The sequence below is a fragment of the Naumannella halotolerans genome, from assembly GCF_004364645.1.
Lineage (GTDB): Bacteria > Actinomycetota > Actinomycetes > Propionibacteriales > Propionibacteriaceae > Naumannella > Naumannella halotolerans.
Window position 1 is genome coordinate 572,927 of the sequence record NZ_SOAW01000002.1, and the last position, 42,896, is coordinate 615,822.

General features: G+C 67.2%; 38 protein-coding genes and 3 pseudogenes (1 of these 41 cut by a window edge). 23 read left to right on the forward strand and 18 right to left on the reverse strand.

Annotated features, from left to right (window positions below; all coding sequences use genetic code 11):
- Both CLV29_RS13820 and CLV29_RS13825 read left to right on the forward strand, forming a co-directional pair.
- Positions 1-423 (forward strand): IS3 family transposase gene (locus CLV29_RS13820; protein ID WP_133755645.1) (it extends 863 nt beyond the left edge of the window). Within the gene, positions 1-423 belong to an annotated coding region that runs on past the window's edge; the region does not span the whole gene.
- 29 nt (positions 424-452) lie between these two features.
- Positions 453-1,124: pseudogene (locus CLV29_RS13825) on the forward strand (integrase core domain-containing protein); the annotation flags it as partial.
- 1,153 nt (positions 1,125-2,277) lie between these two features.
- On the opposite strand, the gene CLV29_RS13830 reads toward CLV29_RS13825, so the two are convergent.
- Positions 2,278-3,153 (reverse strand): hypothetical protein, encoded by an 876-nt coding sequence (locus CLV29_RS13830; RefSeq protein ID WP_133755646.1) that lies wholly within the window; start codon positions 3,151-3,153, stop codon positions 2,278-2,280.
- A gap of 171 nt (positions 3,154-3,324) precedes the next feature.
- Between CLV29_RS13830 and CLV29_RS13835 the strand changes: the two genes are divergently transcribed.
- From CLV29_RS13835 to CLV29_RS13885, 11 genes are all read left to right on the forward strand, one after another.
- On the forward strand, positions 3,325-3,723 hold the full coding sequence (locus CLV29_RS13835; RefSeq protein ID WP_133755647.1) for a TOBE domain-containing protein: 399 nt from the start codon (positions 3,325-3,327) through the stop codon (positions 3,721-3,723).
- A 5-nt stretch (positions 3,724-3,728) separates the two neighbouring features.
- Positions 3,729-4,556 carry a molybdate ABC transporter substrate-binding protein gene (gene modA, locus CLV29_RS13840; protein WP_133755648.1) on the forward strand — a complete coding sequence of 276 codons (828 nt, stop codon included), beginning with the start codon at positions 3,729-3,731 and terminating at the stop codon, positions 4,554-4,556.
- A gap of 52 nt (positions 4,557-4,608) precedes the next feature.
- On the forward strand, positions 4,609-5,403 hold the full coding sequence (locus CLV29_RS13845) for an ABC transporter permease (RefSeq protein ID WP_243831937.1): 795 nt from the start codon (positions 4,609-4,611) through the stop codon (positions 5,401-5,403).
- Positions 5,404-5,450: 47 nt separating this feature from the next.
- Positions 5,451-6,551 (forward strand): sulfate/molybdate ABC transporter ATP-binding protein, encoded by a 1,101-nt coding sequence (locus tag CLV29_RS13850; protein WP_243831938.1) that lies wholly within the window; start codon positions 5,451-5,453, stop codon positions 6,549-6,551.
- Between the two features lie 97 nt (positions 6,552-6,648).
- Complete coding sequence (locus tag CLV29_RS13855) at positions 6,649-8,202, forward strand: ABC transporter substrate-binding protein (protein WP_133755650.1); 1,554 nt, start codon at positions 6,649-6,651, stop codon at positions 8,200-8,202.
- A gap of 1 nt (position 8,203) precedes the next feature.
- Complete coding sequence (locus CLV29_RS13860) at positions 8,204-9,190, forward strand: ABC transporter permease (RefSeq protein ID WP_133755651.1); 987 nt, start codon at positions 8,204-8,206, stop codon at positions 9,188-9,190.
- Positions 9,187-10,020 carry an ABC transporter permease gene (locus CLV29_RS13865; protein WP_133755652.1) on the forward strand — a complete coding sequence of 278 codons (834 nt, stop codon included), beginning with the start codon at positions 9,187-9,189 and terminating at the stop codon, positions 10,018-10,020. Before CLV29_RS13860 ends, CLV29_RS13865 begins: the two co-directional genes overlap by 4 nt.
- The gene (locus CLV29_RS13870; protein WP_133755653.1) at positions 10,020-11,744 is read left to right on the forward strand and encodes an ATP-binding cassette domain-containing protein; all 1,725 of its coding nucleotides are present in this window, start codon (positions 10,020-10,022) and stop codon (positions 11,742-11,744) included. The genes CLV29_RS13865 and CLV29_RS13870 overlap by 1 nt, the downstream gene beginning before the upstream one ends.
- Positions 11,744-13,735 carry a CocE/NonD family hydrolase gene (locus CLV29_RS13875; protein ID WP_133755654.1) on the forward strand — a complete coding sequence of 664 codons (1,992 nt, stop codon included), beginning with the start codon at positions 11,744-11,746 and terminating at the stop codon, positions 13,733-13,735. Before CLV29_RS13870 ends, CLV29_RS13875 begins: the two co-directional genes overlap by 1 nt.
- Positions 13,732-14,346: a TetR/AcrR family transcriptional regulator gene (locus CLV29_RS13880; RefSeq protein WP_133755655.1), complete on the forward strand. Its 615-nt coding sequence runs from the start codon at positions 13,732-13,734 to the stop codon at positions 14,344-14,346. Before CLV29_RS13875 ends, CLV29_RS13880 begins: the two co-directional genes overlap by 4 nt.
- Positions 14,347-14,544: 198 nt before the next feature.
- A complete protein-coding gene (locus CLV29_RS13885; protein WP_133755656.1) occupies positions 14,545-15,399 on the forward strand; it encodes an amidohydrolase in 855 nt (284 codons plus the stop codon).
- Between the two features lie 18 nt (positions 15,400-15,417).
- On the opposite strand, the pseudogene CLV29_RS17250 reads toward CLV29_RS13885, so the two are convergent.
- Positions 15,418-15,717: pseudogene (locus tag CLV29_RS17250) on the reverse strand (CbrC family protein); the annotation flags it as partial.
- Positions 15,718-16,644: 927 nt separating this feature from the next.
- Here CLV29_RS17250 and CLV29_RS13895 point away from each other — a divergent pair.
- The 3 genes from CLV29_RS13895 (at position 16,645) to CLV29_RS13905 (ending at position 20,250) form a co-directional block, all read left to right on the forward strand.
- Positions 16,645-17,649: an isopenicillin N synthase family dioxygenase gene (locus tag CLV29_RS13895; protein ID WP_133755657.1), complete on the forward strand. Its 1,005-nt coding sequence runs from the start codon at positions 16,645-16,647 to the stop codon at positions 17,647-17,649.
- Positions 17,650-18,285: 636 nt separating this feature from the next.
- On the forward strand, positions 18,286-19,497 hold the full coding sequence (locus tag CLV29_RS13900) for a cobalamin-independent methionine synthase II family protein (protein WP_133755658.1): 1,212 nt from the start codon (positions 18,286-18,288) through the stop codon (positions 19,495-19,497).
- A gap of 255 nt (positions 19,498-19,752) precedes the next feature.
- Positions 19,753-20,250 (forward strand): mycothiol transferase, encoded by a 498-nt coding sequence (locus CLV29_RS13905; RefSeq protein ID WP_133755659.1) that lies wholly within the window; start codon positions 19,753-19,755, stop codon positions 20,248-20,250.
- A 6-nt stretch (positions 20,251-20,256) separates the two neighbouring features.
- Here the strand turns inward: CLV29_RS13905 and CLV29_RS13910 are convergent, their stop codons facing one another.
- The 6 genes and pseudogenes from CLV29_RS13910 to CLV29_RS13930 all read right to left on the reverse strand — a co-directional run bounded on the left by CLV29_RS13910 (position 20,257) and on the right by CLV29_RS13930 (position 26,692).
- Positions 20,257-21,972 carry an acetyl/propionyl/methylcrotonyl-CoA carboxylase subunit alpha gene (locus CLV29_RS13910; protein ID WP_133755660.1) on the reverse strand — a complete coding sequence of 572 codons (1,716 nt, stop codon included), beginning with the start codon at positions 21,970-21,972 and terminating at the stop codon, positions 20,257-20,259.
- Entirely contained in the window at positions 21,969-22,778 is an 810-nt protein-coding gene (locus CLV29_RS16570; RefSeq protein WP_243831949.1) for a 5-oxoprolinase subunit C family protein, read from the reverse strand. Before CLV29_RS16570 ends, CLV29_RS13910 begins: the two co-directional genes overlap by 4 nt.
- Before the next feature lie 273 nt (positions 22,779-23,051).
- Positions 23,052-23,687 (reverse strand): annotated as a pseudogene (pxpB, locus tag CLV29_RS16575) (5-oxoprolinase subunit PxpB); the annotation flags it as partial.
- Positions 23,688-23,826: 139 nt separating this feature from the next.
- Positions 23,827-24,591 (reverse strand): LamB/YcsF family protein, encoded by a 765-nt coding sequence (locus tag CLV29_RS13920; RefSeq protein ID WP_133755662.1) that lies wholly within the window; start codon positions 24,589-24,591, stop codon positions 23,827-23,829.
- On the reverse strand, positions 24,588-25,406 hold the full coding sequence (locus tag CLV29_RS13925; protein WP_133755663.1) for a putative hydro-lyase: 819 nt from the start codon (positions 25,404-25,406) through the stop codon (positions 24,588-24,590). The genes CLV29_RS13920 and CLV29_RS13925 overlap by 4 nt, the downstream gene beginning before the upstream one ends.
- Complete coding sequence (locus CLV29_RS13930; protein WP_133755664.1) at positions 25,406-26,692, reverse strand: NRAMP family divalent metal transporter; 1,287 nt, start codon at positions 26,690-26,692, stop codon at positions 25,406-25,408. Before CLV29_RS13930 ends, CLV29_RS13925 begins: the two co-directional genes overlap by 1 nt.
- Before the next feature lie 161 nt (positions 26,693-26,853).
- Between CLV29_RS13930 and CLV29_RS13935 the strand changes: the two genes are divergently transcribed.
- Positions 26,854-27,525 (forward strand): GntR family transcriptional regulator, encoded by a 672-nt coding sequence (locus CLV29_RS13935; RefSeq protein WP_133755665.1) that lies wholly within the window; start codon positions 26,854-26,856, stop codon positions 27,523-27,525.
- 9 nt (positions 27,526-27,534) lie between these two features.
- Positions 27,535-27,867: an antibiotic biosynthesis monooxygenase family protein gene (locus tag CLV29_RS13940; protein ID WP_133755666.1), complete on the forward strand. Its 333-nt coding sequence runs from the start codon at positions 27,535-27,537 to the stop codon at positions 27,865-27,867.
- Here the strand turns inward: CLV29_RS13940 and CLV29_RS13945 are convergent.
- Complete coding sequence (locus tag CLV29_RS13945) at positions 27,831-28,184, reverse strand: class I SAM-dependent methyltransferase (RefSeq protein WP_133755667.1); 354 nt, start codon at positions 28,182-28,184, stop codon at positions 27,831-27,833. The two genes, CLV29_RS13940 and CLV29_RS13945, sit on opposite strands and share 37 nt — an antisense overlap.
- A 74-nt stretch (positions 28,185-28,258) precedes the next feature.
- Entirely contained in the window at positions 28,259-29,608 is a 1,350-nt protein-coding gene (locus CLV29_RS13950; protein ID WP_133755668.1) for an acyltransferase family protein, read from the reverse strand.
- 258 nt (positions 29,609-29,866) lie between these two features.
- Between CLV29_RS13950 and CLV29_RS13955 the strand changes: the two genes are divergently transcribed.
- The 3 genes from CLV29_RS13955 to CLV29_RS13965 all read left to right on the forward strand — a co-directional run bounded on the left by CLV29_RS13955 (position 29,867) and on the right by CLV29_RS13965 (position 31,574).
- Positions 29,867-30,322, forward strand: coding sequence for an SRPBCC family protein (locus CLV29_RS13955; RefSeq protein WP_133755669.1), 456 nt, complete (start codon positions 29,867-29,869; stop codon positions 30,320-30,322).
- Complete coding sequence (locus CLV29_RS13960; RefSeq protein ID WP_133755670.1) at positions 30,319-30,645, forward strand: ArsR/SmtB family transcription factor; 327 nt, start codon at positions 30,319-30,321, stop codon at positions 30,643-30,645. The genes CLV29_RS13955 and CLV29_RS13960 overlap by 4 nt, the downstream gene beginning before the upstream one ends.
- Before the next feature lie 110 nt (positions 30,646-30,755).
- Complete coding sequence (locus tag CLV29_RS13965; protein ID WP_133755671.1) at positions 30,756-31,574, forward strand: Fpg/Nei family DNA glycosylase; 819 nt, start codon at positions 30,756-30,758, stop codon at positions 31,572-31,574.
- A gap of 227 nt (positions 31,575-31,801) precedes the next feature.
- Here the strand turns inward: CLV29_RS13965 and cobA are convergent, their stop codons facing one another.
- From cobA to CLV29_RS13995, 6 genes are read right to left on the reverse strand one after another with little or no spacing between them, the layout of a single operon-like run.
- Entirely contained in the window at positions 31,802-33,100 is a 1,299-nt protein-coding gene (gene cobA / locus CLV29_RS13970; protein WP_133755672.1) for a uroporphyrinogen-III C-methyltransferase, read from the reverse strand.
- The gene (locus CLV29_RS13975; RefSeq protein ID WP_133755673.1) at positions 33,100-34,440 is read right to left on the reverse strand and encodes a sulfate adenylyltransferase subunit 1; all 1,341 of its coding nucleotides are present in this window, start codon (positions 34,438-34,440) and stop codon (positions 33,100-33,102) included. Before CLV29_RS13975 ends, cobA begins: the two co-directional genes overlap by 1 nt.
- Positions 34,440-35,378 (reverse strand): sulfate adenylyltransferase subunit CysD, encoded by a 939-nt coding sequence (cysD, locus tag CLV29_RS13980; protein WP_133755674.1) that lies wholly within the window; start codon positions 35,376-35,378, stop codon positions 34,440-34,442. Before cysD ends, CLV29_RS13975 begins: the two co-directional genes overlap by 1 nt.
- Positions 35,375-36,136, reverse strand: a complete 762-nt coding sequence (locus CLV29_RS13985; protein WP_133755675.1) for a phosphoadenylyl-sulfate reductase — start codon at positions 36,134-36,136, stop codon at positions 35,375-35,377. Before CLV29_RS13985 ends, cysD begins: the two co-directional genes overlap by 4 nt.
- A complete protein-coding gene (locus tag CLV29_RS13990; RefSeq protein WP_133755676.1) occupies positions 36,133-36,324 on the reverse strand; it encodes a hypothetical protein in 192 nt (63 codons plus the stop codon). Before CLV29_RS13990 ends, CLV29_RS13985 begins: the two co-directional genes overlap by 4 nt.
- A complete protein-coding gene (locus CLV29_RS13995; RefSeq protein WP_133755677.1) occupies positions 36,321-38,000 on the reverse strand; it encodes a nitrite/sulfite reductase in 1,680 nt (559 codons plus the stop codon). Before CLV29_RS13995 ends, CLV29_RS13990 begins: the two co-directional genes overlap by 4 nt.
- 532 nt (positions 38,001-38,532) lie before the next feature.
- Here CLV29_RS13995 and CLV29_RS14000 point away from each other — a divergent pair.
- Both CLV29_RS14000 and CLV29_RS14005 read left to right on the forward strand, forming a co-directional pair.
- Positions 38,533-39,930, forward strand: coding sequence for a hemolysin family protein (locus CLV29_RS14000; RefSeq protein ID WP_133755678.1), 1,398 nt, complete (start codon positions 38,533-38,535; stop codon positions 39,928-39,930).
- Positions 39,927-41,027, forward strand: a complete 1,101-nt coding sequence (locus CLV29_RS14005; protein ID WP_208292962.1) for a hemolysin family protein — start codon at positions 39,927-39,929, stop codon at positions 41,025-41,027. The genes CLV29_RS14000 and CLV29_RS14005 overlap by 4 nt, the downstream gene beginning before the upstream one ends.
- Positions 41,028-41,043: 16 nt before the next feature.
- Here the strand turns inward: CLV29_RS14005 and CLV29_RS14010 are convergent, their stop codons facing one another.
- Both CLV29_RS14010 and CLV29_RS14015 read right to left on the reverse strand, forming a co-directional pair.
- Entirely contained in the window at positions 41,044-41,778 is a 735-nt protein-coding gene (locus CLV29_RS14010; RefSeq protein WP_133755679.1) for an SDR family oxidoreductase, read from the reverse strand.
- A gap of 89 nt (positions 41,779-41,867) precedes the next feature.
- Positions 41,868-42,500 (reverse strand): hypothetical protein, encoded by a 633-nt coding sequence (locus CLV29_RS14015; protein WP_133755680.1) that lies wholly within the window; start codon positions 42,498-42,500, stop codon positions 41,868-41,870.
- Positions 42,501-42,896: the final 396 nt, after the last annotated feature.

The following is a 42,896-nucleotide window of genomic DNA, read 5'->3' on the forward strand; positions in this document are numbered from 1 at the left end:
AAGCACGTCGAGCTGGTCATGATCCCGCTGCGCATGGCGCTCTGGGAACGAGCGCGTGACGGGCACCCGGTCCAGCCGAAGCAGCTGCGGGCACATTCGGACGCCGGGTCTCAATACGTCTCGCTGGCCTACACCGACAAGCTCGCGCTCGACGGCATCGCACCCTCGATCGGGTCCGTCGGCGACGCGTTCGACAACGCCCTCATGGAGACCATCAACGGGCTCTACAAAGCCGAGTGCATCCGCACGACGGTGTTCCACGACGGACCGTATCGGACGATCGCGGACGTCGAGTTCGCGACCGCCGGCTGGGTCGACTGGTACAACACTCGTAGGCTTCACTCGAGCCTCGGCTACGTCCCACCCGCCGAGTTCGAGCACGCCCACTACGCAGCCCTCACCCGAGAGCCGCAACCCGCATAGGAGCGGCAAGAAACCTGGGTCGCTTCAGGCTGGCCCGGCTCGGGATCTCACGGCGCCGAGACCTCGACCCGATCGGGGAGAACAACCGCGAACCGCAGAAGATCACCGCACGGTTCCCTGGGCACATGATCCACCTGGACGTGAAGAAGGTCGGCACGATCCCCGACGGGGGCGGCTGGCGAATCCACGGCCGCGGCAGCACCCGGGCACTAGCCGGCAAACGCGCCCACAAACAGCGGGTCGGCTACACCTATCTCCATACCGCGATCGACGGCTACTCCCGCCTGGCCTACACCGAAGCCCTGGACAACGAGACCGCCACAACCAGGATCGGCTTCTTCTGCCGCGCTCGGGCGTTCTTCACCGCCCATGGCATCACCCGACTGGTCCGAGTAGTGACCGACAACGGCGCGAACTACCGCGCCAGAACCTTCGTTCGGACCGTGACCGCCCACGCGGCGCGACACCAACGGACCGGCCCCTACACGCCCAGACACAACGGGAAAGTCGAGCGCTACCAGCGCCTCCTGACCGAGGAATGCCTCTACGCCCACGCCTTCGAATCCGAGACCGAACGACGCCAAGCGATCAGCACCTGGGTCCACCACTACAACTACCATCGACCCCACACCGCCTGCGCCGATCAGCCCCCGGCCACCCGAGTCCACACACATGTCACCAACGTCATGCCCTCATACACCAGGGCGGACAGTGCTGAAGCTAAGGCGGTAATGAGGACAGGATCCAACTTAACCTCCAGTGTCGGGGTTGCCTGCTCTTGGCGCCAGCGGATCGATCCGCGTCGGGATTCCACCAGCGTACGGGGCCGACACCACGCTCGTGTACGGCGACGTGCACGAGATCGGTCAAGAAGCAAGCAGGATCGGCAATAGGTAACCAGCGTGACCACAGGGATCAGCTGACCCGAATCGCGCTGAATCGCCTTCCCAAGCTGAGCATGCGGGTTCGATTCCCGTCATCCGCTCCACACCGTCCCCGACCAGAGGAACTTGAGCGTTCTCCGGTCCGCCTCACTTGGTGATCTGAGCGGCCAACTGCACCGCAGACACTGGCAAGTTTACTGGAGTGCGTCACATTACGGTTGGCCTGTACGGCCCGGAGGGGGCTCGGAGCGGGCCGAATCGCTTCGCAGCCACCGCAAGCCCGAATGAGTTCCTGACTGGGTCTGGCAGTTTGTCGAGGACCTCGTTCGTGTAAGTCAGTGTGGGTTTCAAGTTGACATTCTTCCCATGAAGGTTGATAGCGTCCTGTAGCTCAGGAGCGATGCTTTCAAGCTGCCGGTACAGCCACTTGCCTTCGCGTACCGCCAGTCCCGTGGGCTTGATTGTCGAGCGTGCGAAATCAGCTCGTTGAATTGCCCACATCAACTGGAAGGCTGCGTCAACGAAGTGGTTGTGCTCATCCTGGGTAAGCACCCTCGTTCGAACCCTTGCGCGTTGCCGATCGTATGTCGTGCGGATACTGCCTGGGCATCAATGAGAGCGTTCAACGCCTGAGCCGCCTGGGTGTTGCGTTTCGTACGGTAGTTGGACACGCTAGTCGAAACAGCGGCAATGGCAGATGCAACTGATGTGAGTAAGGCGAGAAATGAGAAAAGCACCGGGTCCATTAGTGCTCCAACATCAGGGGGCGGGGTATCAGTCTGAACACTTCCAGCTGCCTTGTAAAGGGTTATTCGGAAAGTTGCCTGTGCTCTACTTCAAACAGTCTGAACCCATCGCATCGGACCCTGTCAGGGCAGTTCCTCAAGACTCCATCTTGCCGACTGAAAGAGGGAGGCGGGCTGGTTCGATACCCGCTACCGATTCGCTCGAATCGGTCATCGGTGGTCCGTTACCATCCCCCGAGCAATGACCACATATGCCGCCGCGCCTCAGTCAGGTCGACCGGGTGCCCGGCAAGTCGCGTCAACAGGTCCTCCAAGTCCCAGGTGCTGAGCCTGGCGTACCGCGCGGAGTAGATGCCGACCCGGCGAATGCCGAAGTGGTCGGAACGGTCGAACAGGGCGTAGCCGATGAGCTGGTGGAGGTCGGAGGCAGGCAGCTTGTCCCGGCGATCACCGGTGCGCCGATCGACGTCACCGAGTCGGGTCTTGATGTCGAGCAGCAGATCACCGCAGATCAGGTCGGCATCGGCCGCGCAGAACTGAGACCCCTCGAACTCCGGGCCGAGGACCACCTGATCATGATCAACTTTCGGCAGCAGTGCCGCACTCGCCAGCTCGAGCATCTCGACACTTTGGCGTACCCCGTCGGCCGGGGCCAGTGACAACAGGGCATCCACGCTGAACCCGGACATCCCGAGCCGGGTCAGTGCCGAATCGGGACGCGGGCCGGCCCGGTAGACCTCGGTGCACAACGCCAGTGCCCAGCATGCCCGGGCGAGCAGCGGCCGGTCCCCGGACAGCGCCGCATCGGTGGCCACCAGCCCGACCTCGCGGATGACCATCCGGGCCGCAGTGGAGAAGGCGATCGCCGCGATCACCGGGAAGTCGTCCGGTTCGACCAGGTACCGCAGGGCGAAATCGACACCGGCACCGAGAGTCCCCGGGTTCGCGCTGCCCGCAGGTACGAGCAGTGGCCCGCTGTCGCGCAGATGCTCCGACTGCACCTGCCGCAAGCCGACCGCGAGCTCGGCGTCGAACCACTCGCGCAGAGGTGATCGCCGGTCCGCCAGGGCGCGGGTCAGGCTGGAGTACCGGTACGACAAAGATCATCACCTCCGGGGCATTGCGTCGCTCGGTCCAGTATGCGGCCAGCTGATCCGACGAGGGGGTGAGTGATTGCAGTGCCGCCTGCCGTGCGGACAGCCGGGGCGTTTCCACGAGAAGCGGTGAAAACCCTCAATAAGATCCGCAGATGATGTGCGATAGTGCTCAACATGGCGCAGTTGCGGATTTCGGATGCAGCCGGCTTCCTGGCCGTCAGTGACGACACCGTTCGCCGGTGGATCGCCTCCGGGCAACTGGCGGCGATCACCGACACGGCCGGCCGGAAGGTGGTCGACGGCAGGGTGCTGGCCGACTTCGCGCGCACGCATGCCGCTCAGGTCCCATCCCCACCAGGTGCCCCCAGTTCCGCCAGGAACCGCTTCGTCGGACTGGTCACCAAGGTCACCGCCGACACCGTGATGGCGCAGGTGGAACTGCAGTGCGGGCCCTACCGGGTCGTCTCACTGATGAGCAGCGAGGCGGTCGAGGAGTTGGGCCTGGAAGTCGGCAGCGTCGCCGTGGCAGTGATCAAGTCGACCAATGTCGTGGTCGAACTGGCGGAAGGATGAGGGTGATGGGCTTCCCGGCACCACAACGGCTCAACAAGGTGCACGACCGTGGCCGGGCGGCCCCCGCACGCCGGACCCCCCTGGTCGCCGCTGTGGTCATCCCGGTACTGCTGCTCACCGGTTGTACCGACGACGCCGGACCGGGCGGCGACACCGAGACGACCACCCTGACCGTGTTCGCGGCGGCCTCACTGAACGCGACCTTCACCGAGATCGGCTCACAGTTCGAGGCAGCCAACCCCGGAACCAGCGTGAGGTTCGACTTCAACGGCTCGTCCACCCTGGTGCAGCAGATCGTCGAGGGTGCCCCGGTCGATGTGTTCGCCTCGGCGAACACCGCCACCATGACCACGCTGACCGAGGCGGGAATGAGTGCCGGTGAACCGATCGACTTCGCGACCAATGTGTTGACGATCGCGGTCGCTCCGGGAAATCCGCATGGCGTGACCGGACTGGCCGATCTGCAGAACCCCGAGCTGAAGACCGTTCTCTGTGCTCCGCAGGTGCCCTGCGGGGAGGTTGCGCAGACTGTCGAGGGCGCTGCCGGTGTCGAGATCGAGCCGGTCAGTGAGGAGCAGTCCGTCACCGATGTCGTGAACAAGATCGGCAGCGGGGAGGCCGATGCCGGGCTGGTCTACGTCACCGATGTGATCGCCGCCGATGGCAGCGTCGAGGCTGTCGACTTCCCCGAGTCGGCGCAAGCTGTGAACCGCTATCCGATCACGACGGTCGATGGGAGTCCGCACACCGACGTGGGCCGGCAGTTCGTCGGCTTCGTGGTCGGCCCGCAGGGCCAAGCCGCACTGGCCGAGGCCGGTTTCGGTCAACCGTGAGGTGAGGACCATCGAGGAACCACGCACAGTGCGGACCGGCAGGCGATCGCCGGTGCGTATCTCGGCATCCCTGCCGCGCTGGCTGCTGCTGCCGGCGCTGCTCGGTGCCGTGTTCGTGATCTTGCCGCTGGTGGCGATCGTGGCCCGGGTCAACTGGTCGGAGTTCGGCTCTTTGATCAGCAGCGAGTCCTCCCGGGCAGCGCTGTGGTTGAGCCTGCAGACCTCGTCGGCGAGCATGATCATCTGCGTCCTGCTCGGAGTTCCGTTGGCCTTCGCGCTGGCGCGTACCAGCTTTCCCGGCCAGGACCTGCTGCGTTCGGTCGTCCTGCTACCGCTGGTGCTGCCGCCCGTGGTCGGCGGGATCGCGCTGCTCTACACCTACGGCCGGCTCGGTCTCCTCGGCCGCTACCTGGAGGCGTTCGGGCTGAGCATCTCCTTCACCACCACCGCGGTGGTACTGGCGCAGACCTTCGTCTCCCTGCCTTACCTGGTGGTCAGCCTGGAGGGAACCCTGCGCACCACCGGGGAGCGGTACGAACAGATCGCCATGACACTCGGGGCGCGACCGTCGACCACGTTGTGGCGGGTGTCGCTGCCGCTGGTGCTGCCGGGACTCGTGTCGGCAGCGATCCTGGCCTTCGCCCGCTCGCTCGGCGAGTTCGGCGCCACCATCACCTTCGCGGGAAGTCTGCAGGGCGTCACCCGTACCCTGCCGCTGGAGATCTATCTGCAGCGCGAGACCGACCCGGATGCCGCAGTAGCGCTGTCGCTGCTGCTGGTCGTGATCGCCATCGCTGTGATCGGCCTCGTCCGCGGTTGGCAGGGCCGGCGTGGCGGTGCGTTGTGAGTGGCGGTGCGTTGTGAGTGGCGGTGCCCTGTGAGCGGTGATGCAGTGTGAGCGGCGGTACGCGAGACACGCCGATCGGCCTGCAGGTCGAGTTGGAGTCCGATGAACGCGATGTCCGGGTCGGCCTGGAGGTCGCCGCCGGTGAACGGGTGGCGCTGCTCGGGCCGAACGGTTCGGGCAAGTCCACGGTGTTGAACACGATCGCCGGTCTGATCCGCCCTGACCGGGGCCGCGCCAGTCTGGGGGAGAAGGTCCTGTTCGATCTTGGCGGCACAGCCCATGATCGACAGGCGTCTCGTCGGGTATGGCGCCCGCCGTACGCCCGGGGTACGTCACTGCTCGCCCAGGAGGCACTCCTCTTCCCGCACCTGTCGGTGATCGACAATGTGGGATTCGGGCCGCGCAGCACAGGAGCAGGACGTTCCGAGGCCAGGGCCACGGCCCGTCAATGGTTGGACCGGGTCGGTGCCGCTGAGCTGGCCGACCGGCGCCCCGATCAGGTGTCCGGCGGTCAGGCGCAGCGCGTGGCGATCGCCCGTGCCCTGGCAGCACAACCGGACCTGCTGTTGCTGGACGAGCCGCTGGCGGCCCTGGACGTCGCGGTGGCCGTCGAGGTCCGGCAACTGCTCAGCCGGGTCCTCGCCACCCAGACGACAGTGCTGGTCACCCACGAGGTGCTGGATGCGCTGTTGCTGGCCGACCGGGTGGTGGTACTCGAACAGGGTCGGGTCGTCGAGTCCGGTACGACCGCCGAAGTGCTCACCCGGCCCCGCAGCCGCTTCGGCGCGCAGTTCGCGGGATTGAACTTCGCCACCGGCGTCTTTGACGACGGAGCACTGCGGACCGCCGAGGGAGTGCGACTGTGGGGGACCGGTTCACCCGTACCGGCGCAGTCACAGCGTGCGGTCGCGGTCTTTCGGCCGAGTGCGGTGATCGTCTCCGCGAGCGTGCCCACCGATTCCAGTCCCCGCAATGCGCATCCGGCCACGATCACCGAACTCGAACCGATGGGAGACCTGCTGCGGGTGCACACCGACCGTTTCGCGGCCGATCTGACCGCGGCGGCGGTCGCCGAACTCGGGCTGCGGCCCGGGTCCGAGGTGATCTTGTCGGTGAAAGCCTCCGAGGTCGCGATCTATTCGGCCTGACGCCGATGTTTCGATCGCGTCACAAAAGCACCGATTCCGCCTGCGGTCAGCAGCCACCCCTGATTATCGTTCAAGTGAACGATTAAGGAGGAAGGACATGGTGCCGACGATCAGCCGACGCCAGGCCCTGACCGGCCTGCTCGGGGGTGCGGCCGCGTTGGGCCTGGGCTCAGCCTGCGGTGCGCCTGCCCTGCAGCTCAACGAGCAGGCTGCCACCGGTCAGCCGCGAGCAGGCGGGGTGATGCGGATCGCCCGGCCCGCCGCCAGCGCGGCCGAGACCCTGGATCCGGCGAGTTCGCTGTCGGCCTATGAGTACCTCGGGGCGATCTACAACCGGCTGGTCCGGCTGGATCGCAACGGGGAGACCATCCCCGATCTGGCCCTGGAGTGGTCACCGAACTCCGATGCGACAGTCTGGACCTTCCTGCTTCGTGCCGGCGTCCGGTTCCACGACGGGCGCCCACTCACCGCCGAGGATGTGCGCTACAGCGTGCTGCACATCCTCGACCCCGACACCGCCTCACCCCAGGCCGGCCCGCTGTCGATCATCGACGAGATCGTGGCAGTGGACGACACCACGGTGCGATTCGTCCTCGGCACACCCAACGCGGAGTTCCCCTCCCTCCTCACCGCCTACCAGTGCTACATCGTCCCGGCCGATTCGGCCGCCACAATCGGTTCCACCGGCATCGGCACCGGACCGTTCGCCCTGACCTCCTTCGCCGCCGCAGGTGCCGGCTCCGTGATCGCCAACCCCGACTACTTCGACGGCGCACCGGCCCTGAACGGGATCGACTTCTACTCCATCCAGGACACCTCGGCCCGGGTCAACGCGCTGCTGGCCCGGCAGGTCGACCTGCTGTCGCAGACGAACCTGGACAATCCGACCGCACGAGTGGTCGCCAGCTCCAACGGTACGACCGTCGCCTCGGTGCCGAATGCGCAGTGGTACACGATCCCCATGTTGGCGACGTCGGCGGAGTTCGCCGACCCCGATGTCCGGATGGCGATGAAACTCGCCTACGACCCGACCGCGATCCTCGGCACGGCTCTGCAGGGAACGGGCACGGCGGGTTGGGACAATCCCGTACCACCCGAACTCGCTGCCTGGGCAGACGTACCGCGGGCCCATGACCCGGAACAGGCGAGATCCCTGCTGCAGAAGGCCGGTCGGGCCGACCTCAGCCTGCCGATCTACACCTCGGCCTACGAACCGAATCTGACCGCGATCGCCACCGCCTATGCCGAACAGGTATCCGCCGCCGGGATCAACCTGCAGATCACGAATGTGGCGGCCGACTCCTACTACACCGAGGTGTGGATGGTTCAGTCGCTGATGGTCAGCTACTGGTTCACCGGTCGTCCGATCGATCAACTGCTGAACCAGATCTTCCGCAGCGGATCGAGCTACAACGAATCCGCCTGGTCGAACGAGCGCTTCGACCAGTTGCTCGACTCCGCCAGGGCGGACCTGAACGAGGAGAGCCGGCGGAGCAAGTACGCCGACGCACAGCGGTTGATCGTCGAGGACAGCCCGGAACTGACACCGGTGTTCGGTGACCGCCTGGTCGGACTGTCCGAGGAGGTCGTCAACTACGACGAGTACGGCTTCGAGATGGACTACCTACGACTGGGTTTGAGGGAGGCCTGAGATGATCAAGATGATCGCCTATCGACTCGCGTCGGGTGTGATCACCCTGTTCCTGGCGGCATTCTTCGTCTTCTTCGCCGTGCAGGCACTTCCCGGCGATGTCGCCGAGCAACTGCTCGGCCAGAATGCGACACCGGAGGCAGTGGCCACACTTCGGGAACAGCTGGGTCTCGACGCACCGGTCTGGTTGCGGTTCGTGCAGTGGCTGGGAGGCGCTGTGACCGGTGATTTCGGTACCTCACTGGTCTCCGGCGAATCGGTCTCGTCGGAGTTGTGGTCGGCCTTCGGCAATACCCTGCTGATCGCCCTCCCGGCGATCGTGGTCGGCATCGGACTCTCGGTGGCCCTCGGGGTGCTGGCCGGCGCCCGCCGCGGCACCACCACGGATTCCTCCATCTCGGTGGTCGCGCTGGTGCTGATGAGCATCCCGGAGTTCGTGGTCGCCACCGTGTTGGTCCTGCTGCTGGCGATCATGGTCCCGATCTTCCCGGCCGTGGTGTTGCAGGGATCGGAGGCGACGGTCACCGAGTTGCTGCCCTCGATCGTGCTGCCCGCGCTCACCCTGGTGATTGCCATGGCGGCCTACATCATCCGCGCGATGCGTTCCTCGACGATCGACACACTGGCCTCGGAGTTCGCCACCACAGCGGAGTTGAAGGGGGTACGGCGACGACAGGTGCTGCTGCGTCACGTGCTGCCGAGTGCGGTGCTGCCGGTGCTGCCGGTGATCTCGATCAACGTCGCCTGGCTCTTGGGTGGTGTGGTGGTGGTCGAATCGGTCTTCAACTATCCCGGTCTGGGCAAGCTCATGATCGACTCGGTGTCCACCCGGGACCTGCCCGTGCTGCAGGCGATCGCCGTCCTCAGTGCCTTGGTCTATGTGGTCGTCAACCTGCTCGCCGATGTGCTGGCGCTGCTGCTCGATCCCCGGCAACGCAGTCTCGAGAGCAGCACCCGTCGGCGGCGCAAGCAGGAGGTCACCCCATGATCAAGTTCGGTGATCTCAACCCGGCTGCCCGGATCGGCGCGGTACTGGTGGCGGTGACGGTACTGGTCGCCGTCCTCGGCCCCCTGGTCACCCCGTACGATCCGATCGCCACCGACTCGGACAACGCCCTAGCCGGAGCCAGCTGGGCCCACTGGTTGGGGACCGACCAGTACGGTCGCGACATCTTGTCCCGCACCGTCGAAGGTGGCCGCTACGCACTGGTCGTCGCCGTCTGTGCGACCGCGGTCGCCGTGGCCGTCGGTACCGCCATCGGTACGGTGGCGGCCTACTACGGGCGATTCGTCGATACGGCCATCACCCGGGTCCTGGACGCTGTACTGGCCGTACCGTCGGTGCTGGCGCTGCTGCTGATCGTCTCGGTGTTCGGCAACGGCCTGCCCGTGCTGGTACTGGCGATCTCGATCGTCTACATCCCTGCGGTCGCCCGGGTCGTTCGTGGTGCAACGCGCCCGATCCTGACCACCGGATACGTCACCGCCGCCCGTGCCCGTGGGGAGAGTTCGGCGGCAATCATCGTCCGGGAGGTGCTGCCGAACATTCTGGACACCGTCCTCGTCGAGTTCGCCATGCGTGCGTCCTGGGTGGTGCTGCTGGTCTCGACCCTGTCCTTCCTCGGCTTCGGAGTCAGTCCGCCTGCTCCCGACTGGGGGCTGATGATTCAGGAGAACCGGGCCGCGCTCACGGTCGCCCCGGCAGGAACGGTGGCACCGATCATCGCCCTGTCCGCCCTGGTCGTCGGATTGAATCTGGCCGCCGACGGTCTGGCCAAGTACTTGGGCGTCGATCGCGCCCGGCGAGGAGTGGCGTGATGAGCGACAACGCTGCAGCGGTTCCGGCAGCCGAGATCTCCGGGCTCGGCATCTCCTACCGCGCCGCCGGTCGGCGGGTCGATGTGGTCCGTGACGTGTCCTTCAGCCTGCCGATCGGCCGGACCCTGGGGCTGGTGGGTGAATCCGGCAGTGGCAAGTCGACCACTGCCCGTACCCTCCTGGGTCATCTTCGTGACGGCTCTCGGATCGATGCCGGCAGCATCCGGGTCCTCGGTGAGGACGTGTTCGCGCTGCCTCCCGAACGCCTGCGTCAGCTGCGGGGTGGGTCGGTCGGCCTGGTGGCGCAGAACGCCGGCCACGCGCTGACACCGTCGATGACCGTGGGCGATCAGGTCGCCGAGACGCTGGCCGGACACGGGCTTCCCCATGGCACCGACCGACTGGCCGAGCTCTTCGACCTGGTCCGGCTGCCGTCACCGCGGGCACTGTTGCGTCGCTATCCGCACGAGTTGTCCGGCGGGCAGCAGCAGCGGGCGGCGATCGCCATGGCCGTCTCCACCGACCCCCGGTTGCTGGTTCTGGACGAGCCGACGACAGCCCTCGATGTGATCACCCAGGCGGCGGTGCTGTCCTTGATCAACGAGCTGCAGGAACGACTCGGCATGGCGGTGCTGATCGTCAGCCACGATCTCGGTGTGGTCTCCGCGGTCGCCGACGAGGTGCTGGTGCTGAAGGACGGTACGGAGGTGGAGAGCGGTCCGACCGATCAGGTGCTGGGATCTCCACGTACCGACTACACCCGCGTGCTGCTGGAGGCCGCACCACGGGTGCACGGTTCGGCGGTCAGCCGAGACGAGGTCGCCGAGGCGCCGCTGGTCTCCTGCCGCGGGCTGCAGATCCGGTATCTGGGTGCGGAGCGCCGGGCAGTGAACGGTGTCGACCTGACCCTGCGGCGCGGGGAGACGCTGGCCGTCGTCGGTGAGTCCGGCAGCGGCAAGTCGACCATTGCCACCGCCCTGGCCGGGCTCGTTGCGCTCGAAGGCGGCTCCGCGGAGCTGGTGTCTGCCGATGGGGCCAGGCTGGACCTGTCGAAACCGCCCCACCGTCGCCCGGTCGCTGCTCGGCGAGCCATGCAGTTGATCTTCCAGAACGCCGACCTGGCCCTGAATCCCCGACGCAGCGTGGGGGATGCGATCGGCCGCGCACTGCGCGTGTTCGACCGCGCACACGGTGGGACGTCGATACGTCGCGACGTCGAACGGCTGCTGAGCGAGGTCGGATTGACCCCTGCCATGGCCGATCGGGTGCCGGCGCAGCTCTCGGGCGGGCAGCGCCAACGGGTCGGCATCGCCCGAGCCCTGGCTGCCGATCCGGAACTGCTGATCGCCGATGAGGTGACCACTGCGTTGGACGTCTCGGTGCAGGCCGAGGTGCTGGAACTGCTGGAGGGACTGCGGTCCTCGCGCGGTCTGTCCTGCCTGTTCATCAGCCACGATCTCGCCGTCGTCCGCAGCGTGGCCGACCGGGTGATGGTGATGCGTTCAGGTGTCGTGGTGGAGAGTGCGCCCACCGATGTGTTGTTCGACGACCCGCGACATCCCTACACCAAGGCACTGATGGACGCCGTGGTGGAACCGGGGCACCATGATCTTCCGAGTAGTGATGCCGACACGATCGTTCCCGTCAGCGACCCCGACTCGCATCTGCGCGATCTCGGGAACGGACATCTGGTCAGAAATGATGAAGGAGTGGCTGTCGCCTGATGGCTGTGGTTGATCTTGATCCGTCCAGCTACCGGGTCCACGACCTGTGGATCCCGATGTCCGACGGCATCCGGCTGCATGCCCGGGCCTGGTTGCCGGCCACGGAGGTTCGGGTGCCGGCTCTGCTGGAGTATCTGCCGTACCGACTGGACGACTGGACCTCGGTTCGCGACAGCGAACGCCACCCCTGGTACGCCGCCCATGGGTACGCCTCGGTCCGGGTGGACATCCGGGGGACCGGCAGCTCCGAAGGGCTCTTCGTCGATGAGTACTCCGAGGTCGAACTCGACGACGGGGAGGAGGTCATCGCCTGGTTGGCCGCGCAACCGTGGTGCGACGGCAAGGTCGGCATGTTCGGCATCTCCTGGGGTGGCTTCAATTCTTTGCAACTCGCTCAGCGATGCCCTGAACCGTTGAAGGCGATCGTCACCGTCTGCTCCACCGACGACCGCTACGACAACGATGTGCACTACCTGGGTGGCTCGGTCCTGGCCATCGACATGGCGGCCTGGGCGGGAACCATGCTGGCCTTCGCCTCCCGGCCGCCGCGACCGGAGGTCGTCGGCCCCGGATGGGTCGAGCAATGGCGTCAACGCCTTGCCGAGCAGCAACCGCTGGGGCCGATCTGGTTGTCGCACGGGCGCCGCGACGACTACTGGCGCAGGGGCAGCGTGTGCGAGGACTACCCCGCCATCCGGGCGGCGGTGCTGGCAGTCGGCGGATGGAACGATCCGTACCGGGACACCGTGCTGCGACTGCTGGAGAACCTCGAGTCCCCGGTGAAGGGGATCATCGGCCCCTGGTCGCACCAGTATCCCGATCGCGGATTGGCTCCGGGTCCGGGGATCGACTTCCTCGGTGAGACCTTGCGGTGGTGGGATCGCTGGTTGAAGGGGATCGACACCGGTGTCGAGGACGAACCCGCCCTGCGCGCATGGGTGACCGAGTCCGAGCCGCCGGCCACCTACGTCGAGGTGGCGGCGGGTCGATGGGTCGGTGTGGACTGGCCGGGATCGGCGTCGAGTGCGGTGCTCGGTCTCGGTGCGGAGGGCGAGACCGCGATCGTCGCCTCGCCCTGGGCGACCGGGCAGGATGCCGGGCGCTTCTTCCCGTTCGGCAATGCCGGCGACCTCCCGTCCGACCAGCGGGCCGAGGATGGACGCTCGGTCGGCATCGATTTTCCGCTGGACGAATCCGTCACGGTGCTCGGCCGTGCGGTGGCCAGCCTCCGCCTGCAATCCAGTCACGACCGAGGCCAGGTGATCGTCCGGCTGTGTGATGTGGCCCCGGACGGGACATCCAGACTGGTCAGTCGGGGGGTGTTGAATCTGCGTCGTCGCAAGGGGATGGAGTGTGATGACGCGCTGCTGCCCGGGGAACCGGTGGAGGTACGAGTGCCGCTGGTCGCCGCAGGGTACGAGTTCGCCGCCGGGCATCGGCTGCGGGTCGCACTGAGCAACCATTACTGGCCATGGGTCTGGCCCCATCCGGTCGATGCGGAACTGCAGGTCGACCTCGGGGCGAGCACACTCGAGCTGCCGCTGCTCGATGCCGATCCTGCACCGGTGGAATTCGGGGCCGCAGTGCACACACGGCCGATCCCGATCAGTGCGCCGGCCGGCGCTGTCGAGCCCGGGCCGGAGCGCGTGATCAGTCATGACGTGGTTTCGGGGGAGACGATCATCACGGTCGACCCGCGGTACGGCGGCACCCGACACTATCCGGACGGGTTGGACTTCTGGGAGGAGACCGAGGAGACCTATTCCATCCGCGAGGGTGATCCGACCTCCCCGCGGACCGAGTCGAACTGGATGATCAGACTCGCCAACGACGGCTGGTCGGCAACTGTCCGTACCCGCTCGGTGATCAGCTGCACCGAGACCGAGTTCATCGTCGACAGCTTTGTCCTGGCAGTTGCCGAGATCGACGGTGTGGAACAGACCGTCGCCGATCATCACCGACGCGACACAGTCTCCCGGGACTCGGTGTGAACCGCAGATTGGCCCCCGATCTGAGGCGACAACAGATCATCGCCGCTGCCAGGACGGTGATCGTCGAACGGGGGTTGGCGGCGACGTCCCTGCGCGACATCGCCGCCGCTGCGCAGGTGTCGGTGGGGACGGTGACCTATCACTTCGTCGGTGTCGACGAGATCCTCAGCGCGGTGGTGATCACCGAATCGGAGAGCTTCTACGCCAAGGTGGTCCAGGCAGCCGACTCCGAGCCCGATCCCCGTCGAGCAATGTTGATCCTGATCGACTCGCTGTTCGGCGACCCTGACAAGACCTCCGAACACTGGAAGATCTGGGCCGACTACTGGGCAGCCACCGCGCGTCGGCCGGAGATCGCCGACGCCTATGCCGACCGAATCCGGCACTGGCAGAACTGCCTGGAACGGGTGATCGCGCGTGGGGTGAGCGACTCGACCTTCCGGTCGGTGGATCCCAATGCCACTGCACTGAAGATGGCGGCCTACTCCGACGGACTCGGCATCCAGATGTCACAGCAGGTGACCGGATTGGATCACCGCACCGCCCATCGGTGGCTGGTCGACTTCGCCGAACTGCTGCTCGGCCCAGTGAGTCGGCCGGCGCCGGGGTGATGGCTGCCCGCCGATCCACCCGTGGATCAGGAAATGCGTGCATAGGCCACTCTCAGCAACGGAATCCGTAGCCAAACGCAACCCAAACAAAAGTTCCGATTGTGTAACACCGAAAACGAGTGGCTGCCTAACCGGTAATCGTCCGGCATAATTCTCCCGACGAGCGTGGCCGACGACCACGCCCAGGAGGGGAACGAGATGCCCTCCGAACCGACTCGCCGGGTGATCATCGCCAACGGTCGTCTCTTCGTCGACGGTTACGTCCGGGATCAACCGATTGCCGTCGAGGACGGACGGATCAGCGCGATCGGCCAGGAGGCCGTCGACGCCTTGGCGCCGCGTCGCACCGAGGAGATCGATGCCGGCGGCGGACTGGTCCTGCCGGGGTTCCAGGATTCACACATCCACGTCCACCACGCCGGACGAGACCTGGTCACGATCGACCTGACCGAGTCCGACACGGTCGAGGGATACCTGCGACAGATCGCGACCTACGCTCGCAACCACCCCGAAGCCGAGTGGATCCGTGGCGGCGGGTGGTCGATGCCGGCCTTCCCCGGCGGTGTCCCGACTGCCGCGATGCTGGACGCCGTCGTCAGCGACCGCCCGGTGTACCTGCCGAACAGCGACGGGCACGGTGCCTGGGTCAACTCCAAGGCGATGGAACTCGCGGGCATCGATGCCGGCACACCGCAACCGGCCGACGGTCGGATCGAGGTCGATGCCGAGGGCTATCCGGTCGGTTGCCTGCAGGAAGGCGCCATGGAACTGGTGTCCAGGCTGGTGCCGAAGTTCACCGACGCCGAGCTGGACGAGGGATTCCTGCGGGCGCAGCGCCGTCTGCTGTCCTGGGGTGTCACCGCCTGGCAGGACGCGATGGTCGAATCCGGTGAGCGCGGCTTGGACAACCTCGCCTCCTATCGCCGATTGGACGGCTCCGGTGAGTTCGCAGTAGAGACGGATCCCACCCGAGACCACCCTCGACCTCGGCGGCGAAATCGGGCTCGTCCAGCAGTGAGACCTCCACTGCTCCTGCTGCCACGACGGGTATGACGGTGTGCGCGTGCTCACTTCCATCGCTTCGTCGACGTCGACGGTGACTGGCAGCCCGGGCTCATGCGGGACGCCGTCGATACCTGCGTAGTCCGAGAACACGCCTTCGAACACGCGAGCAGCCGTTCCATCTGCTACGCACCACGGGCAGATGTACTCCACCTCGTCGACGGCATAGAACGACCCGGTATATCGCAGCGCGCGGTCCTCCCCGCACGCATCACACGTCCCGGAAACACTCTCGAAAACACCCAAGTCATATGCATTGGGGTGAAAGCGAAACATCGGAAGCGCCTCGGACGAGGCTGCGGTCTGCATGTGACGATTCTCCCATCAGACCCACCCTCGGATGCCCCACCGTCGGTCATGCAAGCATGAGGCCGGTCGCGACGGCGGAACCAGCACGTTTAGCAACGCCGCCTAGGGCGATGGCGGCCGCTCGGGCTGCTTCGACCGGTGCGTCGTCATTTCTTCTGCAGCAATGGCCTCCAGCAGGCATGTCAGGGGGCCGTTCCTGCGGGAGGGATCGTGGAGGGTTGTCGTTCCTGCGGGAGGGGTCGTGGAGGATGGTCGTTCTTGCAGAAGGGACGCGGAGAGCGGGCCGCTCCTGCAGGAGACATGGTCGCCGCCCCTCCCCGCACCCGACCCGTCTCGTTCGAGTGGTTCCTGGGGCGGTGCGATCGATACGTGGCGGAGTCGCGGGTGCTGTACCTGGCACATGCCGGCCACCCCGTGGTAGCCACCGTGTTGGAGCGCTGGTACGCCGGTGCCAAGCCAGGGTTCGAGTCCCGGAACGCGTGGGCGGCGGTGAGGTTCGCTGATCCCGGGGGCTGGTTGTCCGGTCGCGCCGACCGGTCGCGAGGCGGGCGATGGGGGTGTTGGTCCCGGGCGTCTGGTCGTCCGGTCGTACCGACCCGTACCGAGGCCGGCGGTGGGGGGTGTTGGTCCCGGGCGTCTGGTCGTCCGGTTGCACCGACCCATCCTGGGGCCGGAAGTGGGACCGTTCGGTGTCACCGTCGAACGGTCTCAGCAGTTTCGACCTGGCGTTGGTTCGCAACCTGAACAGCGTGCATGCCGGGCTGACCGCCCTGTTGGAACAGGCCGATGATCATGGGGCCCGAGATCCGGATACTGGCGGTCTTCACCCCCGGTGCGAGACGCGGTGGCGGATCCCCGGTGGGCGGCAAGCGCGCTCACAGCGCGAGACGGCGACCAGCTCCCGGGTGTGCGGAGCAAGCTGGAGGTATGTCCGCTCTGCCGTTCATCGATCTCTCCCAGCTCGACAGTGACCCCGAGGCATTCCTGGCCGAACTCCGCCGGATCACCCACGAGGTCGGGTTCTTCTACCTGACCGGACACGGCGTGCCGCAGGAATTGATCGATCAGGTGCTCGAGGTCTCCCGACGCTTCTTCGCCCTGCCGGAGGCCGACAAGCTAGCGATCGAGAACGTGAACAGCCCGCAGTTCCGGGGGTACGCCAGGTTCGGCAACGAGCTCACCAACGGTCAGACCGACTGGCGCGAGCAAGTCGACATCGGACCGGAACGAGAACCGGTGCCGCCCGGTGAGGACGTGCCCGACTTCGCACGACTGGAGGGGCCGAATCAGTGGCCCGAGGCCCTGCCGGAGTTCCGTACCGCCTTCGAACGGTGGCACGACGAACTCCACGCCGTCGGACTGAAACTCATGCGGGCCTGGGCGAGCACGCTGGGAGTCGACTCGGCCGTCTTCGACGAAGCCTTCGCCACCGCGCCGTTCCCGCTGATCAAGGTCGTCCGCTACCCGGGAACCTCCGACCCCGAGCCGAAGCAGGGTGTCGGGGCCCACCGCGACGGGGGAGTGCTCACCCTGCTGCTGGTCGAACCGGGCAAGGGTGGGCTGCAGGTCGAACGCGACGGCGAATGGGTCGAGGCAATCGGGATCGAGGGCACCTTCATCGTCAACATCGGTGAGATGCTCGAACTGGCCACCGGCGGTTACCTGAAGGCGACCATGCACCGGGTGATCTCGCCACCGGTCGGCAGCGAGCGGATCTCCGTACCGTTCTTCTTCAACCCCGCGCTCACCGCGACCATGCCGACCCTCGAGCTCCCCGCGGAACTGGCCGCCCGTGCCCGCGGCGTGACCGCGGACCCGACCGATTCGCCGATCCTGCAGCTCTACGGTGAGAACGTCCTGCGCTACCGGCTGCGCGCTCACCCCGATGTCGCCGAGATCCACCACCCGGAGCTGCTGGCATCAAGGTCCTGACCGTCGCCGCAGCAGGTCACCGGGGTTCCCGCGGGTGGTCGGCGTGCCGCTGGATGCGGCCCCAGGAACTCGGACGAGACGGGGCGAGGGCAGGAGAGGTGAGGCGACGGAGTCTTCTGCAGGAACCGCCCACTCTTCGCGTCCCTCCTGCAACAACTGCCCCCCCTGACGTGCCTGCGGGAGGCCATTGCTGCAGAAGAGATAGAAGATCCGCGCCGGTCGAAGCAGCCTGAGCCGCTGCCATCGCCATCGCACCGTGCCGCATCCCGCTCTGTGCCACCGGCGGTTATCACCCGGAAGCCGGTGCTCGCTGCTGCGGCTCGATCCTCGAGACTTCTGCAGAACGTGAGTCCGGGCCAGCTCGCAAACGTGCTCAAGCACGGAGGTCTTGGCGGTGGCTGTTGGGGGTCAGGGTCGACATATTCGGCCTGACTCCGGCGATGGCGTTCTACCGAGAATCCCCGCGGACCTGCCGAGGTCTGCTCTGGTGCACACAGAAGCAGGCTCGGCCATGACTGGAGCCGCACCAGGACCAGCGGCCGTCCTGATCACGGAATGGACACCGGGCCGCTGCATCGCGAGGGGCCGTAACCTCGTCGCCGCTGACAGCCGTCACTCCATCGAAAGGTCTTGGCCATGGGCGAGCCCATCCGTACCTCACAAGCCGGTTCACTTCCCCGTACCGAGGCGCTGATCGCGGCCAACCGCGACAGCCGGCTCGCCGACGACGGTTTCACCTTGGTCCCCGACTCCGGGTTCGACCAGGTGTTGTCGGAGCAGGTACGCGAGCTGGTCCAGCGGCAGCGAGACCTCGGCATCACGCTGCCCGGCGACGGTGAGTACGGCAAGGCCATGTCCAGCCCAGTCGACTACGGCGCCTGGTGGGTCTACATCTTCCAGCGCGTCGGCGGCCTCGCGGTCACCGAATCGAACATCATGAGCGCCGAACCGGTCCGCAGCGAACCGGGCCACGTCCGGCTGACCTCGTTCCCGGACCGTCGGGACTGGGTGAAGTTCCGCAACGCCTACACCGACCCGACCTCGGGCATCTCGGTGGGCAAGAACGCCACCGTGATGCCGACCACCGTCGGCCCGCTGAGCTACACCGGTCATGACCTGATCGCCGGGGACGTCGCCAACCTCCGAGCCGGTCTGGACGCCGCCGGTGTCGAACAGGGCTTCCTCACCGCGCTCTCGCCGGGCTCGGCGGCACGGATCGCGAACGAGCACTACGCCACCGATGAGGAGCACATCTGGGCCTGGGCCGATGTCCTGCGCGAGGAGTACAAGGCAATCGTCGACGCGGGACTGATCGTGCAGATCGACGACCCGTCGATCGCCGAGAACTGGGACCAGATCAACCCCGAGCCCAGTGTCGCCGACTACCTGGCATTCACCCAGGTACGCGTCGACGCGCTGAACCATGCACTGCGCGGCCTGCCGCAAGATCAGGTGCGCTTCCACCTGTGCTGGGGTAGCTGGCACGGCCCGCACACCACCGACATCGAGTTCCGGCGCATCGTCGACCTGATGTTGCAGATCGATGCCGGCAGCTACTCCTTCGAGGCCGGGAACGTCCGCCACGCACACGAGTGGTCGATCTGGAAGGACGTGAAACTGCCCGAGGGCAAGATCATCGTCCCCGGTGTCGTCAGCCACTCCACGAATGTGGTGGAGCATCCCGAGCTGGTCGCCGAGCGGTTGATCAACTTCGCATCGCTGGTCGGCCCGGAGAACGTGATCGGCGCCACCGACTGCGGGCTCGGCGGGCGGATCCATCCCGACATCGCCTGGGCGAAGCTGGAGAGCCTGACCGCCGGTGCGGCGATCGCGGGTACGCGGCTCTGACTCGAGCCCGCGCCCGGTTCGGCGCGGTGAGCTCGTCGGTGGATGTGGTGTGGTCGCGAAGGTTCTCCGTAGCGCGACCGGCGGGCCGACGAGGGTGAGGTTGTGCGGGTGCCGGTGGTGAACGCTGGTGCTGCGTCGGCAACGGTGCGGGAAAACTCCGGAACTGAGCGATCCGGTACGCGAATCGTCCCGGACGGTCCGCCCGGGCCGGGACAACGGCGACACCAGTCGGTGACCGGGCGTAGCGTGGAGTACATGGATGCCACGCAGATCTTGGTCGATGCCGCCACCCGTCCCGCCGAGGCCGCCGCGGCCCTCACCGCAGGGCTCACCGCGGAGCAGTTGAACGCCCATCCCGGTGGTCACGACAACTCGATCGCCTGGTTGCTGTGGCACATCGGACGGGAGATCGACGCCCAGGTGGCGGAGCTGAGCGGTCGGCCCCCGGTCTGGGAGAACTTCCGGGACCGGTTCGAGCTGGGTGAGCTCGGCGACCAGGTCGGCTACGGGTTCACACCGCAGCAGGCGCGATCGATCGTGGTCGACGATGCCGGACTCCTGCAGCAGTACCTGCAGGCGGCCACCGACGCCTTGGTGGCGTACCTGCAGACCCTGGGCGAGGAGGATCTGGACCAGGTGATCGACACCTCTTGGGATCCGCCGGTCACTCGCGGCGCACGGCTGGTCAGCATCATCGACGACGCCGCCCAGCACATCGGGCAGGTCGGGTACGCCAGGTCGATCGCGGGCTGACCCCGCTCAGTCGCTGACGCTTCCCAGCACATCGCCCGGGGCGACCGAGTCACCGGCACCGATGGACTGGCTGAGCGTGCCGTCGGCCGGGGACACGACCTGGCTCTCCATCTTCATCGCCTCCAGCACAGCCACCGGATCTCCCTGCGAGACCGTTGCCCCGTCCTCGACCAGCCATTTGCCGAGCGTTCCCGGGACGTCGGCGACGATGGCGCCGTGGTCCACTGCAGCCTGCGTCTGCGTCTGTTCCGCAGTAGCTGATCCGAGCGACAGCCCGGCGGGCAGGCCGAGCTCCATCCGCCGGCCGTCGAGCTCGATCCAGGTCCGGGTGACCACCGCATCGGCTGGCCCGGGGGCCGGGGCGGGTTCGAAACGCTGCGCGAACTCGGTCTCGATCCAACGGGTGTGCACGGCGAAACCGTCGTCACCGATGAAGTCCGGATCCTCGACCACTGCGCGGTGGAACGGCAACACCGTCGCCACCCCCTCGACGACGAACTCCGCCAGCGCACGCCGCGACCGGTCCAGCGCCGTGGCCCGATCCGGACCCCAGATGATCAACTTCGCGAACATCGAATCGAAGGCGGCCGGAATGTCGGAACCCGCCACCACACCGGAGTCGACGCGTACCCCCGGACCGGTGGGCAGCTCCAGCGTCGTGATCGTTCCCGGCGAGGGCAGATAACCCCGCCCCGGATCCTCGGCGTTGATCCGGAACTCGAAGGCATGGCCACGTACCGGGTGTTCGATCAGCGACGGATCCAGCCGCTGCCCGTCGGCGATCCGCAACTGCCAGCAGACAAGATCAAGATCGGTCGTCTCCTCGGTCACCGGGTGCTCCACCTGCAACCGGGTGTTCACCTCCAGGAAGGAGATCGTGCCGTCGACCGCCAGCAGGTACTCGACCGTACCGGCACCCACATAACCGGCCTCGGCACAGACTGCCGCGGCCGAGGTCAGCAACTGCTCGGTCTGCTCCTCGGTGAGGAACGGGGCCGGGGCCTCCTCGACCAGCTTCTGGTTGCGTCGCTGCAACGAACAGTCACGGGTACCCAGGGCCAGCACCGTGCCATGGGTGTCGGCGAGCACCTGCACCTCGACATGGCGAGGCTTCTCCAGGTACCGCTCGACGAAACATTCACCCCGGCCGAAGGCCTGTTCGGCCTCCCGGACCGCGGCGGCGTACTGCTCGGCGATCTCCTCGGCCCGCCAGACCACCCGCATACCGCGACCGCCGCCGCCGAAGGAGGCCTTGATCGCGATCGGCAGACCGTGCTCGGCGGCGAATGCCTGGGCCTGCTCGGCCGAGTCGATCGGTCCGGGAGTGCCGGCCACCAACGGTGCGCCGACCTGCTGCGCGGTACGCCGGGCGGAGACCTTGTCACCGAGGGCCTCGATCGCCTCCGTCGGAGGGCCGACCCAGGTCAGACCTGCCTCGGTGACGGCTCGGGCGAAGTCGGCATTCTCGGACAGGAACCCGTAACCGGGATGTACCGCGTCGACCTCAACCCGTTTCGCCACGTCGATGATCGCGTCCAGGTTCAGGTACGTCTCAGTGCTGCTCCCGCCGGGGAGGGCGTAGGCCTCATCGGCCAGTCGCGTGTGCAACGCGTCGGCGTCGGGGTCGGCGTACACGGCGATCGAGGTCAACCCCAGATCGGCGCAGGCACGGATGATCCGTACCGCGATCTCGCCACGGTTGGCGATCAGGACCCGCTTCATCTTCTCTCCTCCGGCGACTGCTCGACCTGGAAACGAATGACCACCCCGGGCCTGGCCTGGGCCAGCAGGGGTAGTGCGTCATGGCGGACCACGCCGATGATCGGATAGCCGCCGGTCAGGGGATGATCGGCGAGGAAGATCATCGGCTGGCCACTGGGCGGTACCTGGATCGAGCCGGTGACGGCCCCTTCGCTGGGGAGTTCGGCTTCGACCACCCGCTCCAGCGGCGCAGCGCCGCTCAGTCGTACCCCCACCCGGTTGGCCTGTTCGGTGATCATCCAGGCCTGGCCGGACAGGCGCGCGATCGAGGCGGTGTCGAACCAGTCGTCGCGTGGCCCGAGAACGACCGGCAGTACCAACTCGGCAGGGCTGGGCGGCGGCCAGGGAACCGGCTCGCCGACGCTGACCGGTTCGATCTCGCCGACGCCGAGTACGTCACCGGCGGCCAGCGGGGCCGGACCCAGACCGGCCAGGGTGTCGGTGGACAGACTGCCCAGGACCGGCGGTACGGCGAATCCACCCCGCAGGGCCAGCACCGCCCGGAAACCGGACGACTGAACCCCGATCCGCAGCAGGTCACCGTCGTCCAGGGCGATCGGCCGTTGGTCGATGATGGGCAGCGACCGGCCCTCGCGTTCGACCACGACCTCCGACTCGGCCCCGGTCACCGCCAGCACGAGCCGTCCTCGGGCGCGGGCGGTGAAGGAACCGAACGGCAGCTCGAGCACCGCGGTCGGGCTGGGGTTGCCGACCAGTCGGTTCGCCAGGTGCATCGCCGGCAGGTCCACCGCACCGCTGGCCGACACTCCGAGGTTGCCCCGGCCCGGGCGCCCCTCGTCCTGCAGTACCGGGTGCAGACCGGGACGTTCGACGATTAGCGCCGCTCCGTCGGGTCGGGCGCCGGCGGCAACCGATTCGGTGTCGGCCGTGTCGGTGTCGGCCGATTCGGTGTCGGCCGTGCCGGTGTCGGCCGTGCCGGTGGTCCGGGCGGTTCGAGGCGGGCCGGTGGTTTCGGACAATGGTGTGGTGGCCTGTGAGGGGGTGGTGGATGCTCGGGCCGAGGCCCCGTCGTCGGCGGTCGTCTCGATCGGCCGGAACCGAACCCGGTCACCTGGTGCGAGCAGCGCCGGCGGATCCCGATCGATCTGCCACATCGCCTGCGGGGTGCGTCCGATCAGTTGCCACCCCCCGGGGCTCTCGCGGGGGTAGACCCCGCTGAAGGTGCCGGCCAGGCCGACCGATCCGGCCGGTATCCGCGTTCGTGGACTGGAGCGGCGGGGTACGTCGAGTCGCGGATCGCCGCCGGTGAGGTAGGCGAACCCCGGCGCGAAACCGGCGAAGGCGACGGTCCAGGTCGAACCGCTGTGCATCGCCACCACCTCATCGGTGTCGGTGCCGAGCAGGTCGGCCACCTCGGCCAGATCCTCACCGTCGTAGACGACGTCGATCTCGACCAGCTCGCCTTCCGAACTGGAGGTCGGGGTGGCGGCGACCTGATCGAGACGCTTGATCAACTCCTCGTGGCCGATCCGCCACGGCAGATATTTGATCAACACCGTACGAGCGGCCGGCAGCAGCTCGGTCACCCCGGGGATGGCCCGCTCGCCCGATTGCAACTCACTCAACCGGGTGAAGAACCCCAATGCGGCATCGAGGTCATCGAGTTCGACCAGGACGGCCCGGTCGCCGGCGATCAGGGTCCGCCGCGAACCGATCGAGGTGTGGGGATCTGCATTCGAGCTGTCGAACGAATCGGGGGCGTCGCTCGAATCGGGGGTGTCGCTCGGGTCGGGGGTGCCGCTCGAGAGTGAGTTTTCCTCGTCCGCCGTTCCCGGCGGTTCATGTGGCACCATCTCAGCTGCCGATGAACGAGGAGATCCCCACCCCGGCGACGGTGAGTCGATCACGTACCGCCCTGGCCATCGCCTCGGCACCGGGGGAGTCGCCGTGGACACAGATCGAGTCGGCGCGCAGGGTGATGGTCGAACCGTCGATGGCGGTCAGGGTGCCGGATTCGACGAGTTGCAACATCCGATCGGCCACTTCGGTGGCATCGTGCAGCACACTGCCTGCCTCCCGGCGCGAGACCAGGGCTCCCTCGGGAGTGTAGGCACGGTCGGCGAAGGCCTCGGCAGCAGTCGGCAGTCCCCGTTCCTCGGCGATCCGCAGCACGGTACTGCCGGCCAGGCCGAGTAGCACCAGGGAGTCGTCGATCTCGCTGATCGCGGTCACCACATCGGTGGCCTGTCGCTCGTCGTGGACGATGGTGTTGTACAGCGCACCGTGGGGTTTGACGTACCTCACCTTGGCGCCGAGGCTCGCGGCGATCCCCTGCAGGGCACCGATCTGGTAGATCACCTCCGGGACCAGGTCGGCACTCTCCACATCCATGTTCCGGCGGCCGAACCCGGCCAGGTCCCGGTAGGAGACGTGGGCACCGATGGTGACCTCCCGGTCCACCGCGGTACGGACCGTGCCGCGCATGGTCCGGGCGTCACCGGCATGGAACCCGCAGGCGATGTTGGCGCTGGAGACGATCCCGAGCATGGCCTCGTCATCGCCCAGCGACCAGCGGGAGAAGCCCTCGCCGATGTCGCTGTTCAGGTCGATGGTGGTCATCGTCCTCCTTCGGCTGCAGGGTTGTCGACGTGGTAGTCATCATCGCGTGCGTCGGTGATCAGCATGTGACCGGGGGCGTGGGTGATGGCGAAGGCGGGACGCGAGGCGACCACCACCGACTGCGGCGTCACCCCGCAGGCCCAGAAGACCGGGACGTCCCCGGGCTCCAGGATCGGCGGATCACCGTAGTCGGGAGCCGCCAGATCGTCGATGCCGATCGCGGCCGGGTCGCCGATGTGGACCGGGGCGCCGTGCACGCTCGGGTAGTGTCCGCTGATCCGTACCGCATCCTCGACCTGCGACTCGGGGATGCCCCGCAGCGAGACGACCAGCTTGCCGCTGAACCGTCCGGCCGGAATGCAGTCGATCATGGTCCGATACATCGGTACGTTCCGGCCGGCGCCGATGTGGCGTACCGGCACCCCGGCATCCAGCAGCGGGAACTCGAAGGTGAACGAACAACCGATCAGGAAGGCGACCAGATCGTCATGTTCGGCCCACGCCGCGGTGGCGTCGGCGACCTCCTCGACCAGTTCGCCGTGGCGCCAGACCCGGTACCGGGGGATGTCGGTCCGCAGATCCCCCTGCCCGATCAACCGTGAACCATGATCGCCGGGAGCGGTCATGTCCAGCACCGGGCAGGGTTTGGGATTGAGCTCGGCGAACCGGGCGAAGTCGGCGGCGTCGGCGGCCGGCAGGGCGATCAGGTTCGCCTGCGCATGACCGTGGGCGATGCCGGCGGTCGGACGGACCAGACCGGCGCGGTACGCGGCCCTGGCCTCGGCCGGTGTGCTGGTGGCGGTGGGGATGCTCATCAGCTGATCAGAGCGAAGATCGGGCCGATCGAGACGATCGCCATGTAGACGGTCAGGATCGTGGCCAGGGTGCCGATGATCAACAGCCACTTCGGGTAACGGTAACCCTTCAGCAGGTCGGAACGGAACCAGCCGATGTACATGAACACCGCCAGCCCGATCGGCAGGACCAGACCGTTCAGGCCACCGACGAAGACCAGGATGGTGGCCGGTGCCGCACCCCAGAGCAGGTACAGCACGGTGGAGACGGCGATGAAACCGATGGTGATGAAGCGCCGGATCCGCTGGTCGATCTTCTGCGAGAAGACCACGAAGAACGAGCTCGAGGTGAAGGCGGCACCGATCACACTGGAGACCGCTGCAGCCCAGAAGACCAGTCCGAAGAAGCGCAGCCCGACCTCACCGGCGGCGGCCTGGAAGGCATCGGCGCCGGGGTTGCCGGCCGTGTCCAGGACGACCCCGCTCGCCACCACACCGAGTACGGCGAGGAACAGGACGTAACGCATCACACCGGTGACCACGATGCCGTTGACCGCCGCCCGGTTGACTTCCTTGACGTGTTCGGCGCCGACGGTCCCGGAGTCCAGCATCTTGTGCGCCCCGGAGTAGGTGATGTAGCCGCCGACCGTGCCGCCGACGATGGTGGTGATCGCGGCGAAGTTGATCGTGTCCGGCAGCACGGTCTGCCGCAGAGCGTCACCGACCGGCGGGCCGGAGACGATCGCGACGTAGAGGGTCAGCAGGATCATTCCGACGCCGAGCACGATCAGCACGCGGTCGACGATCACACCGGCCCGGCGGGCGAGGAAGATCGCGATCGCCAAAGCCGCACTGAGTGCGCCGCCGATCTTCGGGTCCAGGCCGAAGATCACGTTCAGGCCCAGACCGGCGCCGGCGATGTTGCCGATGTTGAAGGCGAGCCCGCCGATGATGATCAGGACCGCCAGTACGTAGCCGGCGCCGGGGATCGCCTGGTTGGCCAGGGTGGGAGCGAACTTCCCGGTGACGGTGACCATCCGCCAGACGTTCAACTGGATCGCCAGGTCGATCAGGATCGAGATCAGGATGCCGAAGGCGAAGGCCGCACCGAGCTGCTGGGTGAAGGTGGCGGTCTGGGTGATGAAACCGGGGCCGATGGCGCTGGTCGCCATCATGAAGATCGCGCCGATCAGTGAGGCTCGCCGTCGTTTGACGAAGTCCTTGGCCTGCTCGGCGGTGCCGGCGTGTTCGGTGTCAGCGCTGTGTTCGGTGTCGGCGGGCTCGGGTGCCCGTTCGTTGTCTGCCATCGCTTCCCCTTGGTAGGTCCAAGCCGCTTCGGTCGCCGGGCGGGTCCGCGTCGACCCGGCCAGATTGGTGAACAATAACCCGAGATTGTTCACTTTGTGGGGCATTTGGGGAAACAATGCAATCCCGGTCCTCGCCGGATCTGCTGGCTACGATGGGTGCCATGACCGTGTCCGCCGCCACTGCTGCCGGGTTCGATCTCGTCGAGCGGACGGCCAGACAGGTACGGGAGCTGATCACCGATGGGCGCTTCGGTCCCGGGATGCAGCTGGCCGAGGAAGCGGTGGCGAAGGAACTGCAGGTGTCCCGGAACACGCTGCGGGAGTCGTTCCGGATCCTGATGCGGGAAGGGCTGCTGGTTCGCGAACCCAACCGGGGCGTTTTCGTCCATCGGCCGACCCTGGCCGATGTGCTGGACATCTACCGCGTCCGGCGGATCATCGAGGAGCAGGCGATCCGTACCGCGCTGCCGCATCACCCGGGCGTGGTCGCTGCCCGGGAGGCGGTCGATGCCGCACTCACGTACCGCGCGCAGGGGCAGTGGCGGATGGTCGGCAGTATGAACATGGCCTTCCACACCGCGATCATCGGGCTCGCCGACAGCGAGCGACTGGACACCCTGTTCGAGCGATTGCAGGCCGAGCTGCGGCTGGCCTTCGTACTGATCGCCGAGCCGGAACGGATGCATGCCCCCTTCGTCGACGACAACGTGACGATCACCGAGTTGTTGGAGACCGGGCGACCGGATGAGGCAGCGGATCTGCTGGATGCCTACTTCGACCGTTCCGAACGGACCGTGGTCACCGCACTCAACCGGCTCGTACCGCGGGCCTAGGATCGACCCATGACAGTGATCAAGATCAACGCCATCACCGTGGACCCGGACTCCGGTGACGAGCTCGCCAAGCGCTTCGCCGCCCGGGCCGGTGCGGTCGACGACGCCGATGGCTTCGAGGGATTCGAACTGTTGCAGCCGGCCGACGAGCGCACCACCTGGCTGGTCCTCACCCGTTGGCGCGATGAGGAGTCGTTCCGGGCCTGGATGAGCTCCCCGGCCTTCGCCCACGGTCACCGTTCGGAAGCCGAACGCCAGGGTGAACCGGCCCAGAAACCGGTGGGTACGCACAGCGAACTCTGGTCCTACACGATCGCCGGCGGGTCGAAACCGGCCAGCTGACTCGGCCGCCCGTGCCGCTTTGTGGCGCGTCCTGGGCTCAGGTATTCAGGGCAGACGCTCGGCGCGGGTGACGACGAGAGCATGTCGAGAGCCGGGTCGATGGCCACCGCCCGGACGCCGCGGCCGGCGAGCAGCCGGGTCAGCTTGCCGGTCCCGGCCCCGATGTCGGCGACCTCGTGGGTGGCGGGGGTGAGCAGCCAGTCGACCGCTTCGGCCGGGTAGCTGGGGCGCAGCTGCTCGTACCGGTCGCCGCCGGAGGTGAAGGACTCCCGCAACCGGCGGTGCAGGTCGGCATCGATGGAGTGATCGTCCTGCACGAGACACCTGCTTCGTCGGGTTCTTGTCGGTCCGCGGCAGCTCGGGGTATCGAGACCGCGGCAGGGGATGCAGCCTACGGAACCGCGGGCTGGTCGGTTTGTTCGGCCCGGGGTGTCCGCGGTCGGTCCCAAGGCATCCGGAGCACGCCGAATGCGACCATCCCTGCCAGTACGAGCACCGGCCAGTACCCGTTCACGCCCTGGGCACCCACCAGCCCGACGCTGGCCAGGACCGCCACGCCGCCGACGCAACAGATCGCTGCCGCGACCGGTTTCCAGATCGGCGGGGCCGGCCGGGGATCCGGTTTCGGGGATTCGAACCGACCGAAGATCAGCACGAACACCGCCGTGATCGCCAACAGCACCAGACACCACAGCGGGCGGGTCAGCCACCACACGGTGGTCAACGGTTCGACCAGACCGATCCCGCCCAGGGCCAACAACAGCTGCGCCAGGCCGACCATGGCGGTCAGATGCCAGAGGAACCAGCTCATGATCCGCTGGTTCACCAGCACCGTCAGCAACCAGAGACGGGGACGTTGGAGCGCGCGGTTCAGGGCGGGTTCGAAGGCCAGTACCAACCCTGCCTGCACCATCCCGAGGAATGCCATGGTGATCCGGGTCGGATTGGAGTTGCTGATCTCGTCCGCCCCGGAGGTGATCATGGACACCGGGTACGGGCCGAGACCGACCAGCAAGGCGAGCCCGAGTGCGCCGATTCCTGCCAGGGCGAGGCGGCGGGCCGTACCGGCCAGGCGGCCGTCCAGCCAGGCGTAACCGAGCTGGTGCACGCTGACCCAGACCAGGACATAGTTCGCGTACCCGATGAGCGAGTTGTCCAGACCGATGCTGATCAGGTCGACCACCGCGGCCAGAACCAGTCCGATGATCACCGACCACCAGCCGAACCTCTCCCAGGTGACCAGGGTGAGTGGGGCGAAGACGATCACCATCAGGTACGCGGCAAGGAACCAGGTCGGGATCAACGCCATCTGCGAGGCCAGTTGCATGGTCGACAGCGGGGCGCCGAGGCCGATCGCCACCCAGCAGATGATCAGCCAGATGATCAACAACGGCAGCAGCGGAATGCCGAGACGCCGCAGGCGGGTACGCAACCAGGCGCCGTAGGTCTGGTCCTTCTTCCGGGCGGATCGCCAGGAGATGGCATTGGAGTAACCGCCGACCAGGAAGAAGATCGGCATCACCTGGAAGACCCAGGTGAGCGGATGGGTCCAGGGTGCGTGATCGAGTACGCCATGCGGTTCGATCCCGGTCCTAGGGTCGACCGCGACAATCGTCCAGTGCCCGAGAACCACGACGGTGATCGCGGCGGCCCGAAGGAAGTCGACCACCCGATTGCGGCTCGGCGGCGTCGCCGCGTGGACCTGCTCGGCCCGGCTGAGGCGCTTCGTCTGGGTGGTCATGGAGGAATTGAACTCTGTTCGTGGGTCAACCGCCAGAGTTTCGTCCGTCCGTTCTCCGGTTCCCCCTCTGCATCCGTTCCGCAGCAAACGCACCCAACGACGCCGTTTGGGTGCACCTCCTGCGGAACGGATTCGGAGAAGTGCAAACAATGGGTTGCAGGTGCTACAGAAGTGCAATAGCTTGGTTGCACGTTGTGAGCAGAGGTAACCACATCCGGACGATCCGCAACACGACGATCCCAACACCAGGAGCGAGCCATGACCGACACCGTGACCGACCGGATCGAGCGCAGTATCGACATCGATGCACCCGCCGAGGTTGTCTACTCCCTGGTCTCCCGCCCCGGATGGTGGATCAACGCCGACGAGGTCGATCCGGAACCGGACCTGAGGACCGATGGGCAACTGAGCACTCTGCGGCATCCGGTCTGGGGAGAGTTCGAGATCCGTACCGTCGACCAGCGTCCGCCGGCCTACATCGCGTTTCGCTGGTCGAGCGAACCGTTGTCGGCAGTGGGGGCCGATGCCGAGACGACCCTGGTCGAGTTCTTCATCGAGCCGATCGGGGTCGGTGTGCAGCTACGGGTGGTGGAAAGCGGCTTCTCGGCACTGACCAAGTCGGCCGATCGCATCACCAGCCACGTGGAGGAAAACACCTCGGGGTGGGAGAGCGAACTGGCGGCCGCCCGGCGATACGTGCTGGCGGCCCGATGAGCGGTGTCGCCGTCTTCGCCGCTTTGGCCGACGAGACCCGCTGGAGCATCCTCACCCGGATCGGGGCGTCACCGGCCTCGGCTTCAGCGCTGGCCAAGGAACTGCCCGTCTCACGCCAGGCGATCACCAAACATCTCGAACTGCTCAGTGCCGTGGGGCTGGTCACCAGCGAACGGCGAGGACGGGAAGTCATCCACCGCGCACTGGGGGAGCCGCTGAACGAGACCGCACGACAACTCCAGCAGGTTGTCGAGCAGTGGGATACTCGGTTGGAACTGATCAAGGTTCTGGCAGAACGGAACGCACGGACCGACGGTGTCTGACCGGCCCGCTTGCCGGGGATCGGGCAGGAGGTGATGCATGGTGGGTACGGACAGATCGGCATTGCCGGTGTGCTCGCTCGCCGTGAGGTTGCGCAGCTCGGCGGAACGACGTGCCTGAAGGCGACACGACCTATCGGGCGGCCAAGCAGCTGCGTGAGGCATTGCAGGGCGCCACCCTGACCCGCGCCGAGCTTCGCGTACCGCGGTACGCAAGCACGGATCTGCGCGGATTCACCGTCACCGCATCCCGGGTGATCGGCAAGAACCTACTGCTCGATCTGCGGCGCGGGGATCGGGAACTGACCCTGCACAGCCACTTGAAGATGGAAGGCGCCTGGCACGTCTACTCCCCGGGGCAGCGTTGGCGACGGCCCGGGTTCACCGCCCGGGTGGTGCTGGGCACCAGCGAGCACCAGGCGGTCGGGTTCGATCTCGGGCTGGTACGACTCGGCACCCCCGAGCAGACCGCCGCCAGCCTGGCCGATCTCGGACCGGACCCGCTGGCCGCCGATTTCGACGCCGACGAAGCAGTCCGCCGACTGGCCGCCGATCCGGAACGCAGTATCGGCGAAGCCTTGTTGGACCAGACCGTGATCGCCGGGCTGGGCAACGTCTACCGGTGCGAGCTCTGCTTCCTGACAGGCGTCCACCCGGCCGCCCCGGTTGGCGAGGTCGACCTGCCGCCACTGGTCGAACTGGCCCACACGATGATCAACCGCAACGCCGACCAGTGGGGCCGCAACTTCAGTCCCAGCGGCGGTCCGCGGGAGTTCCTCTGGGTGCACATGCGCGAACGCCGTCCCTGTCGGCGATGTGGCACTGCGATCCGGCAGGCCCGCTTCGGCGTTGAGACCGGGATGGAACGGTTCATCTGGTGGTGCCCACGCTGCCAACCCCTGGCTGATTGGGCTCACAGCGGGACGAGGTGAGGAGAGTGCTGAGGCGGCGCCGGGATGCGGTTCAGCCACCTCGAGCGTGACCGCGCGATCACGATGCTGACAGCGTACGCCGCAGCCCGTCGGCTCAAGGACGAACCGTCGAGGGCGCCGGTCGAGCAGCGGGTCATCGTGGCAATGGTGGGCAACGCCCCTTGTCGTTCAGGATCCCGATGGCGTTGATCACGGGCTCGAGCGTCGGCGTCGCCATGCGGCGCTGATCAGGCCAGGTCACCCAACCGGTCCCGCAGCGCCACCACATCACCGATGACGATCACCGCCGGGGCACCTACATCTTCCTGTTCGGCGATCAACGGTGCCTTCTCCAAGGTCGAGACCGTCGTCCGTTGCTGCGGGGTCCAACCGCGCTCGATCATCGCCACCGGGGTGTCAGGACGGCGACCGGAATCGATCAACGCCTGCGCCGTCTGCGGCAGCATCGTCACCCCCATCAACAACACCAGGGTCGCATCGTCGGGAGCATCGCGCAGCGCTTGGATCGCGTCGTCGGCGCCACGGTGGGCCGAGGCCACGACGAAGGAGGCGGTCACCCCGCGATGGGTGACCGGGATACCCGCAGCGGCCGGTACGGCGATCGCCGAACTGATACCCGGCACCACCTCGACCACCACCCCGTGTTCGGCGCAGTGCAGCGCCTCCTCACCACCGCGGCCGAGGACGAAGGGGTCGCCGCCCTTCAGGCGGACGACATTGTGTCCGGCCCGGGCCTGATCGACCAGGATCTGGTTGATCTGCGACTGCGGTACGGGATGGTTGCCCGGTGTCTTGCCGACATCGATCACCTCGACCTCAGCGGGCAGTTCGGCCAGCAACTCGCGCGGGCCGAGCCGGTCGGCGACCACCACATCGGCAGCGGCCAGCAACTGCCGGCCGCGGACGGTGATCAGATCGGCCTGACCCGGGCCGCCACCGACCAGGGCCACCCATCCGGGTGCGCGGTCACCGGCCGACTCCTCACCCGCACCGCGCGATGTCGAGGAATCCGTACCAGCATCTCGGACCGGGCGCACCCGGCGTACCGGGAGGGTGCCGGCAGTCAGGCCGGCATCGATCGCATCCCGGACCGCGACCGCCCGGCGCGGGTCGGCGCCACCACTGACCGCGATCGTCAAACCCTCGGCCGGGCCGTTGCCGACCGCCACCGCCGGCACCCGGGCAGAACCACCGGAGTGGTCATCGGCACGGATGCAGAAGACACCGGTCTGCTCAGCCTCCTCCGCGATCTGCGCGTTCACCGCCGGATCGTCGGTCGCGGCATGGACCAACCAGACCCGGTCCGCGGCGGAGGCCTGCAGCAGGCCCGAGCGATAGGGCTCCGGGCGCCAGAAGACCCGACCGGCAGCGACCTGTTCGGACAGTTCGGGACTGATCCGCGGCGAAACCACCTCGACCCGTGAACCCGCATCGACCAATGCCAGCGCCCGTCGGGTGGCCACCGACCCACCGCCGACCACCAGGGTCCGGCGGTCGCGCAGATGCAGCATCAGCGGGTACGACATCAGATCGACCAGGACTCCGGCTCATCGGCCACCGAGTGCAGCGGGGACTCGATCATGCCCGCGGCCAAGGTGGTGCCGTCGCTCTCGCTGATCAGCAGGAAGCTGCCGGTGGTACGGAACCGGGAGTACTCATCGACCGAGACCGGCTCGGCCAGCCGGACGCCGATCCGGCCCAGCGCGTTCAGCTCCAGCGACTGTGGAGCCGGACCGCGCTGCAAGGTGGTGATGTCGACCTGGTCGAGGATCTCCGAGACCATCCCGCGCACCTGGCGTGCACCGACGCGCAGCAGCACCCGATCCCGCGGGCGGACCGGACGCTCGGCCACCACCACAGCGGTTCCGGTCAATTCCTTCACCGTCACCGGCCGATCGTCGACATCGGTGATCACCGCACCGCGGGAGATGTCCAGATCGTCGGCCAGGCGCAGGGTCACCGACTGCTGGGCATGGGCGACGGTCAGTTCCTCGAGTGCACCGTCACGGCCACCGCGGTCGATGCCGACCACCGTGCTCTGCCGTCCACCGGGTGTCACCACGACCCGATCGCCGACCTTCACCGACCCGGCGGAGATCCGGCCGGCGTACCCGCGATAGTCGGGGAACTCCGCGCTCCGCGGGCGGATCACGTACTGCACGGCGAACCGGAACGGCTGCTGCTCGACCGGCGGCGCCACGTCGACGGTCTCCAGATGCTCCAGCAGGGTCGGCCCGTCGAACCACGGGGTCCGGTCGCTGCGGTCCACCACATTGTCCCCGGCCAGCGCCGAGAGCGGGATCGCGGTCACCTCGTCGATGCCGAACTCCTTGGCCAGCAGCGAGAAGTCGTCGCGGATCGAGACGAACACCGCCTCGTCGAAGTCGACCAGGTCCATCTTGTTCACCGCCAGGGCGACGTGGCGCACACCGAGCAACCCGGTCACCGCCAGGTGCCGACGGGTCTGCTCGACGATCCCGTGCCGGGCATCGACCAAAATCAGCGCCAGCTCGGCGGTGGAGGCACCGGTCACCATGTTCCGGGTGTACTGCACATGGCCGGGGGTGTCGGCCAGCACGTAGGAACGGTTGGCGGTGGAGAAGTAGCGGTAGGCGACATCGATCGTGATGCCCTGCTCCCGCTCGGCCCGCAGCCCGTCGGTGAGCAGTGCCAGATCGGTGGCGGTCAGCCCGCGATCGACACTGGCCTGCTCCACCGCGGCCAGCTGATCGGCCAGGATCGACTTCGTGTCGTAGAGCAGTCGCCCGACCAAGGTCGACTTGCCGTCGTCGACGCTGCCGGCGGTGGCGAAACGCAGCAGCGTGTGCGGCTGGTCATCGGTACGTACCTGATCAACCACGCTCATCAGAAGTACCCCTCCTTCTTGCGGTCTTCCATGGCTGCTTCGCTGAGTCGGTCGTCGGCGCGGGTGGCGCCGCGTTCGGTCACTCGGGTGGCGGCGAGCTCGGTGATCACGTCCTCGGGGGTGGCGGCGACCGACTCCACCGCGCCGGTGCAGGACATGTCGCCGACGGTGCGGTAACGAACCGTCCGGGTCTCGGTCGGCTCACCCTCCTTCGGCCCACCCCACTCACCGGGGGCCAGCCACATCCCGTCGCGGGCGAACAGCTCACGTTCGTGGGCGTAGTACAGACTCGGCAGTTCGACCTGCTCGCGGGCGATCCAGCGCCACACGTCGAGCTCGGTCCAGTTGCTCAGCGGGAACACCCGGACATGCTCGCCGGGGGCATGGCGACCGTTGTAGAGATCCCACAGCTCGGGGCGCTGGCGCCGGGGATCCCAACCGCCGAAGGAATCCCGGAGACTGAACACACGCTCCTTGGCGCGCGCCTTCTCCTCGTCGCGGCGGCCGCCGCCGAAGACCGCATCGAACTTGTGATCGGCGATCGCGTCCAGCAGCGGAACGGTCTGCAGCGGGTTCCGGGTGCCGTCGGGACGCTCGGACAGTCGCCCGTCGTCGATGTAGTCCTGCACCGAGGCGACCTCCAGCCGCAGCCCGTACCGTTCGGCGACCTCGTCGCGGAAGGTCAGCACCTCGGGGAAGTTGTGCCCGGTGTCGACATGCAACAGGGTCAGCGGCGGCCTGCCCGGGGCGAAGGCGCGCAACGCCAGGTGCAACATCAGCACCGAATCCTTGCCGCCGGAGAACAACAGGGCCGGGCGCTCGAACTGCCCGGCGACCTCGCGGAAGATGTAGATCGCCTCGGACTCCAACTGGTCCAGTTGATCAAGCACCACCGAATTCTCGGTGCGGTCGGCGTTCACGGTGGCCGTGTTCGTCATGTGTGAAGTCCGCATTCTGTCTTGGCCTTGCCGGCCCAGCGGCCGGCTCGGGGGTCTTCTCCGGGTTTCGTCGCCCGGGTGCAGGGGGCGCAGCCGATGGAGGTGTATCCCTGCTCCCGCAGGGGATTCTCGTAGACGTAGTTGTCCTTCACGAACTGCGTCACGTCCTCATCGGTCCAGGCGGCGATCGGGTTGATCTTGATCATCCCGCGCTTGTGGTCGATGCCGATGATCTCGATGTCGGTACGGGTCGGCGCATCCACCCGACGCATCCCGGTCACCCAGGCCGACTTGGCGGCCAGGGTGCGCTCCATCGGCTCGACCTTCCGCATCGCGCAGCAGGCATTCGGATCGCGATCATGAAGCTTCGGGCCGTACTTCTCGTCCTGCTCGGCGACGGTCAGCTGCGGGGTGACGGTGACCAGCTTGATCGGCGCCAGCACCTCGAAGGCGTCGCGGGTCTCCAGGGTCTCGGCGAAGTGATATCCGGTGTCGAGGAAGAACACCTCGATCCCCGGGGCAGTGGTGCCGGCCAGATGCACCAACACCTCGTCGCCCATCGAACTCGCCACGGTCACCTGCTCACCGAACGTGTCCTGGGCCCACTTCAGGGCCGCCTCGGCGGTACGTACCCGATCGGCATGGGTGGCCGACTCCTCGGGTACGGCAGCCCGCCCGGCCTGCAGCAGACGCTCCAGTTCGGCCTCCGGCAGGTGCGGGGTCTCGGTGCCCGAGGCACCGTGCACTTCGAGGTTCATTCCGGATCCTCCTGACTTGCCGCGAGATGTCCCGGGACCAGGGACTTCTCGATCCGGTGCAGGGTGACCGAGTAGACCCGGGCGCACGGGCGGCAGAGCCAGCCGTTGCTGGGCTCCTCGACCGGTCGCAGGTCCTCCTCACCGCAGAACGGGCAGAAGTAGGGCACGGCGCGTACCTGCTCGCTCATCGCAGCAGCTCCTCGTCGGCGCGTTGAGCCCAGACCGCGAAGCTCTCCTGGGCGTTCTCCCGATCGCTGAGGTAGTTCCGGGAGACCCGCTCGATGTAATCGGGCAGATCGGTCGCGGTCACCCGCAGCGCACGGGTCTTGCGGGCGAGACTCGGCTCGGCGCCGAGAGCGCCGCCGAGGTGGATCTGGAAACCGTCGATCGGGTTGCCGTCCTCGTCGTCCATCACCAGCCCCTTCAGGCCGATGTCGGCGACCTGGAACCGGGCGCAGGAGTTCGGGCAGCCGTTGATGTGGATGCTCAACGGGGTGTCGAAGTCGGGCAGCCGCTTCTCGAGGTCGTCGACCACCGACCTGGCCAGCGCCTTGGTCTCCACCACCGCCAGTTTGCAGAACTCGATGCCGGTGCAGGCCATCACACCGCGGCGGAACTCGCTCGGGGTGGCCTTCAGGCCCAGTCGGGTCAGCCCGCCCTTCACGTAGCGCGCCCGTTCGGCGGGGACGTCGAGCACCAGCAGCTTCTGGTGGGTGGTCAGCCGGACCCGACCCGAGCCGTTGCGCTCGGCGACATCGGCGACCTTGGACAACAATGTGCCGGAGACACGGCCACCGACCGGGGTCACGCCGACCCAGAATCGGCCGTCGGCCTGTTCGTGCACCCCGACGTGGTCGCGACGGTGCTCCGGTACGGGGCCGGGCGGTGGCCCGTCGACCAGCGGACGCTGCAGGTACTCCTTCTCCAGCACCTCCCGGAACTTCTCCGCGCCCCAGTCGGCGACCAGGAACTTCAACCGGGCCCGGTTGCGCAGGCGGCGGTAACCGTAGTCCCGGAAGATCCCGATCACCCCGGCCCACACCTCCGGCACCTCGTCCAGCGGGACCCAGGCGCCGAGGCGCTGGGCGAACATCGGGTTGGTCGACAGGCCGCCGCCGACCCACAGGTCGAAACCGGGGCCGTGTTCGGGGTGGTTCACCCCGACGAAGGACACATCATTGATCTCGTGACCCACGTCCAGGGCCGGGGAACCGGAGATGGCGGTCTTGAACTTCCGCGGCAGGTTGGAGAAGGCCGGGTCGCCGATGTAGCGCCGCGTGATCTCCTCGATCGCCGGAGTCCCGTCGATCACCTCGTCGGCGGCGATCCCGGCCACCGGGGAGCCGAGCACCACCCGCGGGGTGTCGCCACAGGCCTCGGTGGTGTTCAGCCCGACCTCTTCCAGGCGGCGCCAGATCTCGGGCATGTCCTCGATCCGGATCCAGTGCAGCTGGATGTTCTGCCGGTCGGTGATGTCGGCGGTGTCGCGGCCGAACTCGGTGGAGATACCGGCGATCGCGCGGAGCTGGGCCAGGCTCAGGGCGCCACCGTCGCTGCGTACCCGAAGCATGAAGTACTCGTCGTCGAGGTCCTCGGCGGTGGCGGTACGGCGGCCGTCGATGCCGGGGCGCCGCTGGGTGTACAGACCCCACCAGCGCATCCGTCCGCGCAGGTCGTCACCGGGAATCGAGGAGAACCCCTCCTTGGAGTAGATCTCCAGGATCCGGGTACGGACGTTCAGCCCGTCGTCGGCCTGCTTGAACTCCTCGTTGTGGTTCAGCGGGGTCCGGTCACCGTCGGCCCAGGCGCCGGTGGCCTTGGTCTTGCCCCGCTGCGGGCGCTCGGTCGGAGTGGTGGTGGTCAAGGGATCCTCATCAGTTGCGCGGAGGTGGTGGTCGACACCGATGGATGTGGGGCAAGTCCGGGGTACGGACTCGCGACCCGGCTGCGGGCGCGGGAATGCTCAGAGAGCGCGACAGACCGCACTGTCGACACGCATCATGTCGACGTGGATCCGGGTGACGAGGAGAATCGCCATGTCTACGAGTTTGCGCCAGAGGTCGCCGAAGCCGAAATCTGTCCAGCATGTGGTTGCCGCGGGCAGCACGGCGTGGAGCTGCTGCAGGCAGAGACAGAAGTGTCCCGCAGGCGGCTCGATCAAAGTCTCCTGAACTTGTGTACTTTTGGCAAGTGGCTGCGGTGCGGGACCGCGTGCGCGAGGGGTTTGTCGAAACCGCAGGCTCGGGGGCGGGCAGGGGTTCGGTCCGCAGCCTGACCTCGACGGATTCGGCTGGACCTTGCGGATCGGCTTGTTAAAATCCTGAGTCCATGGACGCCTTGTGTGTGATCAACGAGCCCGAAGAACCCTGTAGTACCACGCCGGCGGGGTCGAAGAAGTGACCTGGATCCTGCTGGCCATCGCCCTCCTTCTGGTCCTTCTCTGCGGCATCTTCGTCGCCGCCGAATTCTCCTTCGTCACCGTCGACCGCACCCAGGTCCGGCGTGAGGCCGAGGCCGGGGACACCGCGGCCCAGGGCCTCGACAAGGCCCTGACGCACTTGTCGACCCAGCTCTCTGGGGCGCAGATCGGCATCACGCTGACCAATCTGGCGATCGGTTTCCTGGCCGAGCCGGCGATCGCCCAGCTGCTGCACACCCCGATCACCGCGCTGGGCGTACCCGAGCAGGCCGTCAGCCCGATCTCCCTGGTGGTCGCCCTGATCCTGGCCAATGTGGTCACCATGGTCTACGGCGAACTGGTGCCGAAGAACCTGTCCATCGCCAACCCGATGCGGGTGGCGAAACTCACCCAGCTGCCGATGCGGGTGATGACCGCGGTGCTGTTCGTGCCGATCAAGATCTGCAACAACGCCGCCAACGCCATCGTCCGCCTGCTCGGCTTCGAACCGCAGGAGGAACTGCGGTCGGTACGCTCGGCCGACGAGATCGCCTCCCTGGTCCGCCGCTCGGCCCACCAGGGGATGCTCGACGCCGACACCGCCACCTTGGTCGAGCGCTCCATCGCCTTCGCCGACCGGACCGCCGGCGACATCATGACCCCGCGGGTACGGGTACGCATGGTCGCCGCCGACGATCCGGTGCAGGCCGTGATCGACGCCTCCCGGCGTACCGGCCACTCCCGGTTCCCGGTCTCCGGGTCCGGGGAGGACGCCGATGAGGTGGTGGGCATGGTGCACCTGCGCGATGTCGTCGGCGTGCCGGTCGACCGGCGGGCGAGCGTACCGGTGTCGGAACTGATGCGCCGGACCGTGATGGTCCCCGAGACCCTGCAACTGGATCCACTGCTGACCCAGCTGCGGGAGGAGGGGATGCAGGTCGTCGTGGTCGTCGACGAGTACGGCGGTACGGCCGGGCTGGTCACCCTGGAGGATGTGGTGGAGGAACTGGTCGGCGAGATCGCCGACGAACACGACACCGCCCGGGCCCAGTTGCGCCATCGCCGGGACGGGAGCTGGACTCTGTCCGGTCTGCTGCGTCCCGACGAGGTGGAGGAACAGACCCACATCGCCCTGCCCGAGGGTGAGCACTACGACACCGTGGCCGGTCTCTTCGTCACCGAGTTCGGCTCGATCCCGCAGGTCGGCGACGAGATCCGGATCGCCGTCGCCCGGGAGATCGACCTGGACGACGACGGCCCGAACGAGCTCGGTGAGTACCAGGTGTTGCTGCGGGTGGAACGGATGGACGGTCGCCGCGTGGACCGGCTGCGGATGGAGGTCCTGGACGATCTGGTCGACGCCGGACCCGCCGTCGCGAAGGAGGCCGCCCGATGACCCCGTTGATCCCGCTGGCCGAATCGGTGCTGCCGGTCGATGTCGCCTTGTGGATCGGGCTGGCGCTGCTGCTGCTGAACGCCTTCTTCGTCGGCTCGGAGTTCGCCTTGATCTCGGTCCGCCGGACCAAGCTCGAACCGTACGTGAAGAACGGCACCAGAGGTGCGCGTACCACCCTGCGCGCGGTGGAGAACGTGTCGTTGATGATGGCCGCCGCGCAGCTGGGCATCACCGTCTGTACGGTGCTGCTGGGTGCCATCGCCGAACCCGGTCTGGCCACCTTGATCGCCCCGTTGATCGAGGCCGTCGGTCTGCCCAGCCAGGTCACCGACGTGATCTCGGTGGTGATCGCGATCAGCATCGTGGTGCTGTTGCACGTGGTGCTCGGGGAGATGGTGCCGAAGAACATCGCCCTGGCCGAGCCGGAGCGCTCCTCGCTCACCCTCGGCCCGCTGATCTCGGCCATGGTGACCGTGCTCCGGCCGTTGATCTGGATGTTGAACCAGCTGGCCAACCTCAGCCTGCGGGCGATGGGGGTCACCCCGCGCGACGAGGTCGCCTCGGCCTACACCACCGAGGAGGTGAAGGGGATCGTCGACGAGTCCCGCGAGGAGGGCATGATCGAGGACGACTCCTACGAGTTGTTGTCGGGTGCCCTGAACTTCTCCCGGCGTACCGTCGAACCGGTGATCCTGCCGCTGGCCGAGCTCGACTACGTCCACCCCAGTACCACCGTGGCGGAACTGGAGGCGGAGTCGGCGAAGACCGGCTACTCCCGCTTCCCGGTGCTGAATCCGCCCGAGGACAACGACGGTGACGAGGTGATCGTCCGCGGCTACATCCACCTCAAGGACACCCTCGGCGAGGACCAGGACACCAAGATCAACAACAAGTGGACCAGGCCGATGCCGGCGGTACGTACCGACACCCGGCTGTGGGATGCGATGCAGGTGATGCAGTCCCGGCATGCGCACATGGCGGTGGTGCTGGACGATGACGACCGGACGGTCGGCGTGGTCACCCTGGAGGATGTGCTGGAGGAACTCGTCGGCGAGGTACGCGATGTCGGCGAGCTGAGTGAGGCCGTGAGCAGCTGATCGCGGGATTGCCCGGTCAGACCACTGCGGTCATGCCGCCGTCGACGAAGATGTTCTGTCGGTTGACAAAGCTGGAGGCCTTCGAGGCCAGGAACAGCAGCGCGCCGTCGAGTTCGGAGAAGTCGCCCCAGCGACCGGCCGGGGTGCGTTTGGTCAGCCAACCGCTGAACTCGGGGTCGTCGACCAGATTGCGATTCATCTCGGTGGCGAAGTAGCCCGGCGACAGGGCGTTGACCTGGATGTCGTAGCGGGCAAGGTCGGCTGCCATGCCCTTGGTCAGCTGGACGATACCGCCCTTGGTCGCCGAGTACGGGGCGATCGTCTGCCGGGCGAGCAGTGACTGCACCGAGGCGATGTTGATGATCTTGCCCGACCCGCGGCTGATCATGCCCGCGGCGACGAATCGTGCCACGTAGAAGGGACCCGACAGGTTGGCCGCAACCAGATCGTCCCACTCGTCGATGGAGAACTCGGCGAACGGCGCGCGCCGCTGCACCCCGGCATTGTTCACCAGGATGTCGGGCACACCGACGGTCGCGTTCAGTTCCTCGACACCGCGCCGCACCGCCTCGGGATCGGTGACGTCGAAGATCAACGACTGCGCCTGCCGGCCGGACAGCTCCGACATCTCCGAGCGTGCGTCCTCCACCGCAGCCGCGTCCCGACCGTGGACCACCAGCCGGGCACCGTTGCGTGCCAGGGCGGCAGCCAGGGACCGGCCGAGTCCCCGCGAGGAACCGGTGACGAGCAGTCGGGGTTGGCCTCGATTGGACTAGGGCTGACCGGCAAGGCGGTAAGCCTCGAGACCCATCGTGGCATGGTCACCCGAAGCGGGTGTCATCAGTGGAACAGCCGCGCGTTCTCGTCCGGTCGGCGTCGGCGGGCGAGGAAGGCCAGGCCGGCCAGCGCGGCCAGGCCGAGGACGCCGATCACGGCCATCCACCACGGCACCAGGTCGAACGGGTTCAGGGAGGTGTCGGGCTGGGTCTGGGCCTCGGCCGGCTGCTCGCCGGCAGGTTCCTGCTCGGGTACGGGCTCGGCCGCGGGTTCCTCAGGGGTGTCGGCCACCGGCGGATCGGTCAGAGTCACCGTCAGCGCTTGTTCGACGGCTGCCATGCTGGGCGTCGGCGGCACCGAGATGACGATCGGGTACTCGGGGAAGTCGCCGCCGGCACCGGCTGTCTCGGGGATCGTCACGTCGCCGGAGAACGTCCCGTCGGCATCGGTCTCGAAACTGGCCAAGTTCAGCTCATCGGTACCGCCGTACACCTCGACCGCCGCATCGCCGATCGGCCCGTCTGCGCCGGTGACCGTACCGCTGACGGTGATGGTGTCACCATGGACGACCCGATCGGCGGAGAGTTCGGCCTGCAGGGCGGTGTTGGCATGCGCCGAACCGATCGGCGCGATCAGCAGCGCGAACACGCTCAGCAGGACCACCAGCGCGCTACGGGAGACGGAAAGACGTGGCACAGTTCGACGCTCACCGGGTTGGGGACAGTGTGGACGGGCCAAGTCTGCCCGATCCCCGGCCGGTTTTCGGTGATGGCATGCCCGGAATCGGGAGCGAGTCCGAACCGATCGGCGCCCGGGGCATTCCGTGGTCGGAGACGCCCGTCTCATCCGCCGCCTGGGCATTCCGTGGTCGGAGACGCCCGTCGCACCCGCCGCCTGGGCATTCCGTGTCGGAATCGCCGTGAACCGTACTGGTTTTGGTTCCGCTTCTTTTAGGAGGATGGAGTCATGCCACGTCAGTATCCGCCGGAGTTCCGGCAGCGTGCGGTCCGGATGATCCGGGAGGCCGATCGTGAGGACGGCAGCACGGAGTATCAGTTGATCGGGCGGGTCGCGAAACAGCTCGGGATCGCC

Excerpts from the sequence above, each read along its gene's own strand:
- CLV29_RS13910 (WP_133755660.1), bottom strand. The coding sequence starts at position 21,972 with ATGAAGCGGGTCCTGATCGCCAACCGTGGCGAGATCGCGGTACGGATC.
- cysD (WP_133755674.1), bottom strand. The coding sequence starts at position 35,378 with ATGACGAACACGGCCACCGTGAACGCCGACCGCACCGAGAATTCGGTG.
- CLV29_RS13960 (WP_133755670.1), top strand. The coding sequence starts at position 30,319 with ATGAGCGGTGTCGCCGTCTTCGCCGCTTTGGCCGACGAGACCCGCTGG.
- CLV29_RS13870 (WP_133755653.1), top strand. The coding sequence starts at position 10,020 with ATGAGCGACAACGCTGCAGCGGTTCCGGCAGCCGAGATCTCCGGGCTC.
- CLV29_RS13935 (WP_133755665.1), top strand. The coding sequence starts at position 26,854 with ATGACCGTGTCCGCCGCCACTGCTGCCGGGTTCGATCTCGTCGAGCGG.
- CLV29_RS13900 (WP_133755658.1), top strand. The coding sequence starts at position 18,286 with ATGGGCGAGCCCATCCGTACCTCACAAGCCGGTTCACTTCCCCGTACC.
- CLV29_RS13875 (WP_133755654.1), top strand. The coding sequence starts at position 11,744 with ATGGCTGTGGTTGATCTTGATCCGTCCAGCTACCGGGTCCACGACCTG.
- CLV29_RS13990 (WP_133755676.1), bottom strand. The coding sequence starts at position 36,324 with ATGAGCGAGCAGGTACGCGCCGTGCCCTACTTCTGCCCGTTCTGCGGT.
- CLV29_RS13955 (WP_133755669.1), top strand. The coding sequence starts at position 29,867 with ATGACCGACACCGTGACCGACCGGATCGAGCGCAGTATCGACATCGAT.
- CLV29_RS13855 (WP_133755650.1), top strand. The coding sequence starts at position 6,649 with ATGGTGCCGACGATCAGCCGACGCCAGGCCCTGACCGGCCTGCTCGGG.
- CLV29_RS13925 (WP_133755663.1), bottom strand. The coding sequence starts at position 25,406 with ATGAGCATCCCCACCGCCACCAGCACACCGGCCGAGGCCAGGGCCGCG.
- CLV29_RS14005 (WP_208292962.1), top strand. The coding sequence starts at position 39,927 with ATGACCCCGTTGATCCCGCTGGCCGAATCGGTGCTGCCGGTCGATGTC.
- CLV29_RS13860 (WP_133755651.1), top strand. The coding sequence starts at position 8,204 with ATGATCAAGATGATCGCCTATCGACTCGCGTCGGGTGTGATCACCCTG.
- CLV29_RS13940 (WP_133755666.1), top strand. The coding sequence starts at position 27,535 with ATGACAGTGATCAAGATCAACGCCATCACCGTGGACCCGGACTCCGGT.
- CLV29_RS13975 (WP_133755673.1), bottom strand. The coding sequence starts at position 34,440 with ATGAGCGTGGTTGATCAGGTACGTACCGATGACCAGCCGCACACGCTG.
- cobA (WP_133755672.1), bottom strand. The coding sequence starts at position 33,100 with ATGTCGTACCCGCTGATGCTGCATCTGCGCGACCGCCGGACCCTGGTG.
- CLV29_RS13950 (WP_133755668.1), bottom strand. The coding sequence starts at position 29,608 with ATGACCACCCAGACGAAGCGCCTCAGCCGGGCCGAGCAGGTCCACGCG.
- CLV29_RS13895 (WP_133755657.1), top strand. The coding sequence starts at position 16,645 with ATGTCCGCTCTGCCGTTCATCGATCTCTCCCAGCTCGACAGTGACCCC.
- CLV29_RS13920 (WP_133755662.1), bottom strand. The coding sequence starts at position 24,591 with ATGACCACCATCGACCTGAACAGCGACATCGGCGAGGGCTTCTCCCGC.
- CLV29_RS13985 (WP_133755675.1), bottom strand. The coding sequence starts at position 36,136 with ATGAACCTCGAAGTGCACGGTGCCTCGGGCACCGAGACCCCGCACCTG.
- modA (WP_133755648.1), top strand. The coding sequence starts at position 3,729 with ATGGGCTTCCCGGCACCACAACGGCTCAACAAGGTGCACGACCGTGGC.
- CLV29_RS13885 (WP_133755656.1), top strand. The coding sequence starts at position 14,545 with ATGCCCTCCGAACCGACTCGCCGGGTGATCATCGCCAACGGTCGTCTC.
- CLV29_RS13865 (WP_133755652.1), top strand. The coding sequence starts at position 9,187 with ATGATCAAGTTCGGTGATCTCAACCCGGCTGCCCGGATCGGCGCGGTA.
- CLV29_RS13905 (WP_133755659.1), top strand. The coding sequence starts at position 19,753 with ATGGATGCCACGCAGATCTTGGTCGATGCCGCCACCCGTCCCGCCGAG.
- CLV29_RS13930 (WP_133755664.1), bottom strand. The coding sequence starts at position 26,692 with ATGGCAGACAACGAACGGGCACCCGAGCCCGCCGACACCGAACACAGC.
- CLV29_RS13835 (WP_133755647.1), top strand. The coding sequence starts at position 3,325 with ATGGCGCAGTTGCGGATTTCGGATGCAGCCGGCTTCCTGGCCGTCAGT.